This is a genomic window from Variovorax flavidus, from assembly GCF_030317145.1.
GTDB lineage: Bacteria > Pseudomonadota > Gammaproteobacteria > Burkholderiales > Burkholderiaceae_C > Variovorax > Variovorax flavidus.
In genome coordinates, this window is record NZ_JASZYE010000007.1 from 111,312 (window position 1) to 168,479 (window position 57,168).

General features: G+C 65.9%; 55 protein-coding genes (2 of these 55 running past the window's edge). 21 read left to right on the plus strand and 34 right to left on the minus strand.

The features are described 5' to 3' along the window. On the plus strand, positions 1-736 hold the 3' portion of the coding sequence (gene accD / locus QTH90_RS25515) for an acetyl-CoA carboxylase, carboxyltransferase subunit beta (protein ID WP_286667355.1). Its footprint begins 137 nt before the window's first position; 736 of the gene's 873 nt are visible here — the last part of the coding sequence; its start codon lies beyond the left edge, outside the window; its stop codon occupies positions 734-736. A gap of 20 nt (positions 737-756) precedes the next feature. Here accD and QTH90_RS25520 read toward each other — a convergent pair whose 3' ends face one another. Continuing rightward, complete coding sequence (locus QTH90_RS25520) at positions 757-1,317, minus strand: YggT family protein (RefSeq protein ID WP_286667356.1); 561 nt, start codon at positions 1,315-1,317, stop codon at positions 757-759. 49 nt (positions 1,318-1,366) lie between these two features. Here QTH90_RS25520 and QTH90_RS25525 point away from each other — a divergent pair, with 49 nt between their 5' ends. The 4 genes from QTH90_RS25525 (at position 1,367) to QTH90_RS25540 (ending at position 5,478) form a co-directional block, all read left to right on the plus strand. After that, a complete protein-coding gene (locus QTH90_RS25525) occupies positions 1,367-2,014 on the plus strand; it encodes an LON peptidase substrate-binding domain-containing protein (RefSeq protein ID WP_286667357.1) in 648 nt (215 codons plus the stop codon). Between the two features lie 127 nt (positions 2,015-2,141). Then, positions 2,142-3,698: a lysine--tRNA ligase gene (gene lysS / locus QTH90_RS25530; protein ID WP_286667358.1), complete on the plus strand. Its 1,557-nt coding sequence runs from the start codon at positions 2,142-2,144 to the stop codon at positions 3,696-3,698. Then, positions 3,692-4,972 (plus strand): Hsp70 family protein, encoded by a 1,281-nt coding sequence (locus QTH90_RS25535; protein WP_286667456.1) that lies wholly within the window; start codon positions 3,692-3,694, stop codon positions 4,970-4,972. Before lysS ends, QTH90_RS25535 begins: the two co-directional genes overlap by 7 nt. Further along, complete coding sequence (locus QTH90_RS25540; RefSeq protein WP_286667359.1) at positions 4,969-5,478, plus strand: M48 metallopeptidase family protein; 510 nt, start codon at positions 4,969-4,971, stop codon at positions 5,476-5,478. The genes QTH90_RS25535 and QTH90_RS25540 overlap by 4 nt, the downstream gene beginning before the upstream one ends. Positions 5,479-5,493: 15 nt before the next feature. Here the strand turns inward: QTH90_RS25540 and nagZ are convergent, their stop codons facing one another. From nagZ to QTH90_RS25650, 22 genes are all read right to left on the minus strand, one after another. After that, complete coding sequence (nagZ, locus tag QTH90_RS25545) at positions 5,494-6,567, minus strand: beta-N-acetylhexosaminidase (protein WP_286667360.1); 1,074 nt, start codon at positions 6,565-6,567, stop codon at positions 5,494-5,496. Further along, positions 6,564-6,959 carry a holo-ACP synthase gene (gene acpS, locus QTH90_RS25550; protein ID WP_286667361.1) on the minus strand — a complete coding sequence of 132 codons (396 nt, stop codon included), beginning with the start codon at positions 6,957-6,959 and terminating at the stop codon, positions 6,564-6,566. Before acpS ends, nagZ begins: the two co-directional genes overlap by 4 nt. Then, positions 6,956-7,711 (minus strand): pyridoxine 5'-phosphate synthase, encoded by a 756-nt coding sequence (locus QTH90_RS25555; RefSeq protein ID WP_286667362.1) that lies wholly within the window; start codon positions 7,709-7,711, stop codon positions 6,956-6,958. The genes acpS and QTH90_RS25555 overlap by 4 nt, the downstream gene beginning before the upstream one ends. Next, entirely contained in the window at positions 7,708-8,466 is a 759-nt protein-coding gene (gene recO, locus QTH90_RS25560) for a DNA repair protein RecO (protein ID WP_286667363.1), read from the minus strand. Before recO ends, QTH90_RS25555 begins: the two co-directional genes overlap by 4 nt. Positions 8,467-8,481: 15 nt before the next feature. Further along, positions 8,482-9,450, minus strand: a complete 969-nt coding sequence (era, locus tag QTH90_RS25565; RefSeq protein ID WP_286667364.1) for a GTPase Era — start codon at positions 9,448-9,450, stop codon at positions 8,482-8,484. Beyond that, complete coding sequence (gene rnc, locus QTH90_RS25570; protein WP_286667457.1) at positions 9,447-10,148, minus strand: ribonuclease III; 702 nt, start codon at positions 10,146-10,148, stop codon at positions 9,447-9,449. The genes era and rnc overlap by 4 nt, the downstream gene beginning before the upstream one ends. A gap of 140 nt (positions 10,149-10,288) precedes the next feature. Then, complete coding sequence (locus QTH90_RS25575) at positions 10,289-10,645, minus strand: DUF4845 domain-containing protein (protein WP_286667365.1); 357 nt, start codon at positions 10,643-10,645, stop codon at positions 10,289-10,291. A 33-nt stretch (positions 10,646-10,678) separates the two neighbouring features. Further along, positions 10,679-11,650 carry a signal peptidase I gene (gene lepB / locus QTH90_RS25580; protein ID WP_286667366.1) on the minus strand — a complete coding sequence of 324 codons (972 nt, stop codon included), beginning with the start codon at positions 11,648-11,650 and terminating at the stop codon, positions 10,679-10,681. Positions 11,651-11,653: 3 nt separating this feature from the next. Continuing rightward, positions 11,654-13,465 carry a translation elongation factor 4 gene (lepA, locus tag QTH90_RS25585; RefSeq protein WP_286667367.1) on the minus strand — a complete coding sequence of 604 codons (1,812 nt, stop codon included), beginning with the start codon at positions 13,463-13,465 and terminating at the stop codon, positions 11,654-11,656. 524 nt (positions 13,466-13,989) lie between these two features. Then, on the minus strand, positions 13,990-15,468 hold the full coding sequence (locus QTH90_RS25590; protein ID WP_286667368.1) for a DegQ family serine endoprotease: 1,479 nt from the start codon (positions 15,466-15,468) through the stop codon (positions 13,990-13,992). 88 nt (positions 15,469-15,556) lie between these two features. After that, complete coding sequence (locus tag QTH90_RS25595; RefSeq protein WP_444814759.1) at positions 15,557-16,606, minus strand: MucB/RseB C-terminal domain-containing protein; 1,050 nt, start codon at positions 16,604-16,606, stop codon at positions 15,557-15,559. A gap of 31 nt (positions 16,607-16,637) precedes the next feature. Beyond that, on the minus strand, positions 16,638-17,273 hold the full coding sequence (locus tag QTH90_RS25600; protein WP_286667370.1) for a sigma-E factor negative regulatory protein: 636 nt from the start codon (positions 17,271-17,273) through the stop codon (positions 16,638-16,640). Between the two features lie 13 nt (positions 17,274-17,286). Continuing rightward, complete coding sequence (gene rpoE, locus QTH90_RS25605; RefSeq protein WP_286667371.1) at positions 17,287-17,961, minus strand: RNA polymerase sigma factor RpoE; 675 nt, start codon at positions 17,959-17,961, stop codon at positions 17,287-17,289. After that, complete coding sequence (locus tag QTH90_RS25610) at positions 17,958-18,428, minus strand: YgfX family protein (protein WP_286667372.1); 471 nt, start codon at positions 18,426-18,428, stop codon at positions 17,958-17,960. The genes rpoE and QTH90_RS25610 overlap by 4 nt, the downstream gene beginning before the upstream one ends. 31 nt (positions 18,429-18,459) lie before the next feature. Beyond that, a complete protein-coding gene (fabF, locus tag QTH90_RS25615) occupies positions 18,460-19,704 on the minus strand; it encodes a beta-ketoacyl-ACP synthase II (RefSeq protein WP_286667373.1) in 1,245 nt (414 codons plus the stop codon). A 94-nt stretch (positions 19,705-19,798) separates the two neighbouring features. Then, a complete protein-coding gene (acpP, locus tag QTH90_RS25620) occupies positions 19,799-20,038 on the minus strand; it encodes an acyl carrier protein (protein ID WP_007830471.1) in 240 nt (79 codons plus the stop codon). A gap of 99 nt (positions 20,039-20,137) precedes the next feature. After that, positions 20,138-20,881, minus strand: coding sequence for a 3-oxoacyl-ACP reductase FabG (gene fabG, locus QTH90_RS25625; RefSeq protein ID WP_286667374.1), 744 nt, complete (start codon positions 20,879-20,881; stop codon positions 20,138-20,140). 23 nt (positions 20,882-20,904) lie between these two features. Continuing rightward, the gene (fabD, locus tag QTH90_RS25630) at positions 20,905-21,858 is read right to left on the minus strand and encodes an ACP S-malonyltransferase (RefSeq protein WP_286667375.1); all 954 of its coding nucleotides are present in this window, start codon (positions 21,856-21,858) and stop codon (positions 20,905-20,907) included. Positions 21,859-21,906: 48 nt separating this feature from the next. Then, a complete protein-coding gene (locus QTH90_RS25635; RefSeq protein WP_286667376.1) occupies positions 21,907-22,884 on the minus strand; it encodes a beta-ketoacyl-ACP synthase III in 978 nt (325 codons plus the stop codon). Beyond that, complete coding sequence (plsX, locus tag QTH90_RS25640) at positions 22,884-23,936, minus strand: phosphate acyltransferase PlsX (RefSeq protein WP_286667377.1); 1,053 nt, start codon at positions 23,934-23,936, stop codon at positions 22,884-22,886. Before plsX ends, QTH90_RS25635 begins: the two co-directional genes overlap by 1 nt. A gap of 96 nt (positions 23,937-24,032) precedes the next feature. Then, a complete protein-coding gene (gene rpmF / locus QTH90_RS25645; protein ID WP_028248601.1) occupies positions 24,033-24,215 on the minus strand; it encodes a 50S ribosomal protein L32 in 183 nt (60 codons plus the stop codon). A gap of 151 nt (positions 24,216-24,366) precedes the next feature. Beyond that, complete coding sequence (locus QTH90_RS25650; protein WP_286667378.1) at positions 24,367-24,915, minus strand: YceD family protein; 549 nt, start codon at positions 24,913-24,915, stop codon at positions 24,367-24,369. Positions 24,916-24,953: 38 nt separating this feature from the next. Between QTH90_RS25650 and QTH90_RS25655 the strand changes: the two genes are divergently transcribed. Genes QTH90_RS25655 through QTH90_RS25665 form a run of 3 tightly spaced genes read left to right on the plus strand, consistent with a single transcriptional unit; the run spans position 24,954 to position 27,452 of the window. Then, the gene (locus QTH90_RS25655; RefSeq protein ID WP_286667379.1) at positions 24,954-25,535 is read left to right on the plus strand and encodes a Maf family protein; all 582 of its coding nucleotides are present in this window, start codon (positions 24,954-24,956) and stop codon (positions 25,533-25,535) included. Further along, positions 25,532-26,299 carry an SAM-dependent methyltransferase gene (locus QTH90_RS25660; RefSeq protein ID WP_286667380.1) on the plus strand — a complete coding sequence of 256 codons (768 nt, stop codon included), beginning with the start codon at positions 25,532-25,534 and terminating at the stop codon, positions 26,297-26,299. Before QTH90_RS25655 ends, QTH90_RS25660 begins: the two co-directional genes overlap by 4 nt. Before the next feature lie 16 nt (positions 26,300-26,315). After that, positions 26,316-27,452 (plus strand): MFS transporter, encoded by a 1,137-nt coding sequence (locus QTH90_RS25665; RefSeq protein ID WP_286667381.1) that lies wholly within the window; start codon positions 26,316-26,318, stop codon positions 27,450-27,452. Position 27,453: 1 nt separating this feature from the next. On the opposite strand, the gene QTH90_RS25670 is transcribed toward QTH90_RS25665, so the two are convergent. Genes QTH90_RS25670 through QTH90_RS25685 form a run of 4 tightly spaced genes read right to left on the minus strand, consistent with a single transcriptional unit; the run spans position 27,454 to position 30,586 of the window. Continuing rightward, a complete protein-coding gene (locus QTH90_RS25670) occupies positions 27,454-28,497 on the minus strand; it encodes a S49 family peptidase (RefSeq protein WP_286667382.1) in 1,044 nt (347 codons plus the stop codon). Position 28,498: 1 nt separating this feature from the next. Further along, positions 28,499-28,864 (minus strand): Rieske (2Fe-2S) protein, encoded by a 366-nt coding sequence (locus QTH90_RS25675; RefSeq protein ID WP_286667383.1) that lies wholly within the window; start codon positions 28,862-28,864, stop codon positions 28,499-28,501. A 10-nt stretch (positions 28,865-28,874) separates the two neighbouring features. Next, positions 28,875-29,543 carry an HAD-IA family hydrolase gene (locus QTH90_RS25680; RefSeq protein ID WP_286667384.1) on the minus strand — a complete coding sequence of 223 codons (669 nt, stop codon included), beginning with the start codon at positions 29,541-29,543 and terminating at the stop codon, positions 28,875-28,877. Further along, positions 29,540-30,586: an RluA family pseudouridine synthase gene (locus tag QTH90_RS25685; protein ID WP_286667385.1), complete on the minus strand. Its 1,047-nt coding sequence runs from the start codon at positions 30,584-30,586 to the stop codon at positions 29,540-29,542. The genes QTH90_RS25680 and QTH90_RS25685 overlap by 4 nt, the downstream gene beginning before the upstream one ends. Positions 30,587-31,123: 537 nt before the next feature. Between QTH90_RS25685 and QTH90_RS25690 the strand changes: the two genes are divergently transcribed. The 10 genes from QTH90_RS25690 to QTH90_RS25735 all read left to right on the plus strand — a co-directional run bounded on the left by QTH90_RS25690 (position 31,124) and on the right by QTH90_RS25735 (position 44,530). Continuing rightward, positions 31,124-34,180, plus strand: coding sequence for a ribonuclease E/G (locus QTH90_RS25690; RefSeq protein ID WP_286667386.1), 3,057 nt, complete (start codon positions 31,124-31,126; stop codon positions 34,178-34,180). Positions 34,181-34,711: 531 nt separating this feature from the next. Further along, positions 34,712-35,434, plus strand: a complete 723-nt coding sequence (locus tag QTH90_RS25695) for a sugar transferase (RefSeq protein WP_286667387.1) — start codon at positions 34,712-34,714, stop codon at positions 35,432-35,434. Continuing rightward, positions 35,431-36,858, plus strand: coding sequence for a mannose-1-phosphate guanylyltransferase/mannose-6-phosphate isomerase (locus QTH90_RS25700; RefSeq protein WP_286667389.1), 1,428 nt, complete (start codon positions 35,431-35,433; stop codon positions 36,856-36,858). The genes QTH90_RS25695 and QTH90_RS25700 overlap by 4 nt, the downstream gene beginning before the upstream one ends. 38 nt (positions 36,859-36,896) lie before the next feature. Continuing rightward, the gene (gene fcl / locus QTH90_RS25705) at positions 36,897-37,862 is read left to right on the plus strand and encodes a GDP-L-fucose synthase (RefSeq protein WP_286667390.1); all 966 of its coding nucleotides are present in this window, start codon (positions 36,897-36,899) and stop codon (positions 37,860-37,862) included. Between the two features lie 31 nt (positions 37,863-37,893). Then, positions 37,894-38,871 carry a hypothetical protein gene (locus tag QTH90_RS25710; protein ID WP_286667391.1) on the plus strand — a complete coding sequence of 326 codons (978 nt, stop codon included), beginning with the start codon at positions 37,894-37,896 and terminating at the stop codon, positions 38,869-38,871. After that, positions 38,868-39,530, plus strand: coding sequence for an LbetaH domain-containing protein (locus QTH90_RS25715; RefSeq protein ID WP_286667392.1), 663 nt, complete (start codon positions 38,868-38,870; stop codon positions 39,528-39,530). Before QTH90_RS25710 ends, QTH90_RS25715 begins: the two co-directional genes overlap by 4 nt. Continuing rightward, a complete protein-coding gene (locus QTH90_RS25720; protein ID WP_286667393.1) occupies positions 39,527-40,708 on the plus strand; it encodes a glycosyltransferase in 1,182 nt (393 codons plus the stop codon). The genes QTH90_RS25715 and QTH90_RS25720 overlap by 4 nt, the downstream gene beginning before the upstream one ends. Beyond that, on the plus strand, positions 40,705-42,048 hold the full coding sequence (locus QTH90_RS25725; protein WP_286667394.1) for an O-antigen ligase family protein: 1,344 nt from the start codon (positions 40,705-40,707) through the stop codon (positions 42,046-42,048). Before QTH90_RS25720 ends, QTH90_RS25725 begins: the two co-directional genes overlap by 4 nt. Next, positions 42,045-43,265, plus strand: a complete 1,221-nt coding sequence (locus tag QTH90_RS25730; RefSeq protein WP_286667395.1) for a glycosyltransferase — start codon at positions 42,045-42,047, stop codon at positions 43,263-43,265. The genes QTH90_RS25725 and QTH90_RS25730 overlap by 4 nt, the downstream gene beginning before the upstream one ends. An 8-nt stretch (positions 43,266-43,273) precedes the next feature. Beyond that, a complete protein-coding gene (locus QTH90_RS25735) occupies positions 43,274-44,530 on the plus strand; it encodes a glycosyltransferase WbuB (RefSeq protein ID WP_286667396.1) in 1,257 nt (418 codons plus the stop codon). 94 nt (positions 44,531-44,624) lie between these two features. Here the strand turns inward: QTH90_RS25735 and QTH90_RS25740 are convergent, their stop codons facing one another. The 7 genes from QTH90_RS25740 to hemC form a co-directional block, all read right to left on the minus strand. Further along, a complete protein-coding gene (locus tag QTH90_RS25740; protein ID WP_286667397.1) occupies positions 44,625-46,880 on the minus strand; it encodes a polysaccharide biosynthesis tyrosine autokinase in 2,256 nt (751 codons plus the stop codon). After that, positions 46,877-47,317, minus strand: a complete 441-nt coding sequence (locus QTH90_RS25745) for a low molecular weight protein-tyrosine-phosphatase (RefSeq protein ID WP_286667458.1) — start codon at positions 47,315-47,317, stop codon at positions 46,877-46,879. The genes QTH90_RS25740 and QTH90_RS25745 overlap by 4 nt, the downstream gene beginning before the upstream one ends. A 16-nt stretch (positions 47,318-47,333) precedes the next feature. After that, entirely contained in the window at positions 47,334-48,488 is a 1,155-nt protein-coding gene (locus QTH90_RS25750) for a polysaccharide biosynthesis/export family protein (protein ID WP_286667398.1), read from the minus strand. A gap of 237 nt (positions 48,489-48,725) precedes the next feature. Continuing rightward, positions 48,726-50,009, minus strand: coding sequence for a heme biosynthesis protein HemY (locus QTH90_RS25755; protein ID WP_286667399.1), 1,284 nt, complete (start codon positions 50,007-50,009; stop codon positions 48,726-48,728). 6 nt (positions 50,010-50,015) lie between these two features. Continuing rightward, positions 50,016-51,095: a uroporphyrinogen-III C-methyltransferase gene (locus QTH90_RS25760; RefSeq protein WP_286667400.1), complete on the minus strand. Its 1,080-nt coding sequence runs from the start codon at positions 51,093-51,095 to the stop codon at positions 50,016-50,018. Continuing rightward, on the minus strand, positions 51,092-51,862 hold the full coding sequence (locus QTH90_RS25765) for a uroporphyrinogen-III synthase (protein ID WP_286667401.1): 771 nt from the start codon (positions 51,860-51,862) through the stop codon (positions 51,092-51,094). The genes QTH90_RS25760 and QTH90_RS25765 overlap by 4 nt, the downstream gene beginning before the upstream one ends. 48 nt (positions 51,863-51,910) lie before the next feature. Next, a complete protein-coding gene (gene hemC, locus QTH90_RS25770) occupies positions 51,911-52,816 on the minus strand; it encodes a hydroxymethylbilane synthase (RefSeq protein WP_286667402.1) in 906 nt (301 codons plus the stop codon). Between the two features lie 95 nt (positions 52,817-52,911). Here hemC and ppc point away from each other — a divergent pair, with 95 nt between their 5' ends. From ppc to QTH90_RS25785, 3 genes are all read left to right on the plus strand, one after another. Continuing rightward, a complete protein-coding gene (gene ppc, locus QTH90_RS25775; protein WP_286667403.1) occupies positions 52,912-55,758 on the plus strand; it encodes a phosphoenolpyruvate carboxylase in 2,847 nt (948 codons plus the stop codon). A gap of 151 nt (positions 55,759-55,909) precedes the next feature. Next, the gene (locus QTH90_RS25780; protein WP_286667404.1) at positions 55,910-56,128 is read left to right on the plus strand and encodes a hypothetical protein; all 219 of its coding nucleotides are present in this window, start codon (positions 55,910-55,912) and stop codon (positions 56,126-56,128) included. After that, a protein-coding gene (locus QTH90_RS25785) for a GH36-type glycosyl hydrolase domain-containing protein (RefSeq protein WP_286667405.1) crosses the window boundary here: on the plus strand, positions 56,125-57,168 show its start. It continues 7,119 nt past the right edge of the window; 1,044 of the gene's 8,163 nt are visible here — the first part of the coding sequence; it begins with the start codon at positions 56,125-56,127; the stop codon falls past the right edge of the window. Before QTH90_RS25780 ends, QTH90_RS25785 begins: the two co-directional genes overlap by 4 nt.

Sequence of the window (57,168 nt, forward strand, 5' to 3'; positions counted from 1 at the left end):
CCAGAACGTCTGCCCGAGCTGCGGCCACCACCATCGCATCGGCGCCCGCGCGCGGCTCGACGCTTTCCTCGATGCCGAAGGCCGCTACGAGGTGGGCCAGGAGGTCTTGCCCGTCGACGCTCTCAAGTTCAAGGACAGCCGCAAGTACCCCGAACGGCTGAAGGAAGCGCTAGAGAACACCGGCGAGACCGACGCGCTCGTGGTGATGGGCGGCTCGGTGCACAGCATCAACGTGGTGGTCGCCTGCTTCGAATTCGACTTCATGGGCGGCAGCATGGGCAGCGTGGTCGGCGAGCGCTTCGTGCGCGGCGTCGAGACCGCCATCGAGCAGAAGGTGCCCTTCATTTGCTTCACCGCCACCGGCGGTGCACGCATGCAGGAAGGCTTGCTGTCCCTCATGCAGATGGCGAAGACCAACGCATCGCTCACCCGCCTCGCGAAGAAGGGGCTGCCTTACATCAGCGTGCTGACCGACCCGACCATGGGCGGTGTGAGCGCAGGCTTCGCGTTTGTCGGCGACGTGGTGATCGCCGAGCCCAAGGCCCTGATCGGCTTTGCCGGCCCGCGCGTGATCGAGTCCACCGTGCGCGTGACCTTGCCCGAAGGCTTCCAGCGGGCGGAGTTCCTGCAGACCAAGGGAGCGATCGACTTCATCTGCGATCGCCGCGAACTGCGCAAGACCGTCGCGAACACACTCGCGATGCTGCTGCGCCAGCCCGCCGACGCAGTGGTCTGACCCGGCCCCCTGGGGCGTAGCTAGCGTCCCAGGGTGAAGACCGAGGCCATGACATTGCCCAAAATGATCGCGCCGACCTGCAGCAGCACGATGGCAGCCAGCGGCGACAGGTCGACCCCACCCACCAGCGGAATGAAGCGCCGCAAGGGACGCACCAGCGGCTCCGCGAGCCGCGCGATCAGGTCGTGCAGCATCGACGACGCGTTCGGCACCCACGACAGCACGGCGTAGACGACCAGCAAGGCGGTGAGGCCCGACACCGCGAGTTGCAGCAGCCCGATGAACGACACCAGCGGCAGGATCGCCCAGCGCCCCAGCGCGCCCATGAGCATCCACAGCAGCAGGAACTTCGCCAGTACCAGGAGCCATGCGGCCACGCCGCTCGCCAGGTCCCAGCGCTTGACCGAAGGCACGATGCGCCGCAACGGCAGCACGATCCAGTCGGTGACCGCGAACACGAAGCGCCCCAGCGGATTCCCGAAGGGCACGCGGTGGTATTGCATGTAGAGACGCAGCAGGCAGGCGCCGCCCAGAAGGCCGACGATCACGTCGAGCAGGAACGAAGGAATCTGATAGAGCATGGCGCGAGGTCGTGAGCGGAATGCGATGATAGCCACGCAAGGTTCATCGATGACGACACAACCCCTTCTGAGCTCCCTCCCCTTGTTTCCCCTGGGCACTGTGCTGTTCCCCGGCGGCCTCCTGCCCTTGCGGATCTTCGAGGTGCGCTACCTCGACATGATCGGCAAATGCCACAAGGCCGGCTCGCCGTTCGGCGTGGTCAGCCTGACGCAGGGCTCGGAGGTGCGTCGAGCCGGCGCGGAGACCGAAAGCTTTGCGGCGTTCGGCACGCTCGCGGTCATCCGCGAGTTCGAGATGCCCCAGTCCGGACTCATGCAGATCGAATGCGTCGGCACGCAGCGCTTTCGCGTCCGCTCCAGCGAACTGCAGAAGCACGGGCTGTGGACGGCCGAGGTCGAGTCCGTGCCCGACGACGTTGCCCTGGAGGTCCCGACGGACCTCCAGCACACGTCCCAGGCACTGCGCCGCCTGGTCGACACCCTGGAAGAACGACGCCGCGCCGAGGGCGACGAAAGCGTTCGCCTGCCGATCGCACAGCCCTATCGCTTCGACGATTGCGGCTGGGTCGCCAATCGCTGGTGCGAGCTTCTGCCGATGCAGCCGGAACTCAAACAGCGGCTGATGGAGCTCGACAGCCCGCTCATGCGCCTGGAATTGGTCAGCGATCTGCTCGCGCGCACCGGCATCGCTGGGTAGTCAGCTATAAATTCGATAGCATCCAATGCAGCAGCGGCAAGCGCTGCAGGTCGGTCCTTCGCGGGGCTCGGGCAGTTAAAATGGCGGGTTGCGCGCGCTCCCGCCCGCGCCTCCATCCTGCCTCCCCATGTCCGACCATCTGACCCCCTCCGTACCCGTTCCTGCCTCCACGCCGGCCGCCCCGACCGACGACAACCAGCTCATCGCCGAACGGCGTGAAAAGCTCAAGGCGCTGCGTGCCGCCCAGGCCGAGGGCAAGGGTGTCGCCTTCCCGAACGACTTCAAGCCCGGCGACCGCGCTGCCGCTCTCATCGCGGCACACGGCGAGACGCCGTCGGACGTGCTCGAAGCCACGCCCATCGCGGTCAGCGTGGCCGGCCGCATGATGCTGAAGCGGGTGATGGGCAAGGCGAGCTTCGCGACGATCCAGGACGCCACCGGCCGCATCCAGCTCTACATCACGCGCGACGCGGTCGGCGAAGAGGCCTATGCCGAGTTCAAGCACTGGGATCTCGGGGACATCGTCGGCGCCGAGGGCTCGGCCTTCAAGACCAAGACTGGCGAACTCTCGGTCAAGGTCACGAAGCTTCGGCTCCTGACCAAGAGCCTGCGCCCGCTGCCGGACAAGTTCCACGGCATGGCCGACCAGGAACAGAAGTACCGCCAGCGCTACGTCGACCTGATCACCGACGCCACGGCACGCGAGCGTTTTGCCGCACGCAGCCGCGCCGTGAGCGCGCTGCGAGAGTTCATGGTGTCGAACGACTTCCTCGAAGTCGAGACGCCCATGCTGCACCCCATTCCGGGCGGCGCGAACGCCAAGCCGTTCAAGACGCACCACAACGCGCTCGACCAGGAGATGTTCCTGCGGATCGCGCCCGAGCTGTACCTCAAGCGGCTCATCGTCGGCGGCTTCGAGCGCGTGTTCGAGATCAACCGGAGCTACCGCAACGAAGGCATCTCGGTGCGGCACAACCCCGAGTTCACCATGATGGAGTTCTACGCGGCCTACTGGAACTACCGCGACCTGATGGACTTCACCGAGACGCTGATCCGCACGATCGCCGACAAGGCGGTGGGCACCCAGCAGCTGACCTACCAGGGCAAGGCGGTCGACCTGAGCCAGCCCTTCGAGCGGCTCACGATCCGCGAGGCAATCCTCAAGCACACCGACGCCGGCACGAACGTCGACGACGCCACCTGGCTCGTGAACGCGCTGCGCAAGATCGGCCTGACCGAGGAGAAGGACAAGCTCTCGCAACGCAGCCTCGCCAGCCTGCAGGTGATGTACTTCGAAGAGACGGTCGAGGAAAAGCTCTGGCAGCCGACCTTCATCATGGAGCACCCCACCGAGATCTCGCCGCTGGCGCGTGCCAACGACGAGCGCCCCGAAGTGACGGAGCGCTTCGAGCTCTACATCACCGGCCGCGAGTTCGGCAACGGCTTCAGCGAACTCAACGACGCCGAAGACCAGGCCGCGCGCTTCAACGCGCAGGTCGCGGCCAAGGACAGCGGTGACGACGAGGCGATGTTCTACGACCACGACTTCGTGCGCGCGCTCGAATACGGCATGCCCCCGACCGGCGGCTGCGGCATCGGCATCGACCGCCTGATGATGCTGCTGACCGACTCGCCGAGCATCCGCGACGTGATCCTGTTCCCTGCGCTGCGTCGGGAATCTTGAGCACGCACGCACCGGCCATCGGGATCGACTTCGGCACGTCGAACTCCGCGGTCGCCTTCGTGGCGGACAACGGGTTGGCGCGTCCGTTGACGCTGGAAGGCTCCGCCACCGCCATCCCGACCGCCCTCTTCTTCAATGCCGAGGATCGCACCACGCACTTCGGACGCGATGCCATCGCGCACTACCTGTCGGGCACCGAAGGCCGCCTGATGCGCTCGCTGAAGAGCCTGCTGGGCAGCGCGCTCATGCAGGAGCAGACCGAGATCCTCAACGAACGGGTCAGCTTCGAGGACATCGTCACCCTCTTCCTGTCGGAACTCGGCGCGCGCGCCCGCAAGCAACTCGGCGCGCAACCCGGTCGCGTGGTGGTCGGCAGACCCGTCCGCTTCGTCGACGACGACGAGGAACGCGACAGGCTAGCCGAAGACACCTTGCGCCGGGCCGCACGGAACGCCGGGCTCGGCGACGTCGAGTTCCAGTACGAACCCATCGCCGCGGCTTTCGACTACGAGCGGCGCGTCACTCGCGAATCGTTGGTGCTGATCGTCGACATCGGCGGCGGCACCTCCGACTTCACGGTCGTGCGCCTGGGCCCCGAACGCACGGCCCATGCCGACCGCGCGAGCGACGTATTGGCGACCACCGGCGTGCACATCGGCGGCACCGACTATGACCAGCGCCTGAGCCTCGAGTGCGTGATGCCGCACCTCGGCTTCCGGCACATCGGGCCGCAGGGCCGCGAAGTGCCGAGCAGGACCTTCTTCGACCTGTCGTCCTGGCACCTGATCAACTGGCTCTATGCGCCCAAGGCAATCCGGCAAGTGCAGGACCTGCGCACGAGCTACCTCGACATGCGCCTGCACGAGCGTCTGGTGAATGTGCTGGTCGAGCGGCAAGGGCACCGCATCGCCAGCGAGGTCGAGGAGGCCAAGATCCGCACGTCCATGACGAACGACGGGGTGGCGATCGACCTGTCTTGCGCCGAGCCGGGCCTGAATGCTGCACTCGGCGCCGATGACATGGCGCGGCACCTTGCCGCGCTGCTCGACAGCGTGGTGGCCTGCGCGCGTGACTGCGTCCGGCGCGCGGATCTCACGGATGGCAAGCTCGACGCGATCTACCTGACTGGCGGTTCCTCCGCGTTGCGCCCCTTCCAGAGCGCGCTGCGGGCCGCGTTTCCGGGCACGGATCTGGTCGAAGGAGACCTGTTCGGTGGCGTTGCCGCTGGCCTGGCCTACGCCGCCGCCAACGCGCGGACGCCGCAGCCCGCATGAAGTACCTCGCCGCGTATCCCGCGGCGCTGCGCGCCCAGGTCGAGCAACTGGTCTCGCAAGGGCGCCTGGGCGAATGGCTGCTAAAGCGCTACGGCAGCACGCACGACATCCGTACCGACCGGGCTCTCTACGACTACGTGAACGATCTCAAGAGCCAGTTCATGCGGAATGCTGAGCCGCTCTCCAAGGTGGCCTTCGACAACAAGCTCCACGTGATCCGCAACGCGCTCGGCACCCACACGACCGTCTCGCGCGTGCAGGGCAGCCGGCTGAAGTCCAAGCGCGAGATCCGCGTGGCGAGCCTGTTCAAGGATGTGCCAGTCGAATGGCTGCGCATGATCGTCGTGCACGAACTCGCGCACATGAAGGAGCGGGAGCACGACAAGGCCTTCTATCAGCTCTGCGCACACATGGAGCCGGACTACCACCAGCTGGAGTTCGACTTGCGCCTGTACCTGACGCATCTCGACGGCGGCGGCGAGCGGCTCTGGTCGACAGCTGCCTGAGCACGCACGCCAGCGCTAGGGACGCGGAAGCATCTCGACGGCGCGTCGATACGCGGTCGATTGCTGCAGTTCGGCCCAGTCCGGCGCAGGAGCACGCGGCAGCAGGCTTCGCCGGCGCGACTCGCTGGCTGCACTCGGCGTCCATCGGCCGCTGCGCTGCGCTGCGGCGAATCCGCCGAGCAATTCATCCAGCGCCGTGCCCTCGCCCACGCTTTGGTTGCACAGCAAGGCTAGGTCGCAGCCCGCATCGAGTGCGGCGAGCGCGGCGTCCGTGAAGCTCAATTGCTCACCCTGGACGTGGCGGGCAGCTTCCATGCTGAGGTCGTCGCTGAACACCGCACCGTCGAACGCGAGCTTGTCGCGCAGAACCTGCTTCAGCCACTTCGACGAGAAGCCGGCCGGCCGATCGTCCACCTTCGGATAGATCACGTGGGCCGGCATCACGGCGGCGAGCGTGCCGGTCAGCCAGTCGTAGGGCCGGGCATCGTCGGCGAGGATCGCCTTGAGGCTGCGCCGGTCCACGGGAATCGCGACGTGCGAATCGGCCTTGACGAAGCCATGCCCAGGAAAATGCTTGCCGCAATTGGCCATGCCCGCTTGCAGCAGGCCATGCATCAGGCTTCGGGCGAGCATCGCGACCACGCGCGGATCGCGGTGAAAGCTGCGGTCGCCGATCACGCTGCTTTCGCCGTAGTCCAGGTCCAGCACCGGCGTGAAGCTGAAATCGACGCCACATGCCCGAAGCTCGCCTGCCAGGACATGGCCGCAGGCGACTGCCACCTGGGTGGCGCGCAGGGCATCGTTCATCCAGAGCTCGCCGAGCACGCGCATCGACGGCAGGCGCGTGAAGCCGTCGGTGCGAAAGCGCTGGACGCGCCCGCCTTCATGGTCCACGCAGATCAGGATGTCAGGGCGAATCGACTTGATCTCGGCGTTGAGGGCGCTCATCTGCGCCCGGTCGTGCCAGTTCCGCGCGAAATGGATCACGCCGCCCACCAGCGGGTCGGCGAGCCGGCGGCGATCGGCCGGGGTCAGTTCGGTGCCTGCAACGTCGATGATCAGCGGGGCATGCATTGCGTTGTCGATCATTTGTCTCGTTCGACCACGACGAAGCTCGCCGCGTAGTCGGTTTCATCGGTGACGGTGACGTGGGCGCTCAGGCCCTGGGCTTCGAACCATTCCTTCAAGCCGCCGTGAAGGACGATCACGGGCTTGCCGCTTTTCAGATTGGCGATTTCGCACAGGCGCCAGCTCATCGGCATGTGCATGCCCGTCCCGATGGCCTTGCTGAACGCTTCCTTGGCCGAGAAGCGCGTCGCCAGGTAGCGCAGGCCGCGTTGGGGCCAGCGCGCGCTGCGGGCCTGCCAGATCGCGTACTCGGCGTCGCTCAGGACCCTCTGCGGGAAGCGATCGCCCTGACGCCCGAGCGTCGCGGCGATACGCCGGACGTCGCAGATATCGGTGCCGATGCCGTAGATCACTGGGCTTCGGCGATGCGCTGCAAATACTCGCGCGTCGCGGCGGTGTAGCCGAGTTCCAGCGAGTCGGCGACAAAGGCATGACCGATCGACACCTCGCGCACGGCCGGCACGACGCGCAGGAATTCGGTCAGGTTGTCGCGGCTCAGGTCATGGCCGGCGTTGACTTCGAGTCCGGCGGCATGCGCCGCGCGAGCAGCGTCCACATAGAGCCGCAGGACGGCATCCGCCTTGGGAGTGTCGCGGGAGGCCGCGTAGCCCTCGGTGTAGAGCTCGACCCGGTCGGCGCCGACCGCCTTCGCCGCCGCCATCATGTCGGGGTTCGGGTCCATGAACAGGCTCACGCGCACGCCCAGCGCCCGCGTCTCGGCGATCAGCGGCCGCAGGCGCTCGGCATCCTCGGGGAAGCTCCATCCGTGGTCGCTCGTCGATTGGGTCTCGCTGTCGGGCACGAAAGTGGCCTGGTGCGGGCGCAACTCGCGCACGAACTCCATCAGGTTGTGAAACGGGTTGCCCTCGATGTTGAACTCCGCCTTGGGCCAATCCTTGCGCAGCAGCGCGGCAAGGTCTCGCACGTCCTGCGGGCGGATGTGGCGCTCGTCGGGCCTCGGATGCACCGTGATGCCGTGCGCGCCGGCATCCAGGCACAGCGCGGCGGCAAAGAGCACGCTCGGGATACCGAGCGGCCTCGTATTGCGCACCAGCGCCACCTTGTTGAGGTTGACGGACAAGGCGGTGGATTTCAGAAGGCTCATAGGGCTTGCAGGTCTCGCATCATCTGCCGCGTACGCAGCGTTGCAACGCCGCAATGGTAGTTGAGCAAGGTGCGCAGCAGCGTGCGCAATGCGCCATTGACACCGGCGCAAGCTCTCAAGGTGGCGGTGAAGGGTGCGCGATCGTCGAGCGCGGCTTGCAGTGCCTGCCAGTCGGCGCCTTTCAGCGCGGCCTCGTCGTCCGCCGCTTCACGCAGGCCGGCCTCGGGCACCAGCGCATAGCGGGCATCGGCTGCCAGGGGTGCCAGCGTGAGCGTCTGGGCGTCGAGGGTCGGCAGTAAACCGACTTCGCGCAGAAGCAACAACTCGAAAGCGCGCAGCGCGGCCGATTGCGTCGCAGCCTGCGCGCCCGCATGCTCGCTCGCGAGCACCTGCACGACCGCGGCGTAGGCATCGAACAGCGCCTCGTGGGGATCGTCACGCGCCAGGAGGCGCAGCAGCAGTTCGTTGACGTAGTAGCCCGACAGCAGCGCCTCGCCGGTCGGCATCACGTGCCCGCCCATCCATTCGGCGCCCTTGAGCGTGCGGATCTCGGCGTCGCCGCTGAAGTTCAGCTGCAGCGGCTGCAACGGCAGCAGCACCGGGCGAAAGTTGGAACTGGGCCGCTTCGCGCCCTTGGCCACGATCGCGATGCGGCCGTGGTGGCGCGTGAAGGTCTCGAGGATCAGGCTCGATTCGCTCCAGTCATAGCGATGCAGCACATAGGCCGGCTCGTGCGAAACGCGCTTTAAGGCCATACGCCCGGGGCGTGCTCATTCATAGCCGAAGGAGCGCACCCTCGCTTCATCGTCGGCCCAGCCGGAACGCACCTTGACCCAGAGCTCGATGAAGACCTTGGCGTCCATGAGCTTTTCGAGTTCCTGCCGTGTCTCGGTGCCGATGCGCTTGATGCGCTCGCCCTTGTCGCCGATGACCATCGCCTTGTGACCGTCGCGCTCGACGACGATCGTCGCCGCGATCTTGAGCAGCCGCTTGTGGCCCTTGCGAGCGGGAGGCTCCTCCTCGAACTTGTCGATGATGACGGTCGAGGTGTAGGGAAGCTCGTCGCCGGTGAGGCGAAACAGCTTCTCGCGCACCATTTCGCTGGCGAGGAACTGCTCGCTGCGGTCGGTCAGTTCGTCCTCGGCGTACCACCAGGCTTGCTCGGGCAGGTATTTCTCGCAAATGCCGAACAGGCGCTCGATGTCCTTCGAGTTCTTGGCCGACATCGGCACGAATTCAGCGAAGGCATGCTTCTGCTGCATGGTCTGCAGCCACGGCGCGATGTCGCCGCGGCGATGGACGTTGTCCAGCTTGTTGGCGATCAGCACCGTGGGGATGCCGGAGCCGAGCAGCCTCAGCACCCGCTCGTCCGCCGGCGTGAAACTGCCGGCCTCCACGACGAACAGGATGAGGTCGACGTCCGACACCGCGCCCACCACCGTCTTGTTCAGCGAACGGTTCAGCGCGTTGGCGTGCAGCGTCTGGAAACCCGGCGTATCGACGAAGACGAACTGCGTCGCGCCCAGCGTGCGCATGCCGGTGATGCGATGCCGCGTGGTCTGCGCCTTGCGCGAGGTGATGCTGATCTTCTGGCCTACCAGCGCGTTCAGCAGCGTCGACTTGCCCACGTTGGGCTTGCCGACGATGGCGACGAGGCCGCAACGCTGGCCTGTTTCGGCGCCTGGGGCCCCGGCCCCGTCTTCAGGCGCTGGAGGATTGGATTCGATGGGGTCGTTCATGGGGATGCCTTCGCGCCGCGCGCCTTGAGCCGGATCAACATGGCCGCCGCGGCGGCCTGCTCACCGGCGCGGCGCGAGCCGCCGATGCCGCGCTCGCGAAGACCCAGTTCGGGCACCTCGCATTCGACATCGAAAGTCTGCTTGTGGGCCGCGCCGAGCGTTCCAACCACGCGATAGACCGGCAGCTTCATTTTGTGGCCCTGGAGCCATTCCTGCAATTCGGTCTTCGGGTCCTTGGCCGCCGCATCCATGCGCGGGTTGATCTCGACGGATTCGTAAAGACGGTGCACCAGCGCCTGCGCGGCGCCGTAGCCGGCGTCGAGATAGACCGCGCCGATCACTGCTTCCAGCGCATCGGCCAGGATCGACGGGCGGTTCGGCCCGCCCGAACGTGCCTCGCCCTCGCCAAGGCGCAGCAATGGCGACAACGCCAGTTTGAGCGCCAGTTGATGCAACGTGTCCTGCTTGACCAGATTGGCCCGCACTCGCGACAGATCGCCTTCCGGCAGTGCCGAAAGACGCTCGTAGAGTAGATGCGACACGGCGAGGTTGAGCACCGAATCGCCGAGAAATTCGAGCCGCTCGTTGTGATCGGCCGAAAAACTGCGATGCGTCAGCGCCAGCTGGAGCAGCCGGACGTCAGAGAACGAATGCTGAAGACGCGCCTGCAGCGCGCCAAGCCCGGACTCGCTCACGATGCAACCGACGCCACGCCACAGGCCGGCGAAGCCAGGCCCGTTCGAGAAACACCGTGGAACCGGCTTCGCCGGTCCACCGGTGTTGCCCCCTGCAAGGGGGTGGGCGGCCACACGAAGTGGGCAAGCCTGGGGGTGTGCATTTACTTGGATTGGCCCTGGTATTTCAGGACCAGGTAGGCGGGGCCGAAGAGGTGGATCTCGCGATCGTAGGCAAAGGACACGACCACCTTGTCGCCATCCTTCTTCACGTCGAGATCCTTGCCGGTGACCGACTTGAAGTCGTCGATGGCCTGGGCACGGTCGAAGATGGCGCGGACTTCGGGCACGGTCGTGCCTTCCTTGGCCTTGTTGGCGGCCTTGGTGATCGCCTGGTATTCGATCAGCGTGGGAATCACCTGCGCGACGACCACGCCGACGCAGGCCAACACGATGGCCACGAACAGCAGCCCCACGAACGAGATGCCGCGTTGTTTATGCCTTGTCTGCTTTGCTCTCATGCCCTCTACCCCTCAAATGAAAAGCTCGAATATTTATTGGAAGCCGCCGATGCGCTTGAAATTACCGAAATTCATCCAGACCAGGAAGGCTTTGCCGACGATGTTCCGGTCGGGGACGAATCCCCAATAGCGGGAGTCCAGTGAATTGTCCCGGTTGTCGCCCATCATGAAATAGTGACCCTCGGGCACCTTGCACACCACGCCTTCAACACTGTAGCGGCAATTTTCCTGATAGGGGAAGGCCATGATCTCGGCTTCGGACAATCCCGCACGGCGACTGTCGTCATTGAGCAATTTGTGTTCCTTGCCAGCCAGGTTTTCGCTGTATTGCTTGAGGTAGCGCATGGCCTCCTCGTCGAAATACTCCGGGATCGCATCCTTGCTCACCGGCTGCCCATTGATCGTGAGCTTCTTGTTGAGGTAGGCCACCTCGTCGCCCGGCACGCCGATGACGCGCTTGATGTAGTCCATGCTCGGCTTGGGCGGGTAACGGAAGACCATGACCTCGCCTCGTGCGGGCGGCCGCCCTTCGGTGATCTTGGTGTTGATGACCGGAAGGCGCAGGCCGTAGACGAATTTGTTCACCAGGATCAGGTCGCCGGTCTGCAAGGTCGGCATCATGGACCCGGACGGGATCTTGAAGGGCTCGAACAGGAACGAGCGCAGCAGGAACACCGCCAGGATCACCGGAAACAGGCCCGCGGTCCAATCGAGCCACCAGGGCTGCATCACCAGGCGTTCGCGCGCCTTGGTGTCAACGGTATCGACCTGGGTGATGCCCTGTTTCGCGAGTTCTTCACGTCGCTGCGCCAGCGACGCGTCGAGCGCCGCCGCAGCACGCCGACGCTTCGGCAGGAAATAGAAGCGCTCGGCCACCCAATAGATGCCGGTGACGAGCGTTGCGAGAAACAGCAGCAGCGCGAAGTTGCCTTCGACCGCGCCGAAATACCAGGCGCCGACGTAGCCGACAAACGCCGCGAGGATCAATGAGGTGAGGAATGCCATTTTTTAGTCTTCGACCTGCAGGATGGCGAGGAAGGCCTCTTGCGGGACTTCGACCGAGCCGATCTGCTTCATTCTTTTTTTGCCCGCTTTTTGCTTCTCGAGCAGCTTCTTCTTGCGGGTGATATCGCCGCCATAGCACTTGGCGAGCACGTTCTTTCGGAGGGCTTTGATTGTCTCACGCGCAATGATGTTGACCCCGATCGCAGCCTGGATCGCAACGTCGAACATCTGGCGGGAAATGATTTCGCGCATCTTCGACACCACCGCACGGCCACGGTATTGGCTCTGGCTGCGGTGCACGATGATCGACAGCGCATCGACCTTTTCGCCGTTGAGCAGGATGTCAACCTTCACGACGTCCGACGCACGGTATTCCTTGAACTCGTAGTCCATCGAGGCATAACCTCGGCTGACCGACTTCAGCTTGTCGAAGAAGTCCAGCACGATCTCGCCAAGCGGCATCTCGTAGGTCAGCATGACCTGCCGCCCGTGGTAGGCCATGTTCATCTGCACGCCACGCTTCTGGTTGGCGAGCGTCATGACGGCGCCGACGTATTCCTGCGGCATGTAGAGATGCACCGTGACGATCGGCTCGCGGATCTCCGCCATCTTGCCGACGTCGGGCATCTTGGAGGGGTTCTCCACCATCATCACTTCGCCGTCGTTCTTCACGACCTGGTAGACCACGCTCGGCGCGGTCGTGATCAGGTCCTGGTCAAACTCGCGCTCCAGCCGCTCCTGCACGATCTCCATGTGCAGCAGGCCCAGGAAGCCGCAGCGGAAGCCGAAGCCCAGCGCCTGGCTCACTTCGGGCTCGTAGCGCAGCGACGAATCGTTGAGCTTGAGTTTCTCGAGCGCGTCGCGCAGCGAGTCGTACTCGCTTGCCTCGGTCGGATAGAGACCTGCGAACACCTGCGGCTGGATTTCCTTGAAGCCGGGGAGCGCCTCGGTCGCGGTGGCAGCGGCGCCGCCGGTCCCCGGCTTGATCAATGTGACGGTGTCGCCGACCTTGGCGGCCTGCAGCTCCTTGATGCCGGCAATGATGTAGCCGACTTCGCCCGCTTCGAGCGAGGCGCGGGGTTCATTCGCGGGCGTGAACACGCCGATGTTGTCGGCGTTGTAGGTCGCACCGGAGGCCATCATCTTGATGCGTTCGCCCTTGGCGAGCCGGCCATCGACCACACGCACCAGCATCACCACGCCGACGTAGGGATCGAACCAGCTGTCGATGATCATCGCGCGCAGCGGGCCATCGGGATTGCCGCGCGGCGCGGGCATCTTCGCGACCACCGCCTCGAGGATCTCGTCGATGCCCATTCCCGTCTTGGCGGAACACGGAATCGCATCCGTTGCATCGATGCCGATCACGTCCTCGATCTCGCCGCGCGCGTTGTCGGGGTCCGCGTTCGGGAGGTCCATCTTGTTGAGCACCGGCACCACTTCCACACCGAGGTCGAGCGCGGTGTAGCAGTTGGCAACGGTCTGCGCCTCGACGCCCTGGCTTGCATCGACGACGAGCAATGCGCCTTCGCATGCAGAGAGCGAGCGACTCACTTCGTATGAGAAGTCGACGTGGCCCGGCGTGTCGATCAGATTGAGGTTGTAGACCTGCCCATCACGCGCCTTGTAGTGCAGCGCAGCGGTCTGCGCCTTGATGGTTATCCCACGCTCTTTCTCGATGTCCATCGAGTCGAGCACCTGCGCTTCCATCTCGCGTTCAGCGAGACCGCCGCAACGTTGAATCAAGCGATCCGCAAGCGTCGACTTGCCGTGATCGATGTGCGCAATGATCGAAAAGTTTCTGATGTGATTCATCAACGGGAACGCTTAAGTACTTGAATTGGCTCGTGCGCAGAAGGCGACAGGCAAGAAAAAAGGGCGCGTCCACAAGAGACGCGCCCTGAACCAACAAGCAATGGCAACTGCAGTAGTTGGAACTTCATTGTAGGCAAAAAGGGGGGCGCGTACAGCCGGGCCGGAGCCCTGGAACGGTCGTTGCAGGTCAGCAACATGGGACTTATGAACAGCTTATCAACAAGATCGGTGGACCGATTCCTTAACAACTTGTGGGCGAACTGTGGAACGCCGGTGGATGGGCTGCGGGTATCTCGCATCGTGAAGATTCCGTGGTCGCTTATGCGTCGACTGGAGCCCTAAGGGCCTCTATTCTACCGAAAATCATCATTAGAGGACTTTTAAGTTAGTGAGCACCAACTAAAATCGACCTGCCCGCCCGCCAAGAAAAATTTCATCATGCTGCTGTCGGCACGCGACAGCGCCCCAAAAAACGGGCCCCAAACCCGACTGACGGGTGGGGCCACTTGACGCAACGTGCCGGATCAGCGTGAGGGCCGAATCAGCGCATATTGCGCCCAGTCGCCCCGGCGGAACAGCAGGCTGACGGGCTTGCTCTTGTCGCCCTTGGCCAGGGCAGCCTCGAACTCCTTGACGTTGGCGATCTCGGTGTTGCTGACGGCGAGAACCACATCCCCCTCGCGCAAGCCGGCTCGCGCAGCCGCATCGGTGGCCGCATCGATCTTGACGCCGCCCTTGACCTTGAATTCCTTCTTCTGCGCCTCGGTCAGATCGCTGAGCACGAGCCCCATGGATTTGGCGGCCGCGGACGGCGCCTTGCTGGCCGGCTCTTCCCGATCGGCCACGCGCTTGGCGGGCTTTTCAGGTTCGATCTCGGCGATGGTGACGTTCAGGTCGCGCGAGTTCCCGCGGCGGAATACCGTGACCAAACTCTTCGTGCCCGGCTTCGTGTTGCCGACGAGGCGTGGCAGGTCGCTGGGCTTCTCGATGGCCTTGCCGTCGAACTTGGTGATGATGTCGCCGGGCTCGATGCCGGCCTTCTCGCCAGGCGATCCGGACTCGACACCGCGCACCAGGGCGCCCTGCGCCTTGCCAAGACCGATGGATTCCGCCACGTCCTTCGTGACCTGATCGATCTGCACGCCGATACGGCCGCGCGAAACACGCCCGAACTGGCGCAGCGCGTCGCTCACGCGAATCGCCTCGTCGATGGGGATCGAGAACGAGATCCCCATGAATCCGCCCGACCGCGAATAGATCTGGCTGTTGATGCCAACCACTTCGCCGCGCATGTTGATCAACGGGCCGCCGGAGTTGCCCGGGTTGATGGCGACATCGGTCTGGATGAAGGGAAGGTAGTCGCCCGTGTCGCGCTGTTTCGCGCTCACGATGCCGGCGGTGACGGTGTTCTCCAGCCCGAACGGCGAACCGATCGCCATCACCCATTCGCCGACGCGCAGCTTGGAGACGTCGCCGACCTTGACCGCCGGAAGACCCGTGGCATCGATCTTCACGACTGCCACGTCCGTACGCTTGTCAGCGCCGATGATCTTCGCCTTGAACTCGCGCTTGTCCGGCAAGGTCACCAACACCTCGGATGCGCCGTCGACCACATGCGCGTTGGTCATGACATAGCCGTCGGACGACAGGATGAAGCCGGAGCCGACGCCGCGCGGACGCTCTTCTTCCTGGGGCTGCTGGGGTCGGTTCGGTCGCGGACCCTGGCGCGGAACGCCAGGCATCGGCTGGCCGAAGAAGCGGCGGAAGAACTCCTGCATCTCTTCGTCCATCTCGCCGTTGCCACCGCCCTGCGCCACTTTCTCGACGGTGCGGATATTGACCACCGCCGGGCCGACCTGGTCGACGAGGTCGGTGAAGTCCGGCAGCACGCGCGCCTGCGCGTGAACGGGTGTGGCAGGCAGAAGCGCGGCGGTCGAAGCGAGCGCAAGGGCGCCGGCCATGAGACATGAACGGAATGTGTTCCCCTCGATCTTGAACATCATCAGTTTCTTTCGTTGAGACTAGAACTAGAACAAAGATATTCTGCGAGCAGTCGCGGATCCGCAGGCGGAGAGGCCTCGACCTGCGGGCTCAGCGTGCACGCGCCAGGCTTTGGGCAAACGCGTCGAGTGTTTGCGGCGGCACTTCGCCAACCGCAGTCAACCACCAATCGCCGTCCTTGTCGACCAGCCGGCGGGTGAGCGTGTAGGTGGCACCGAGTGCAAGAAGGACCTCCCGAGGCTTGCGCTGCGCGTCGTAGGGCTCGACGAACAGCGAAACCGAAGCCAGTCCGTCCGAGAACGTCCATTGCATGGTGTGGCCCTGCGCGTCGCCGCCCATCGAGCGCCGATAGCAATTGATGGGCTTGAAGCCCGCGACGGGGGCCTTGAGCGACCAGCCCTCGCGCTCCGCCGTCGTACGCTCGAGTTCGGATTTCTCGACGCGGTAGCCTGCTGTGCTGCCCATCATCTGGGTCAGGGCTTGCGTCTTGACGGGAGCATCGAGCTGGAGTTCGGAGAACGCCGACTGCTCGATCACCTTGCTTTCGCCGTCGATGGTCTGAAGCTTGACGACCAGGCCGGAACGGCGCTCGCTCCAGACACGGTAGCCGAACCGGAAGCCATCGCGCGGTTCGACCTGCACGACGTCGGTATCGAAGCCGGCCACCCGGTCCTTGCCAATCATGCGGACGCCGTAGAGCGTGGCGATGGACGAGTCGGGATTGCCCAGCAGATTGGGAAACAACTCGAGGTTCTCGCGCTTCTCGCTCTTGACGACCTTCGATTCGGGCAGAAAGGTCACGACCTTGTCGTTGCGACGAAAGGTCGAGCGGGGCGGGCCCGACAAGGCCTCGATGCGCTCCATCTGGAGATCGCCCTCGGACACGTGCCAGATGCGGGCACTGGAAAGCGTTCCCGTCGCCGCGGAGACGACGAAGGTCCCTATGTAGCTGCGCTGGCGAGAGGCCGCGTGCATACGCTGGAGCCATTCGACCACGCTCAGGGCCGGCGTTTCGCCGCCCGCCGCATTCGAAGGATTGGACTTTGGCGGCGACGAAGAGGTCCGGCTCTGGCCAATGGCGGCCTGCGCCATGCACAGGGCGGCCATCAGGGTCACGAAACCACGCACGGAAATCGGCATCGGAACAATCATTGCTGCTGCAGATGCGCGATCAGCGCGACGGCCTCTCGAAAGTCGCGTTGCGCAGGAAGCCCGAAGGCATCTGCGATGCGCCACCGGCCTGCTGGTGCGCTTCGAGCAACTGATCCAGGCGTGGATCGCGCAGCATGATCTGCGGGTTGCCATTGCCCACCATGACACGCGTCGGCGTCAGCGTCTGGACCGGTGGCTGGGCGACAGCCACGACTGCCGGTGCCACCTGCGGCACCGCGGCCAACTGCGCACCGGGTGCTCCGGGGCCACCCATGCCGACCCAGTTCCACCCGATGGCGGCCGCCGCGGCCAGGGACGCCGCACCGGCGACCAGCTTCCACCGGAACACCGGCTCGTTGGCAGCCTCGACCTGGCGCCGCACCGGCGCCGCCTCAGGGAGCACCGGTATCAAAGACGGGATCATGGGCTCCGCGGCAAGCCGTCCCTGCAGGCGGGACAGGAAAAGCGAAGTGTCGCTGCAGGTCGCGTGGACGCCCGAACGGAGCACGTCCCCGACCAGATGGTAGGTCTGCCACGTCGCCCGCAGGTCGTCGTCGACGCAAATCTTGTCGATCACCTGGGCGAACTCGTCGTCCTGCAAATGACCGTCGGCGAGCGCCGAGACCTGTTCGTGGACTGTATTTGTCTTGTTCATTTCATTCACCTGCTTACCAACGCTTGCCGGACTGGTTGTCCAGCAAGGGCTTGACTCTGGCCGATATAGCTTCGCGAGCCCGGAAAATCCGCGAACGCACCGTGCCGATCGGACAATTCATCACCTCGGCAATCTCTTCGTAACTCATGCCCTCGATCTCGCGCAAGGTCACCGCCTGCCTCAACTCGGCAGGCAGCGCTTCCATCGCCGACTCGACGGCTGCCGCGATTTCATTGGCCGCCATCACGGATTCGGGGGTCTCGTCGCTGATTGGTTCGTTTCCGGGCCGGTAAGTTTCATCGTCGTCTTCAGAAGACGAACGCAGGGCGCTCTCGGAAACCGTCGGGTCGCGCTTCATGTCGACCAAAGCCTTCTTGGCCGTGTTGACGGCAATCCGGTAGAGCCAGGTGTAGAACTGGGCCTCGCCCCGGAACTGGTGCAAGGCGCGGTAGGCGCGGATGAAGGTCTCCTGCGCAATATCCTCGATCAGGTTCACGTCGCGGACCATGCGGCCGATGAGCCGTTCGATCCGGCGCTGGTACTTGATGACGAGCAGCTCGAACGCCTTCTGGTCGCCCGCGACCGTGCGCTGGACCAGCTGGAAGTCGACCTCGCCCGGCCTCGGCCCCGCGGCGGGCGCATCGGTCAGACCGGCGTCCGGTGGCACCGGAGGTAGGGAAGCTGTCATGAGGAGGAATGATGCACTTCAGCAGCCTTCGAGGCGGCGGCTTTTGGGGTGGTCGGCCCGGGCGAAGGCGCGCGCGAATATAGCGCACGGCGCAGATCGCGCCAGCGTTCCGGCATGGCCTGACGGTCCACCCAGACCCAGCGTCGCGCCCGCGTGGGCTCCGATAGCCGCACCAGAAGCAGGGATTGCAGGTCGAGCGCGACGCTCGCCCGTGCCGTTCGAAGCGACGAATGGCCCGAAATCGACCAATGCTGGCCGTCGAAGCTCAGATCGGCCGGATCCGCGCATCGAAGGACACCGGTCCATGCGGCAAGACCGGCCACGGCCGCGCTCAGCGCCAGTATCCCCTGCCGCCAATCGAATCCGGCCGCCTGGATGCAGGCAACAGTGACCCCGCAGACGCCAAGCGCCCAGAGAACCAGCAGAAGCCGCTCCGCATAGCGAGAACGCCCCACCGGGTAGTTCACCGATGGGGCGCTGTGCATGAGGCGAAAAGATTCAAACGCGCTTGAACACCAGCGTGCCGTTGGTGCCGCCGAACCCGAAGTTGTTCTTGACCGCCACGTCGATCTTCAGATCGCGCGCCTCATTGGCGCAGTAGTCGAGATCGCACTCCGGATCCTGGTTGAAGATGTTGATCGTCGGCGGGCTCTTCTGGTGGTGCAGGGCCAGCACCGTGAACACCGATTCGATGCCGCCGGCGCCGCCCAGCAGATGCCCGGTCATCGACTTCGTCGAATTGACGACCAGTTTCCTGGCGTGGTCGCCAAAGGCATTCTTGATCGCGTTGGTTTCGTTCAGGTCGCCCAGTGGCGTCGACGTGCCGTGGGCATTGACATACTGGACATCGTCGGCATTGACGCCTGCGTTGGCCAGCGCCATGGCCATGGAGCGGCGCGGGCCGTCCACGTTGGGCGCGGTCATGTGGAAAGCGTCGCCGCTCATGCCGAAGCCAGAGACTTCCGCATAGATCTTGGCGCCGCGAGCCTTCGCGCGCTCGTACTCTTCGAGCACCAGTACGCCAGCGCCCTCGCCCAGGACGAAACCGTCGCGGTCCTTGTCCCAGGGGCGGGAGGCTGTCTTCGGATCGTCGTTGCGGGTCGACAGGGCGCGAGCCGCTGCAAATCCACCCAGTCCGAGCGGCGACACCGTCGACTCCGCACCACCCGCGATCATCACGTCGGCATCGCCGTACTCGATCATCCGGGCAGAAGTGCCGATCGCATGCAAGCCCGTGGTGCAGGCAGTCACGACCGCGATGTTCGGGCCCTTGAAGCCGTACTTGATCGAGACATGCCCCGAGATCATGTTGATGATCGAAGCCGGCACGAAGAAGGGGGACACGCGACGCGGACCCCGCGCGACCAATTCGCCGTGCGTGTCCTCGATCATGGGCAAGCCCCCGATGCCGGAGCCGATGTTGCAGCCGATACGGACCGCATCTTCTTCCGACAACGCGTCGCCCGTGGGCAGGCCGCTATCCTGAACCGCCTGGATCGCGGCAGCGAGCCCGAGATGGATGAAGCGGTCCATGTGACGCGCTTCCTTCTCGGGGATGTATTCCTTGATGTCGAAACCCTTCACTTCGCCCGCGAACTTGCAGGAGAAGCCGCTCACATCGAACTTGGTGATGGTGTCGATGCCCGAATTCCCGGCCAGCAAATTGGCCCAGGATTCGGCAACGGTGTTTCCGACAGGAGCGAGGCAACCGAGTCCGGTCACGACGACGCGGCGTTTGGTCATGCCGGCAAACCTTTCTGGGAGCACTGAGGCCGTCGTACGGTGCGCGCGAGCGTGGAGGCTGCGGACCGGAGAAACGGTGGCTCAGCGTGGCCGATCAGGCCTTTTGATTCTTGGTGGCGTAATCGACGGCATTCTGGACCGTCGTGATCTTCTCGGCATCTTCGTCCGGGATCTCGATGCCGAATTCGTCTTCGAGTGCCATCACGAGTTCGACCGTGTCGAGCGAGTCCGCGCCGAGATCAGCCACGAAGGCCTTTTCGTTGGTGACCTGGGACTCTTCCACGCCGAGTTGTTCGGCAATGATTTTCTTGACACGTGCTTCGATATCGCTCATTTGGTTCCCTCTGAGGGTTGTAGGTAATCGGTGGATTTTAGCCGGCCGCATTGTGGCATTTGCCGCACGGCCGTCAGTGAAAGGTATTGCGGTGCGCGCTTACATGTGCATGCCGCCGTTCACGTGCAGTTCCTGCCCCGTGACGTAGGCGGCCTGCGGAGAGGCCAGGAAAGCGACTGCGTGGGCGATGTCGGCGGGCTTGCCGAGGTGGCCGAGCGGAATCTGGGCCAGCAGCGCCTGCTGCTGCGCTTCAGGGAGGCTGGCCGTCATGTCGGTTTCAATGAAGCCTGGAGCCACGCAATTGACTGTGATGCTGCGGCTGCCGAGTTCGCGCGCCAGCGCACGGGTCATGCCCGCCACGCCGGCCTTCGCGGCCGCATAGTTGGCCTGGCCCGCATTGCCGGACGCGCCCACCACGCTGGTGATGCTGATGATGCGGCCGTAGCGCTGCTTCATCATCGGACGGATGACGGCTCGCGAAAGACGGAAGACCGCCTTCAGGTTGGTGTCGAGGACCGCGTCCCAATCCGCGTCCTTCAGGCGCATCGCCAGGGTGTCGCGGGTGATGCCGGCGTTGTTGACCAGCACGTGAACGGCACCATAGACCTTGACGATCTCGTCGATCAGCGCATCGACCGCCGCGCCGTCATTGACGTCCAGCGCACAGCCACGGCCATCGTAGGCGCCCAGGGCAGTGGTGATCTTCGCAGCGCCCTCTTCCGTGGTGCCGGTGCCGATGACCTTGAGGCCGCGCTGGGCCAGTTCCAGCGCAATGGCCGCACCGATGCCGCGCGATGCGCCGGTGACCAGCGCAACCTGGCCTTCGAATTTGGGAGTACTCATGAAATGACCTTGAGGCTCGATGCTCAGGCAGCGAGCAGTTGTCTGGATTCGGCAAGGGTCGCCGGATCGTAGACCGAAGCGGCAGCGAGTTCCGGCGCGATGCGCTTGGCCATGCCGGCCAGCACCTTGCCCGGACCGCACTCGATGACGGCGTCGATGTTGCGCGCTTTCAGCGCCTGCACGGTTTCAACCCATCGAACCGGACCCGCAGCCTGGCGCACCAGCGCATCGCGAATCCGATCGGAATCCGTCTCGACATTCACGTCGATGTTGTTGATGACTGGAATCTGGGGTGCAGCCAGGGTGACCGACGCCAGGCGCTCCCGCAGCGCCTCGGCCGCCGGCCTCATCAGGCTCGAATGGAAGGGGGCCGAAACCGGCAGGGGAAGCGCGCGCCTGGCTCCGTTGGCCTTGAGCACTTCACAGGCCTTGTCGACGGCGGCCTTGCTGCCGGCGATCACGGTCTGCATCGGATCGTTGAAATTCACCGCCTCCACGACCTCGGCACTGCCGGGGCCGAATCCAGCCGTCACTTCGGCGCAGCCGGCCTTCACCTTGTCCGCATCCATGCCCAGGATGGCGGCCATGGCCCCCACTCCGACCGGCACGGCCTGCTGCATCGCCTGGGCGCGGAAACGCACCAGCGGCGCAGCCTGAGCGAGCGTCAGAACCCCGGAAGCCACCAGTGCGGAATACTCGCCGAGCGAATGACCTGCCACCACCGATGGCTTCTCGCCGCCTTCGGCCAGCCAGGCGCGCCAGGCGGCGACGCCGGCAACAAGCATCACGGGTTGCGTGTTGGTCGTCAGCGCCAGGACCTCCTTGGGCCCTTCATGGACAAGGCGGGTGACATCTTCGTCCAGGGCGTCGGATGCCTCGCGCAGTGTTTCAAGCACAGCGGGGTGGTCGCCCCAGGCGTCGAGCATGCCGACAGCCTGCGAGCCTTGACCCGGAAAGACGAAAGCGAAGGACTTCATTGTTTGTGTCTCCAGTCGCGCCGCTGCCACGTCGGGCAACGCACTGTATTAGTAGTTGAGCAGCACCGCGCCCCAGGTGAAGCCGCCGCCGACGCCTTCGAGCATCAGCGTATCGCCCTTCTTCACCTTGCCCGAGCGCACCGCGTTGTCCAGCGCCAGCGGAATCGAGGCGGCCGAGGTGTTGCCGTGCTCGTCGACGGTCACGATCAGCTTCTCGCGAGCCAGCTTCAGCTTCTTCGCGGTGCCTTCCATGATGCGGATGTTGGCCTGATGGGGGATCAGCCAGTCGATGTCGTCTTCCGTCTTGCCCGCCTTTTGCAGCGTGGCGCGCGCAGCGTCCTCGAGGACACGCACCGCCAGCTTGAACACGGCTTGTCCATCCATATGGAGCAAGGGCGTTCCAAGCACACCGCCGCCGGACACGTGCCCAGGCACGCAGAGGATGCCCACGTGCTTGCCATCGGCGTGCAGGTCGCTCGCCAGAATGCCGGGTTCTTCGCTGGCTTCGAGGATGACTGCGCCGGCGCCGTCGCCGAACAGAACGCAGGTGGTGCGATCGTTGAAATCCAGGATGCGGGAGAACACTTCGGCACCCACGACCAACGCGCACTTGGCGCTGCCCGTGCGGATCATCGCGTCCGCCACCGTCAGCGCGTACACGAAGCCGCTGCAGACTGCCTGCACGTCGAACGCAGGGCATCCCGCAATTCCCAGTTTGTTCTGGAGAATGGCTGCGGACGAAGGAAACACCATGTCCGGTGTCGACGTCGCGACGATGATCAGGTCGATATCGCCGGCGCTGCGGCCCGCGGCTTCCAGCGCATGCCTGGCGGCTTCCAGCCCCAGATCACTGCTTGCCACCTCGGGCGCCGCGAAATGCCGGGCGCGAATGCCCGTGCGCTCGATGATCCACTGATCCGAGGTTTCAATCCCCCGCGCGGCCAGGTCCCGGGTGAGGTCGTCATTGGTCACACGGCGCGGAGGCAGAAAGCTGCCGGTGCCTGTGATTCGAGAAAAAGGAGTCATCAAACGTGGAGCGCTGCCGTGTCGGCCGGCGCCGCCGATTCTTGCCGCGCAAGCAGGGGCGCGGCGTGGGCGATGCGGGCCCGCACACGATCGAGCAGGTTGTTGCGAGCGGCATCATAAGCGCGATCCAGCGCATGGCCGAAAGCCACTTCGTCCGCAGATCCGTGGCTCTTGAACACGAGACCGCGAAGGCCCAGGAGCGCCGCACCGTTGTATCGACGATGGTCCAGCCGGCGCTTGAGCGCTTTTAGGACCGGATAGGACACGATTGCAGCAAATTTGCTGAAGATGCCGTTGGAATACTCGATTCGCAGGAAGTCGACGATCATCGAGGCCACGCCTTCGGTCGCCTTCAGCGTGACATTGCCGACAAAACCGTCACACACGACGATGTCGGTGGTTCCCTTGAAGATGTCGTTGCCTTCCACGTTGCCGTAGAAGTTCAGATCTTGCGAACTGGCCGCTTTTCGCAGCAGTTGGCTAGCTTTCTTGATGGTTTCGCTGCCTTTGATGGCCTCTTCGCCCACGTTGAGCAGGCCCACCGTCGGAGACTCGTTCCCGGTCAGGGCCGACACCAGGGCCGATCCGAGAACGGCAAACTGCAACAGATCCTCGGCATCGCAATCGACGTTGGCGCCCAGATCGAGCACCGTTGTCGCTCCACCCTTGCTGTTGGGCAGTTGCGGAGCGATCGCCGGGCGGTCGATTCCCTCGAGCGTCTTCAGCAAGTAGCGCGCGATGGCCATCAGGGCGCCCGTGTTGCCGGCCGAGATGGCGGCTTGGGCGGCACCATCCTTGACCTGCTGGATGGCGACTCGCATGGACGAGTCCTTCTTCTTGCGCAGCGCCACTTCGATGGGATCGTCCATCCCGACCACTTCACTGGCGGCAATGACCGTGGCACGAGGATGCGAAAAGCCGGCCAATGCGGCCGGCGCGCCGACGAGAAGCAACGATGCTTCAGCGTGGCGATCAAGAAATGCGCGGCAGGCCGCAAGCGTGACGCGCGGCCCATGGTCGCCGCCCATGCAATCAACGGCCAGCGTGATCACAGACGGCGCGGAAGCGAATTCAGAGGGCGTGACCATCAAAACAAAGGCCCGACGCTACAGCAAGAGTAGCTTCGGGCCTTGGCCTTGAAACGAGGATCAGGCTTCAGACTTGGTCTTGAGCACCTTGCGGCCGCGATAAAAGCCGTTCGGGCTGATGTGGTGACGCAGGTGCGTTTCGCCGGTGGTGGGCTCGACAGCGATGCCGGGCACGCCCAGGGCGTTGTGCGAACGATGCATGCCGCGCTTCGACGGCGACTTCTTGTTTTGCTGGACGGCCATGCTGGCTCCTGGAAGTATTCGGTTGGGTGGGTGTGCATGCGGGGCGGCGATAACGCTTGCGTAGCTTGAAAAGCATTATCGGCGGCGCGGCGCGCGAAGCCCATGATTATAGCCCAGTACGGCATCGAACGCCAGAGGAGGTTCGGGCGAGCTATTTGGGCTTGTTCGAACGCAAGTTGCCCAGCACGGCAAAAGGGTTCGGGCGGGCGGCTTCCGCAGCCTCGAAGTCGGGGTCCACGGCAGACAGCTTCATCGGCTCGGGGCAGACCTCATGTCGCGGCGTGACGGGAATTTCCATCAGCAGCTCATCCTCGATCAGGCCATGCAGATCGAATTCGCGGCTGGCTACCAGGACATCCTCCTCGGCCTCTTCATCTTCGGCTGCGGCGGTGGCCTCGTCGGCGGCGAAGCGGAACCAGCGGTCGACCCCCAGATCCACGTCGACGGGGGTAAGGCAACGCTGGCAGATCAGGGGAACCTTGGTATCCGCCGTGAGGTGCAACCAGGAAACCGGGGAGCCGTCAGCACCGCCACGGCGCTGGCCAACGGCCGTCCATTCGACGGTCAGGTCCGCGGCCGGATCGGCCAACTCCGCACTCAGGCGCTCGTAGGTCTGAAGCGGATCGCTTCCGGAAATGGGGGCTGCGGCATCGGCGAAGCCGTTCACATCAAGCCGCCGGGGGGCAAATTCTCTGGTCATTCGCGCCAGTCTAAACCGCTCACGCACAATCGTGGCCCATGCAACGCAATGTCATCCTTGCTTCGACCTCGCGCTACCGCCGCGAGCTTCTTGGGCGCCTGCGCCTGCCCTTCGATGTCCAGCCGCCGGAAGTGGACGAATCGCCGCTTCCAGGCGAAACGCCTCGCGCGCTGGCGGAACGCCTTGCACTGGAGAAGGCCAATGCGATCGCCCGGCGCTTTCCTGATGCAGTCGTGATCGGCTCCGACCAGGTGGCTGACCTCGCCGGCGAGCCCCTGGGCAAACCCGGCGACCATGGCCGCGCCACCGCGCAGCTGCGGCGCATGCGCGGACAGACGCTGATCTTCCAGACGGCCGTCGCCGTGGTCTGCCAGGCCACGGGCTTCGTCCAGCGCGACCTGGCGCCGGTGCGCGTGGTGTTTCGCGACCTGAGCGATGCGGCGATCGAGGCCTATCTGACCGCAGAGCAACCCTATGACTGCGCCGGCAGCGCCAAGAGTGAGGGCCTCGGCATCGCCCTGCTCGACGCGATCGACAGCGACGACCCGACCGCCCTGGTCGGTCTGCCGTTGATTCGCACGGCGAGGATGCTGCGCGCGGCAGGAGTCGATCTGCTGTGAATACACCGATCCGCGGAAAGCTCTACCTCGTTCCCGCGCCGCTCGATTTCGGGTGCGACGAGCAGGCGCCGCTCCAGGACGCCTTGCCGCTCGGCACGCTGCAGGCAGCGGCGCGAATCACGCACTGGATCTGCGAGAACGCGAAGTCCGCACGCGCCTATCTCAAGCGCATCGACGCCGTCGTGCCGCTGGCCGCTCCGCTGCAAGCCCAGCAGATCCAGGAACTGCCGCGCGAAGTGCACAAGAAAGGCGATCACGCGGGCCAGTTCGACGCGCGCCCTCTCCTCGCCGCCGCGCTGGAAGGTCACGATGTCGGCTTGCTCAGCGAGGCGGGGATGCCGGCTGTCGCGGATCCAGGCTCGTCAGTCGCGAGGGCCGCGCATGAACTGGGCATCACGGTCATTCCGTTGACGGGCCCGGTGTCGCTCCTGCTGGCACTGGCGGCCAGCGGCCTCAACGGCCAGAACTTCGCGTTCGTCGGCTATCTGCCGCAGGACGCGGACGCGCGCGCACAGCGCATCCGCGAGCTCGAGGCGCTGGCGCTCAAGACCGGCCAGACCCAGCTTTTCATCGAAACGCCTTACCGAAATGCAGCCTTGCTGCAGGCGCTCACCCAGACGCTTCAGCACAACACGCGGCTCGCGGTCGCCCGAGGGCTCACGCTGGCATCTGCCCAGGTACGAAGCGAGACCGTGAAAGCATGGCGGGCCAAGCCGTCGCCGGCCGCCGAACGCGCGCCTGCCGTGTTCGCCATCGGTCGCTAGCTCGTCCGGCCTGATGATGGATTTCCCCGCACGCATGCGCTGGGCCTCGCGCATGCAGTTCTTCGGCTCCGGCTTCGTTTTCGCGACATGGGGAGTGCACATCCCGACCGTGAAAGCCCACTACGGCGTCAACGAAGCCCAACTCGGCCTCGCCATGCTCGCGGCAGGCGTCGGCGCCCTGCTGGGCCTGACCCAGGCAAGCCGCTGGATCGGCCGTCACGGCGCCCGGTCCACGGCCGGCGTCTGCGGCGCGACCTATGCGCTGTTGCTCGCCGGCCTGCTGATCATGCCGGCCTACGCCGCGCTGCTCGGCCTGCTCGCGGTGTTCGGCATCGTGACGAGCGTTTTCGACGTGGCGATCAATACGGAAGCGGCGCAACTCGAACTCCGCGGCGGGAAGCCCTTGATGAGTGGCATGCACGGCATGTTCAGCCTGGGCGGGATGGTCGGCGCCATGACCGGCGGCGCGGCCATCGCGGCAGGAATGGCGCCGCAACATCACCTGATGCTGGTTGCGACGGTGATGGCGCTTTCGATCGCCGTATCCGCCCGCTGGATGCTGCCCAAGGAGTCGACGGCATTCGCCAGCGACGACCATGGCTTCCGCTTGCCGCGAGGCACCCTGGCCGTCCTCGGCCTGCTGGCCGCGCTCGGATTGATTGCCGAAGGCGCAATCTATGACTGGAGCGTGCTCTATCTCCACCAGGAACTGCGCAGCCCCCAGCAACAGGCGGCCCTGGCCTACGCCAGCTTCTCGGCGGCGATGGCGATGGCGCGCTTCGGAGGCGATGCGATGCGGGCCCGCTTCGCTCCAGCGGTGCTGCTTCGCGGAAGTGCGTTGCTGGCCGCGGCATCCATGACGCTGGTGTTGCTCACCGACATGCCGTGGCTGGCACTGGCCGGTTTTGCAGGCGTAGGGGTCGGATTCGCCAACGTGGTGCCCATCCTCTTCGCGGCGTCTGCGCGCGTGCCCGGTGTCGAACCGGCGCGCGGCATCGCCGCGGTGTCGGCGGCGGCCTATCTGGGCTTCATGGCAGGACCACCGGTGATCGGCTTCGTGGCGCAGGTCAGCTCACTGACCGTGGCGCTCTACGTGGTGGTGGCGTTCGCAGCAGCCCTCGCCGCGTCGGCTCGCCACGCCGACGTCGCCTGAATCAACGCAGCGCGGGCGCGGTGCGGATCGCGCGGACGGAGGCGTCGCCCAATGCGGCGCCGAATTTCTTGGCGAGCTTCTCGGCCACGTTGTCGCGGCGCGTGTAGTCGATGACTTCCTCGGCCTTGATCACTTCGCGCGCGACGAAGTCGACATTGCCGAGTTGGTCGGCCAGGCCCAGTTCGACCGCCTGCTGGCCGCTCCAGAACAGGCCGCTGAAGAGGCCCGGCGTGCTGGTCTTCAGCCGATCGCCACGGCCGGCCTTGACCACGTCGATGAACTGCGTGTGGATCAGGTCGAGCATCTGCTGCGCATGGGCGCGCTGGGCATCGCTCATGGGGCTGAACGGATCCAGGAAACCCTTGTTTTCGCCGGCCGTCAGGAGCCGGCGCTCCACGCCGACCTTGTCCATGAGCCCCGTGAAGCCGAAGCCGTCCATCAGGACCCCGATGCTTCCGACGATGCTGGCCTTGTCGACGAAAACCTTGTCGGTGGCCGCGGCGATGTAATACGCGGCGGACGCGCAGGTTTCCTCGACCACCGCGTAGACGGGCTTGTTGTACTTGGCCCGCAGGCGCTTGATCTCGTCATTGATGATGCCGGCCTGCACGGGGCTGCCGCCCGGCGAATTGATCAGCAGCACGACTCCCTTGGCGCCCTCGTCCTCGAACGCGGTCTTCATCGCGGCGACCACGAACTCGGCACTCGCGTCCGCGCCGCTGGCGATTTCGCCCTTGATCTCGATCACGGCGGTGTGGGCCGTGGCCTTGGCCGTCGCAGGCGTTCCGCGCGACAAGGCGAACCATGCGAGGAAGATGAAAAAGGCGAGCCAGCTCAGGCGCACGAAGGTCTTCCAGCGTCGCGTGGCCCTTTGTTCGCGCAGGGAAGCGAAGGCCAGTTTTTCCAGGGTTGCGCGCTCCCAGCCGGACTGCTGCGTCGGATCGTTCTTGGACATGCTTTGGGGTCCGCCTTGCGCGGAAGAAAGTGGCGCGGCGCGCTCGAAGGGCTCGAAACCCTGGGGCTCCGTGCGGTTGGAATCGGTCATCTCAGAAGGCGAGGGGTTGGAGGTTCCAGGCAGTATGCCAGTGCACCACGCCGTCACGCTCGCTGAGCGCGATCTTCACCAGCCCGCCGCGGCACGGCCCGCCCGCGCATTCGCCGGTGTCCGGTTTGTAGACCGCGCCATGCGTGGCGCACAGGAGCCATTGGCCACTGTCGTCGAAGAAGCGATCGGGCTGGAAGTCCAGTTCCATCGCCACGTGGCTGCAACGGTTGAGATAGGCATGCGGCACGCCCTCGAAGCGAACGGCAAACGCCCGGCAAGTCTCGCCGCCGTGCACGACATCGAATGGCACGGCTTGGCCGCCTTCGACCAGGTCGGAGGCGTTGCAAAGAGGAATGCAGTCGCTCATGGGCAGATTTTCATGCGTTCGCCAGAAGCCACTCCGTCAGTCCGGAAACCGAATGCGCCACATGCAGCGGCGCCAGCGCATCGAAGCTGTCGGGTTCATGGGCGCCGTAGGACACGCCCACGCTCGCGCAGCCGGCGTTGATGGCAAGCTGAAGATCGTGCGTGGTGTCGCCGATCATCAGCGTCCGATCCGCCGGCACGTCGAGTTCGTCCATCAGTTCCAGCAGCATGCGCGGGTGCGGCTTGCCGAAGGTTTCATCCGCCGTGCGGGAAGCGTCGAAACGGTCGCGCAGGGCGACGGTGGCCAGCGCTTCGTTCAGGCCGCGGCGTGATTTGCCGGTGGCGACCGCGAGCTTGTGGCCCCGCTCCCGAAGCGCATCGAGCATCGGGAGGACGCCGTCGAACAGCACGAGGTCATCCTGGTGCTGGAGATAGTGATAGCGGTAGCGCGCACCGAGTTCGGCGTACTTTTCCCTGGGCACGTCGGGCGCGGCGCGGGCGAGCGCCTCGGCCAGGCCAAGGCCGATGACCCATGCGGCGTCGTTCTCGCTGGGTTTCGCGCCGCCGACGTCGACCACGGCGGCCTGGATGCAGCGCACGATGAGGCGCGTGGAGTCATAGAGGGTCCCGTCCCAATCGAAGGCGATCAGGTCGAAACGGCGGGCAGGCATATCAGTCATGGGGGGGTCGAGGAAGGATGGACAGCGAGCGCCTCGAGCGCGGCGGGAGGCATCAAGGCATGCAACTCCGGCGGCAGGTCCGCCTGAAGCGCCATGCGCTCTGCGCTCGCAGGATGGGTGAACTGCAGGCGCCAGGCGTGCAGGAACATGCGTTTGAGGCCGACTTTCTGGAGCGCGCGGTTGCGTTCGAAGTCGCCGTACTTGTCGTCGCCGGCGATCGCATGGCCGGCGGACGCGAGGTGCACGCGAATCTGGTGGGTGCGGCCGGTCTTGATGGTGACCGCCAGCAACGAGAACGAAGCGGCGTCGCCGGGCAGCGCGAACCGGGCCAGCACCTTGACCAGCGTGACGGCGCGCATGGCATCCGGATGGTCCTTGGCGACGACGCGCACCCTGCGCTCGCCCTCGGCGGCGCCCGCCTGGCCCGGCAGCAGGTATTTGGCAAGTGGCGCATCGAGCACCTTCCGGTTGGCAGGCCAGTTGCCCTCTACCAGCGCGAGATAGGTCTTGCCCGTCTCCCGCTCGCGGAACTGGTCCTGCAACGCCGTCAGCGCGCTGCGCTTCTTGGCGACCAGCAGGATGCCCGAGGTTTCGCGGTCCAGGCGGTGCACCAGTTCCAGGAAGCGGGCCGCGGGCCGCGCCGTCCGAAGTTGCTCGATCACGCCGAAGCTCACGCCGCTCCCGCCATGGACGGCGACGCCGGCAGGCTTGTTGACGGCAAGAAGCGCGTCATCCTCATATAGCAAGGGGAACTCCCGTGCCGGCGCGGGCGGGGAAGCGCCCTCTTCCGACCGGGCCGACACCCGCACGGGAGGCAGCCGCAGCACGTCGCCCTCGGCGAGACGGGTTTCGGCCTGGACGCGCCCCTTGTTGATGCGCACCTCTCCCGACCGGATGATCCGGTAGACATGGGTCTTGGGCACGCCCTTGAGATGCCGGAACAGGAAATTGTCCAGTCGTTGGCCAGCAGATTCCCCGTCGACCGTCAGAAAGCGAACTTCTGCTGCCGCGGGGCTTGGCTTCGCACCTATAATGTTTTTCACCAGCGCGGTCTTGTAAGTGCTTGATTAATCAGAAGTTTAGAGCACCACTGGAAGCGCTGTGAGGTCGATGCCGCTTTGATGCCGGACTCGCAAGCCACGCGCAAAGGCGCAAGGCGGCGGGCACTGCATCCAAGTCAAGCCGACGCCCACGAAACACCGACACGGAATACCCCAACCGGCAGGCAACAAGCTGCCGGCGGATCGAAGCGAGTACCTTGTGCTGATGCTACTGATTCAATTGCTCCTGCGCTGGCTGCCGCCAGCGAGAACAGGCATTGAACCGCCCGTAGCACGCGCCATGATGGCGCCAATAGCTATAAAAAATGTAGCAAGTCAGCACCACATCGGGCTCGCGCCCATCCACGCGCCCCCACCCCGACTGCCATCGACTTGATACTCGATGGGTCGTCCGCGCTCGCGCGACGGCCACTGCAGCCAGGGCACAGCGGCAATTCCTTCGTTTCGCGCGACGTCGTCCGTGCATCGTTAGGTTCGTCATGAACCGGTAGAACGATAGAAATAGAAGGACAACGCATCATGAAGCGGATGCTGATCAACGCCACGCAGGCTGAAGAACGCCGCCTGGCCATCGTCGACGGGCAAAAGCTCCTCGACTACGAAATCGAGATCGAAGGGCGCGAACAGCGCAAGGGCAACATCTACAAGGCCGTCGTGACGCGCGTCGAGCCGTCGCTGGAAGCCTGCTTCGTCGACTACGGCGAAGACCGCCACGGCTTCCTGCCGTTCAAGGAAATCTCCAAGCAGTACTTCGCGGAAGGCGTCTCGGCCAGCCAGGCCCGGATCCAGGACGCGATCAAGGAAGGCCAGGAACTGGTCGTCCAGGTCGAAAAGGAAGAGCGTGGCAACAAGGGCGCGGCCCTCACCACCTTCATCTCGCTGGCTGGCCGCTATGTCGTGCTGATGCCGAACAACCCGCGCGGCGGCGGCGTCAGCCGGCGCATCGAGGGCGACGACCGGGCCGAACTCAAGGAGGCGATGGACCAGCTCGAATACCCCAAGGGGATGAGCATCATCGCGCGCACCGCCGGCATCGGCCGCTCCGCGCCCGAACTGCAGTGGGACCTGAACTACCTGCTCAAGCTCTGGACCGCCATCGACGGCGCCGCCAAGGGCGGCAAGGGCGCCTTCCTGATCTACCAGGAATCCTCGCTGGTCATCCGCGCGATCCGTGACTACTTCAATCACGACATCGGTGACATCCTGATCGACACCGACGACATCTACGACCAGGCGCAGCAGTTCATGGCGCACGTGATGCCCGAACATGCTGCCCGCGTGAAGCGCTACCGGGACGACGCGGCTCTTTTCAGCCGCTTCCAGATCGAGCACCAGATCGAATCGGCCTACGCCCGCACGGTGCAGTTGCCCAGCGGCGGCGCCATCGTCATCGACCACACCGAAGCACTGGTCTCCGTCGACGTGAACTCGGCGCGCGCCATCAAGGGCGGCGACATCGAGGAAACCGCGACCCGCACCAACCTCGAAGCCGCCGACGAAGTCGCGCGCCAGATGCGCCTGCGCGACCTGGGCGGCCTGATCGTCATCGACTTTATCGACATGGACGAGTCGAAGAACCGCCGCGAAGTCGAAAGCCGCCTGCGCGACGCGCTGCGCCAGGACCGTGCGCGCGTCCAGTTCGGTTCGATCAGCAAGTTCGGCCTCATGGAAATGAGCCGCCAGCGCCTGAAGCCCGCGCTGAGCGAGGGCTCGTCGATCCCCTGCCCCCGTTGCGGCGGCTCGGGCCACATCCGCGACACCGAATCGAGCGCGCTGCAGATCCTGCGCATCATTCAGGAAGAGTCGATGAAGGACAACACGGCAGCCGTGCACGTCCAGGTGCCGGTGGAAGTGGCTTCCTTCCTGCTGAACGAGAAGCGCCCCGAGATCGCCAAGATCGAGCTCAAGCAGCGCGTGACCGTGCTGATGGTGCCCAACAAGACGCTCGAAACCCCCAACTACAAGCTGGAACGCCTCAAGCACGACGATCCGCGGCTCGACCACATCGAGGCCAGCTACAAGATGGCCGACGAGATCGAGGATCCGACCTCCGTCACGCGCCGCTCGCAGGAGCCGACCAACAAGCAGACCCCGGTGATCAAGGGCGTGCTGCCCGATGCACCGGCCCCGATCGCCGTGCCGAAGCCCGAAGCGGCCCGCGCGCCTGTGGCAGCGTCGGCAGCGCCGAACGTTTCTGCCGCCCCTGCGGTGGCCAAGTCCGCCGAGACCGGCTTCTTCGGCTGGATCAAGCGCTTGTTCGGCTCAGAGCCGGCACCGGCGCCGGCTCCCGCCATTCCCGTCGAAGCACCGAAGCCGCGCCGCGAAGGCCGTGGCGGCCGTGACGGCGACGCCCCGCGCACCGCTCGCGAAGGCGAACAGCGCCGCGGCGGACGTGGCGAAGGACGCGGAGAAGGACGTGGTGGCCGGGACGGCGATCGTCGCGGCGGTCGCTCCGGCGAACGTCGCGAGGGCGAGCGCCGCGAGGGACGCGAAGCCCGCAGTGAAGCACGCAACGACAGCCAGGTGCGGGAACCACGCGAGCCGCGTGAAGCCCGCCCGCCACGCGATGGCGAACGCCGCGGACGTGGCGAGCGCCGTGACGGCGAAGCGCGCCAGTTGCCGGCGGAAGCGACAGACGTTCAACTCGACGCACAGGCGATCGCCCCGAACGCCGGCGACGAATCGACGACGCCTTCGGAGCGCGCACCGCGCGGTCGCGGCGACCGTCGGGAACGTGGTGACCGCGGCGAACGCGGTGACCGCGGTGAACGTGGCGAGCGCAACGCCGACGCACAACGCGAACGCAGTGGCGACACCGCCCGCGAGACGAACGTCGAGGCATCGCAAGGCGACGCCCCGGCCGAGCGCGGCCAGCGTAACGGTCGCGAAGAGCGCGCCCCCCGTGGCGAACGCACCGAAGGCCGCCGCGAGCGTCGCAGCGAAGGCGCCCCGCGGTCCGACGAGGCGTCCGTGGAACCCCAGACGATCGATGCGAGCGCATCCACCGATGCCGGCGCGACCGCGGAAGGCCAAGGCCCCGATGCCGCGCCGCGCCGCGAAGGCGAAGAGCGCCGCGGCCGTTCGCGCGATCGCTACGGCCGTGATCGCCGCGAGCGCGCCCCCCGCGAAGAAGCTGATGTGAACCAGCCTGCTCCGGCTGCGCCCGTCACCGCCCTGGCGGACGACGCAGTTCAGGTCGAGGCACCTTCGCCAGTCGTGGCTCGCCCGGAACGAGTCGCAGCCCCCGTGGCGGCACCCATCGTCGTGGAGGCGAAAGCTGCTCCGTCCTCGCGTGCACTTCCGAAGGTTCAGCCTTTCGAACTGCCGCTGGACGAACTCGCCCAGGTGGCCGAAGGCTCTGGCCTGCATTGGGTCAATTCGGACGCCGAACGCGTGGCGCAGGTTCGCGCGGCCATCGCGGCCGAACCCAAGCCGGTACACGTGCCCCGCGAGCGCCCGCCCGCGATCGTGATCGACGAAGGTCCTCTGGTCCTGGTCGAAACCCGCCGTGACCTCGGGTCGATGGTGCTGCCGTTCGAGCAGCAGCCCGGACAGGACGCAAGCGCCCGTCACTGAGGTTCGAGGGGAGGCATTTCCGCCTCCCCTTTTCTGTTTTCCAGTTTGATTTGAAGGCAGGCCTCGCGCGAACGCTCGAGTTCTGCCGCGCGGCACCCGGTTTGCCGCGCCGTCTTTGAGGGCCTCCGCCAGCGCCAGCGGGTCCCTTCCTTCACGTATGTGCACCAATGGCCTACTTCGGCCCGCTGTCTGCCGGCGGGAAGATGCCGCGTGGAACTACCCGTCGAAACTACCCGTCACTTCGTGACATATCGCCAAACGGCGTATGTAAACAACACCCTGAATGCGTTTCACGTTAACATGTTGTCATACAAAAGGACTACACTTTTGATGAGAATGTTGCGCTGCATCAATGAGGGTCGAGGCGCTTCCTTACAGAGGAGAAAGACCTAGGCCGTTTGGCGGACGATGTACGGCTTTTGTTGACATCACAGCGGCCGCAGCATATGTTCAAATTCTTGCTAATAGTAGTAAAGCGTTACACTGCCGCGCTCCTTGATTGAGGCAGCACCCGTTACGGGGGATTTTCAAATGTTTCGTTCAGACTCGACCGCAAGTGGCAACGTGGTCCGACGCTTTCCCCCGGATGGTGGTGGCCCCTCCTCGCCCCCTGTCTATGCGCTGCCGCGCAAGCTCAACCTCTTCGAACGGGTCGCCAAGAGGACCTTCGACATCGTGGGCGCGCTGGTCTTCTTCGCCGTCTTCGGCCCCCTCTATCTGTTGGTCGCGCTGGGTGTCGCAGTCAGCATGGGGCGGCCCGTCCACTTCTGGCAAAACCGCCTCGGAGAACGCGGCCAACGGTTCCGCTTTTACAAGTTCCGGTCGATGGTCCGCAATTCCGAGGACGTGCTGGACGAGTTCCTGAGCCGCAACGACATGGCGCGCACCGAATGGGACACCTTCCAGAAGCTGGAAAAGGACCCGCGGATTACACCGATCGGCCAGTTCATCCGCAAGCTCAGTCTCGACGAACTCCCCCAGTTCTGGAATGTGCTGAAGGGCGACATGAGCATCGTCGGCCCCCGCCCCTGCATGGAGCGCCAGCGCAGCCTCTACGGCAAGGGCTGGGAGCACTACTGCGCCATGCGTCCCGGCATCACGGGGCTGTGGCAGGTCAGCGGGCGCAACCGCCTGTCCTACGCGCGCCGCGTCGAGCTTGATGTGGAATACGTGAGCAACTGGTCGCTCTGGCTGGACGTCAAGATTCTGGTGAGGACGGTTCGCGCCGTGACGACGGGAGAGGGTTCTCGATGACACAGATTCAGCCAGTCGTCCTGTGCGGAGGCAGCGGTACGCGACTGTGGCCGCTGTCGCGCAAGACCCTGCCCAAGCAATTCGTTCCGCTGGTCGGCAACAAGAGCCTGCTCCTGCTCACGCTCGAACGGCTCCGTCAGCTCAACACCGAAGTGACGTGCGTGGCGGCTGAAGAACATCGCTTCCTCGTCCAGGAAGGCATCGACGCAGCCCAGGTGAGCGGCAAGCAACTGCTGGAGCCGGTGGCGCGCAACACGGCCGCTGCCATGGCCGCGACCGCGCTGCTGGCCGACCCCGATCGCCTGCTGCTCTTCGCACCGGCCGACCACCACATTCCGGATTCGGAGCGCTTCGTCGCCACGATCCTCAAGGGCATCCCTGCGGCGCTGGCGGGCTACCTCGTGACATTCGGCGTCGAGCCCACGTTCCCCAGCACCGCCTACGGCTACATCCGCCAGGGCGACAAGCTGGATGCCGCGCTGGGCGACGACGCGGGCCACTCGGTCGCGGCCTTCATCGAAAAGCCGCTGGCGGCCCGCGCCGAACAACTGCTGCTGGAAGGCGGAAACCTCTGGAATGCGGGGATCCTGCTGGTGCAAGCCAAGGTGCTGATCGCGGCGCTCCAGGAGCATGCGAGCGACATCCTCGACGCCTGCAAGCTCGCGACGGCGACGGTCGACGTCGACGGCGATTTCCTGCGCATGGACAGCGCGGCCTTCGGTCGCTGCCGCAGCCAGAGCATCGACTACGCGGTGCTCGAAAAATGCGCGCGCGTCGCGGTCATTCCGTTCCAGGGCCGTTGGAGCGACGTGGGCAGCTGGAATGCCGTCGCCGACCTGCACGACACGGATGCCAGCGGCAACCGCATCAGCGGCCACGGGTTCGCGATGAACGCCAGCAATACCTTCATCCATGCACCCGGCCGCCCGGTCGTGGCGCTGGGCACCAAGGACCTGCTGGTGGTCGACACCCCCGACGCGCTCCTGGTCGTGCACAGCGAATGCGCCGAACAGGTCAAGGACGTGGTTGCCCTGCTCACCACGCATGGCCACAGCCAGGCGACGCGGCACCGGCGCATCCCGAGGCCATGGGGCGCCTACGACAGCATCGACGACGGCGAGCGTTTCGCCGTCAAGCGCCTGACAGTCAAGCCCGGCGCACGGCTGGCGCTGCGCATGCACCACCATCGCGCCGAACACTGGGTCGTCGTCAAGGGAACGGCCAAGGTGACCTGCGACGACAAGGAACGGCTCGTCAAGGAAAACGAATCGATCTACATCCCCGTGGGTGCGGTCTACCGGCTGGAGAACGCCGGCAAGACGACCCTCGAAGTGATCGAGGTCCAGACCGGCGGCTACCTCGGCGAAGACGACATCGTGCGCCTTGACGACGCACCTCCCGCAGGCGAAAGAAAGATCGCCTGACCGCCTCCCCATCAACCTCTGCCCAACGCGGTAATTCAATGAACGAGTTTCAGAAGCGAATCTTCGTGGCGGGGCACCGCGGCATGGTGGGGAGCGCGATCGTGCGGTGCCTGACCGAGAAGGGCTACACCCAGATCCTGTCCAGGAGCCATTCGGAGCTCGACCTGACCGACCAGGCCCAGGTGCGCGCCTTCTTTGCCGAGGAACGGCCGCAGGAGGTCTACGTGGCCGCCGCGAAGGTCGGAGGCATCCACGCCAACAACAGCTATCCGGCCGAGTTCATCTACTCGAACCTGATGGTCGAGGCGAACCTGATCCACGAATCCTGGCGCACCGGCGTGAGCAAGCTGCTTTTCCTGGGTTCGAGCTGCATCTATCCGCGGCTGGCCCCGCAGCCGATGGCCGAGGACGCGCTGCTGACCGGCAAGCTGGAGCCCACCAACGAGCCCTACGCCGTTGCGAAGATCGCCGGCATCAAGCTCTGCGAGAGCTACAACCGCCAGTACGGCTGCGACTACCGCAGCGTGATGCCCACCAACCTGTATGGGCCGGGCGACAACTATCACCCCGAGAACAGCCACGTGCTGCCGGCGATGATCCGTCGCTTTCACGAGGCGAAGCTCAACGACGCCCCCTCCGTCGTCATCTGGGGCACTGGTTCCCCGAAACGGGAGTTCCTCTATGTCGACGACATGGCCAGAGCCTGCGTGCACGTCATGGATCTTCCGCGGGACACCTACGCGGCCCACACGGAGGTCATGGCCAGCCACATCAACGTGGGCAGCGGTGAAGACCAGTCGATCGCCGAACTCGCGCAGACGGTGAGCGACGTGGTGGGCTATCGCGGCGCGATCCAATTCGACACCAGCAAGCCGGACGGCGCGCCGCGCAAGCTGCTCGATATCTCCTGCATCCGCGAGCTCGGCTGGAAGCCGAGGGTTTCCCTGCGCGCGGGAATTGCGCTCGCGTACGAAGATTTCTGCAGCGAAGAACTTGTGGCTTGAGGGCGCGCCCCTCCCCGTCGTGATGTCGAGCATGCACGCAGCCTCCATTTCCCTCATTCCGCCGGGCACCGGCGGCGTGCGGGACTACGCGACCACAGTCGGAGGCCCGCTCCACACGCCGCTGCTGGAGCTGACGCCCACGACGGACACATCGACGCTCTCCGGCGACTTCCTGCTGCTGCATTTCAGCGGCTACGGATTCCAGAAACGCGGCGTGCCAGTGTGGCTGGTGAGGAAGATCCGCAGCCTGCGCACCCAGTTCAAGGCCTTCGGCATCGTGTTTCACGAACTCTTCGCGCCGGCAGGTTCCCCGCTGGGTTCGGCCTTCTGGCTCAACGGCTATCAGAAGCGGATCGCCAGGCAACTGCTCGTTCTTTCCGACTTCTGGCTGACCAACCGCGAGGAGTCCGGCCGCTGGCTGCTGAATCAATCGCAGGCGGCGCCGCACCGCGTGCTGCCTGTGTTTTCCAACGTCGGGGAGCCGCCCGCCGTCGATGGGCCCAGGGAACCCCGGCTGGTCGTGTTCGGCAGCTCCGGGGTGCGGGCCAATGTGTACCAATGGGCCGACGGCGAGATCTTCCGGTGCGCCAAGCGCAAGGGTCTCGAGATCCACGACATCGGCCCTGCCATGCAGGATGGCGTGCTGGCACAGCGCCTCGCACAGGAACGCGTCGTCACGCACGGCAAGCTGTCGGCGGAGGATGTCAGCCGTGCGCTGTCCAGCGCGGCCTATGGCGCCTTGTCCTATCCGACGGACTACGTCTCCAAGAGCGGTGTCTTCGCCGCATACAGCGCGCACGGCATCTGCCCCATCCTGCTGTGGCAGGACTACGGGGCGCACGACGGCCTGACGGCCAACGTGCATTACGCGGCGGGCTTCGATGCGCTGGAAGCGTCCGACATCGATTCGCGCGCCGTCGGACTGGCGGCGCGCCAATGGTATGAACCACACTGCGTGAATGCCCATGTCACGGCTCTTCGCACGCTGATCACCGAGGCCCGCAAGTGAACGACATCCGCTTTCTCTGGACCTCGCGCGAGCGCCCCGAACTCGGGTCTAGGCGCTGGCTGGTTGTGTGGGCCAAGCGGGCCCTGAACTTCCGCGCGCTGCTCAAGATCTTGAGGAATCGCCGCCACTTTCGCGCGCGCGGCGTCGAGGTGGGCGCGCTGTCGATCCTCGACCGCTTCGATCTCAAGGGACCGGCCTCCAACCTGCGCGTGGGCGAGCACACCTTCATCTCGGGCTCGGCGGAGATCGTCGTGCTCGACACCGTCACCATCGGGTCGCGCGTCGTCATCAACGACCGCGTCACGCTCCTGACCGCCAGCCACCACGTGGGCGACCCGGGCTGGCGCCTCTTCAAGAAGCCGATTCACATCGAGGACTACGCATGGATCGCCGTCGGCGCGACGATCCTGCCCGGCGTGAGGATCGGCTATGGCGCGGTCGTCGGCGCGGGCGCGGTGGTCGCCAAGGATGTGCCCCCGCTGGCGGTGGCCACGGGCAATCCCGCAACGATCCGCCTGAACGCCCGGCCGCCCGATCTTTGCTACGACCCCGTCTCGCTGCTGCCCGCCTACGAGGCGTGGACCGGCCACGACAAGGAAATTCCCGCCGCGGCGACGCCGCCGCTGCAGGGCGGAGCAGGCGTGGGGCCACGACCATGAGATCCGTCCTCGTCACCCATCCCGGGCTGCAGCACTCGCACCAGCTCGCCCTGGCCCTCCACGAGAGGTCGCTGCTTCAATCCTTCTGGTCCGGCGTGCCCGTGACCGCGCAGGGCGAGCCGCCTCCCTGGTGGCTGCCGGGCAGCTTCCGGCAGAAGCTCCGCCACGTCGACATCCCCAGGGGGCTGCGCCGGCATCCGGCGCGCTTCCAGGTTGCATTGCGCGTGGCGCGTTCGATGAGCCACAACCGCAGCAGCTCCGACACGACGCACCGCATCTTCCATTGGTTCGACGCATGGGCCGCGCGGCAGATCCTGCAGTTCAGGCCGAAGGTCGTGGTGGCCTATGAAAACGCGGCGTATCACACCTTCAAGGCCGCCAAGGCGATCGGCGCGCGGTGCGTGCTGGATGCGGCGGCATTCCACCATCAGGCCGCGGCCGAACTGATCGGCGCCCACGCCACGCCCTACACGCCCGAGATCAACCGGCGGAAGGACGAAGAGGTCCAGATGGCGGACCTGATCCTCACCTGCTCGCCGCTGGCCGCGGAAAGCTACGTGTCGAACGGCGTCTCGCGGGACAAGCTACGGCCCTTGCTGCTGGGCGCGGAGCCGCCGCCCCAGATCCCTGTCTGGCAGCCGCCCCAGGGGAGCCCGCGCTTCGTCTTCGCGGGCACGCTGTGCCATCGCAAGTCGGTCGACCTGATCGTCGACGCGTTCCAGCGGCTCCACGCCGACGGCCTGTCGTACGACCTGGAGTTCATGGGCGGTATCGGCGACCCGAGCCTGCTGAGCGCGGTCCAGGCCACGCCCAACGCCCGCCACACGGCCAACGCGCCGCAGAAGGAGCTGTACGCCGTGCTGGCCCAGGCGGACTGCCTCTTGCTGCCTTCCCGCTCGGACTCCTTCGGCATGGTCGTCGCGGAAGCCATGGCCTGCGGCACGCCGGCCATCGTGTCGACGCAGACGGGCGCCAAGGCCATGGTCGAGGCCTACCCGGGAAGCGGCTGGATCGTCGAACCCGATGCGGAGGCGCTCTACGCCACCGTGCGCCATCTCATCCAGAACCCCCAACTGCTGCAGGCGGCGCGGCCCGTCGCGATGCAGTCGGGGCAGGCCTTCTCGTGGACGGACTACCGCGCGCGCGCGGGCCAGCTCCTGGAGGAGTTCGTGCAGTGAGCACCACGGCAACGCACTTTCCGCACGCGTTGAGCCAGCGCACCACGCTGAGCCGTGCCGGCTATGCGTTCATCGGCGTCTTCCTGATCGTGGTGCTGGAGGGCGCAGTCCGGAAGTGGGCGGTGTCGTCGGCCACGCTGCCGCTCATCCTGTTGCGCGACCTGCTGGCGATCTACCTGATCTTCCATGCGTGGAGCAACGGCTCCCTGCGGCGGCAAAAGCGCGTCACATCGGTACTGCTGGCGTGGTCGTGCCTGGTCGTGGCCTGGGGCCTGCTGCAGCTCGTCGGGGGGGAGAGTTCGCCAACGGTGCTTCTGATCGGCCTGCGCTTCTGGCTGCTCTACATCTGGTTCGGCGTTGCCGCGGCCGCGGCCATGAACGAGGCTGACTACCGGGCCGCCGTCCTCGTGGGGGTCGGGCTGGTGCTCCTGATGGCGCCGCTGGCGATCGTGCAGCATCTTTCGCCGCCCGGTGCGCGCATCAACAGCCAGGTCGATGGCGACGAGGACAGTGTTTTCGTCGCCGTGGCCGGCGTGGTGCGGACGACCGGAACCTTCAGCTTCACGCTCGGCTACGCCACCTTCCTCGCGCTGGTCGCACCCCTGGTCTTCGCCCTGGTGGGCGCCAGGAAGCGGACGAAAGGCCAGATGCTGTTCGTGATGTCGGCTTTCGGCGGCTTCGTCATCGCCAGCGTGGTCAGCGGATCGCGCACCGCCGTCATCTATTCGGCCATCATGCTGCTGGTCTACTTCGCCGCCCGGTTCTGGCTGGCGAAGGGCAAGGCCAAGGCGCGGGCCGCGGTGGCGATCGTGCTGGGCATGGCGCTGGTGGGCGTGCTTCTCTTCGCGTTCAGCGGCGCCCTGGAAGTCACGGGACAGCGATTCGAGCAGGCCTCGGCGGACGAGGATTTCTGGACGCGCATCATCACCATCTTCATCGGCGAACCCTTCGTCTACAACGACGTCACGTGGCTCGGCGCCGGCCTGGGGCTGGGCTCCAACCTGGCCAACTACGTGCGCACCGGCAGCGGATACTTCACGATCGCCGAGGTCGAGGCGGGACGCATCCTGCTGGAAGGCGGTCTGATCGGCTACGCCTTCACCGCGTTCAAGGTGCTCGTCATCGTCTGGGGCGTCAGCAAGAGCCTGCGCCTCGCCTACAAGCTGCGCTCGCCCTATCCGATCCTGCTGTGGATGACCGTGTCGCTCGCCATGCTCACCTGGTCGGCAATCGGACAGCTCACGGCCCACGGGCTGCTGGGCATCATGCTGGCCTTCGGATTGCTTGTCTTCAGGCATCCGAACATGGATTTCTTCCCTCCTCGCAGTTCGCCAGCGTGAAGCTCCTGCACCTGATCACATCGGTCGACCCTCGTGGCGGCGGTCCGATCGAAGGCGTGCTGCGGCTCCACGAGGCGCTCACCGGCCTGGGCCACACGAGCGAACTGCTGTCGCTGGACGATCCGGCGGAGCAGATCGTGCGCGACTGCCCGGCGCCGGTTCACGCGCTGGGGCCGTCGTCCAGCAGCTATCACTACAACCCGAACGTCGTCGCCTGGCTGCGCGAGCATGCGTCCGGCTATGACGCGGTGATCGTCAACGGCCTCTGGCAGTACACGGGCTTCGCGGCATGGCGGGCGCTGAGCCAGTCCGTCACGCCCTACTTCGTCTACACGCACGGGATGCTCGACCCCTGGTTCAAGCGGCGCTATCCGCTCAAGCACCTGAAGAAATGGCTGTACTGGCCCTGGGGCGAATACCGCGTGCTGCGCGACGCGGCAGCGGTCATCTTCACGTGCGAGGAAGAGCGCGTCCTGGCGCGTCAATCCTTCTGGCTTTACCGCGCGCGGGAAGTCGTGGGCTCCTACGGCACGTCATCGCCGCCGTCGAATGCACGCGAACTGACGGCCACGTTCCTGGCGGCCTACCCCGAGTTGAAGGACAAGCGCCTGCTGCTCTATCTCGGTCGCGTCCATGAAAAGAAGGGCGGGGACCTGCTCGTCGAGGCCTTTGCCCGCGTGCTGGGCGACAGCCCGGACTTGCGGCTCGTGATGGCCGGGCCTGGCGAGGAGAGCCTCGTGCAGCAGTTGAAGAACCGTGCAGAGCAGTTGGGCATCGCATCGCGCATCACCTGGACGGGAATGCTGGCCGGCGACATGAAATGGGGCGCCTTCTACGCCAGCGACGCGTTCTGCCTGCCATCGCACCAGGAGAACTTCGGCATCGCCGTGGTGGAAGCGCTCGCCTGCGGCAAGCCGGTCCTGATCAGCGACAAGGTCAACATCTGGCGCGAAATCGCCGAGGACGGCGCGGGCCTGGTCGGCAGCGACACGCTCGACGCGACCGTCGACACCCTGCAACGCTGGCTCGCGCTGCCACGCTCGGAAGTGGCAGCCATGCGAATCGCGGCGCTGCGCTGCTTTCAATATCGCTTCCAGGTCGGGCAAGTCGCCGAGACGCTTGTCCAGATCATCGGCGACCACTCTCCCGGGGCCTCGCGCTTCGGCCCGCTTCAAGGTGCGCAGGGCGCGCCGAGCCAGCGTCACAACGCAGTCTGAAGGCCCCCATGAAGCTGCTTGTCTACGGAATCAATTTCTCGCCGGAACTCACCGGCATCGGCAAGTACACGGGCGAGTTGGTTGCCTGGCTGGCCGCGCAGGGGCATGAGGTTCGCGTCGTCACCGCCCCTCCCTACTACCCGGACTGGGCCGTCTGGCCCGGCTACAGCGCCTCGCGCTACGCCACCGAGACGTGGCACGGCGCCACCGTGATCCGCACGCCCCTGTGGGTGCCGCGCAAGGTGACGGGCGTTCGGCGTCTCCTCCATCTGGCCAGCTTCGCGCTGACCAGCATTCCCGCCCTGCTCGCGCAATGGCACTGGAAGCCCGACGTCGTGTGGGTGACCGAACCGCCCCTGTTCTGCTCTCCCGCCGCACTCGCCTTCGCGCGCCTGCGCTCGGCCAAGGCTTGGCTGCACATCCAGGACTACGAGGTGGATGCGGCCTTTGAACTCGGCCTGCTCAAAGGCGCGCGACTGCGTTCGTTCGTCGCGTCCGTCGAACGCGGCCTGATGCGCCGCTTCGACCGCATCTCGACCATCTCCCTGCGCATGCTGGAACGCGCCAGCAGCAAGGGCACCGAGGACGAAAGGCTCGTCTCGCTGCCCAACTGGGCCGACGTGTCCGCCATCCAACCGCTGCGCACCGACAGCCCCTACCGCGCCGAACTCGGCATCGCTTCGGACGCCGTGGTGGCCCTCTATTCCGGCAACATGGGCGCCAAGCAGGGCCTGGAACTGCTCGCCGAGACCGCACTCATGCTCCGCGACGAGCCGAAGCTCGAATTCGTGTTCTGCGGCAATGGTGCCGGCCGTGCCGACCTGATGAAGCGCTGCGAGGGACTCGCGAACGTGCGCTTCCTGGATCTGCAACCCGTCGATCGCCTCGGCGACCTCCTCGGCCTTGCAGACATTCATCTCCTGCCCCAACGCGCCGACGCCGCCGACCTCGTGATGCCCTCCAAGCTCACCGGCATGCTGAGCAGCGGTCGCCCCGTCGTCGCCGGGGCCCGCCCTGAAACCGAACTCGGCAAGGTCACGGCCCAATGCGGCATCGCCGTCCCGCCCGATGACGCCAGGGCCTTTGCCGATGCCGTGACGACCCTGGCATCCCAACCCGACCTTCGCCGCGACCTCGGAGTCCGGGCCCGCAGCTACGCCGAGGAACGCTTCGACCGCAACGCCGTGCTAGCGCAATTCGAACGCGACCTGCAAGCGTGCATCCAGGTGGAACCCGCGGGCCGGCGCAGCCAGGCCCCTTCCTGAAACACCGCGGAACCGGCTTTGCCGGGCCGCGCGGTGTTCCCCCCGGCAGGGGGCGAGCGAAGCGACACGAAGTGCGCGAAGCCCTCGGGCGAACCTACTGCTCTTCCGGCAGGATGCTCTCGTAGTTGTAGTTGGTGTAGCGATACCGGCCGTACTTGTAGGCCGCGTACGCACGACGCCCGACGTTCATCGCATTGAGCAGCACGCCAGTGGCCGTCTTGCCCCCCATCACGAGCCGTCGTGTGCATTCCTTCAGCTCGCCCATGGTCGACAGATCCGCGCGGGCCACCAGCAGCACCGTGCCGGCATGTGCCGCGACCGTGCTCGTGTCGGCAGCGACCAGCACGGGCGGCGTGTCGATGACGACGAGGTCGTACTGCGCGGACAGCTTGTCCAGTGTCGACTTGAACGAGTCGGACACCAGCAGTTCGGCAGGGTTCGGAGGCAGCTGGCCGGTGGCCAGGAAATCCAGGTTGGGGACCACCTGGCGGTGAACCGTCTGCTGCACCGTCAAGCTGCCCGCGATCAACTCCGACAACCCGCCATGGCGCTGCAGCCCGAAGTACTGGTGGGTGTGCCCGCGCCGGAGGTCGGCATCGATCAGCAGCGTCTTCCGGCCGGCGGCCGCCATCAGCGCGGCGAAGTTCGCCGTCACGAAGCTCTTGCCGACGCCAGGCGTGGGGCCGGTGATCAGCACGCGGTTGTTCGGCGACTCCAGCATCGCGAACTGCATCGCGGTACGCAGGCTCCGCAGGCTTTCCACCGCCGGATCGTCCGGATGCTCGATCGCCAGCAGCCTGACGCCGGTGGCGCCGCTGAGCCGCCGCTTGGAGATCGCGTCCTGTGCCGCACTCAGGGGAATCGTGGAGAAGACCGGCAGCCCGCTCTCGGCCTCGACCTCGTGCGGATCGCGCAGGCGCCGCTCGACGAACGCATTGCGCAGGAAGGCGGCCACGACGCCCAGGAACAGCCCCAGGGCCAACGCGGCACCGATGATGACCTTCCGGTTCGGCTTCACGGGATAGTTCGGCAGGATCGCCTCGTCCAGCACGCGGACGTTGCCGACCTTGCCTTCCTTCACCAGCCGCAGTTGCAGTGCGTTGTTGAGCAGCGACTGGTAGAGCTCGGTATTCACCTTGACGTCGCGCTCCATGCGCACCGCCTCCTGCTGGAGCGCGGGCAGGCCCTTGATCCGCGTCTGGATCTCGCCCATGTCCGACTTCAGCGCCCCGATCTGCGCGTCCAGCGTCTGGATGGTGGGGTGATTGGCGGTGAACCGGCTTTCCAGTTCACGACGACGCTGCTGGGCGTCGAGCAGCTTCGTCTGGCGATCGACCGCCTGGCCCAGGATCAGCGTGGCTTCCTCGCCGATGGTCACGGTGCCCTTCTGCATGCGGAAGCGGTTGTAGGCCTCCTCCGAAGCCTCCAACTGGCTCTTGAACTGGGGCAGCTGGACGTCGAGGAACGCCAGCGTCTTCTGTGCCTCCGCCGCCTTGCGTTCGATGTTCTGCTTGACGTATTGCTCGCCGACCGCGTTCAGCACGCGCGTGAGCTTGTAGGGGTCGCCGTCCTGCAGCGACACGTTGATGATGCCGGACGCCTTGCCGCGCTCGACGAGGTTGAGGCTGGTCTGCAGGGCAATGGTGGTCGGCAGCTTGGCGGAGCGCACGAGGTTGAATTGCGCGCCCGGCTTGCCTGCGAGTTCGCTCACCAGCAGCTCGATGCTTCCCTTGCCGACGTTCGCCTTCATCATCGTGCCGACCGTCCCGGTCAGCGGCTCGGGCAGGCGCGGGGACGAGAGCGTGTACTGGCCGCCTTCCTTGGCGGTCACGACGAAGAGCGAGCCCTCCATCTGCGAAGGCACGTTGAATTCGGACACCACGATCTGCTCGGTGCCCGACACATAACCGTCCAGCCACAGGAAGCCCGGATCCGACAGGCCCGTCGCGCGCCGTGCCATCCAGCCGCCGATGTAGGGGATGTAGCGCGGGCTGGCCGCGATGTAGAGCTTGGTCGCCTCCACCGCCTGGCCGGCGATCATGCGCGAACGAAGAATCTCGATCTCCGCGCTCGCGGGCGTCTTGACGTCGAACAGGCCGCCGGCTTCGCTCAGGATGCCCTTGTTGCTGGAGTCCGGGTCCTCGACCTGGATGACGAGATTCCCCTCGTAGATCGGCCGCTCCAGGAACGCATAGGCGACCCCGATCGCGAACACGACAAGGGCGACGGCAGCAATCAACCACTTGTTCGCCGTCAGCACCTCGAGGTAGTGCCCGAGGTTGAGATCCTCCTCGTCCGTCGTGCCGAACGAACTGGGACTGGCTTTGGGTGGTGTGAGGGTGGAGGTCATCGACTGGATACTCTTGAAATGCGTTTGACCCATTCCTGGGCACCGTCTTCTATGAGCGAAAGAGACTGGCTGAAGGCCGGACGGCCCGCACGATAGGGATCCGGCACGTCCTGATCGCTGAACTCGCACAGGCGAAACACCTTGCCGGCGGCAAAGAGGTAGCGCTGCTCGACGGTACGCCGCTGCTCACGGTCCATCACCAGGATGAGATCGGCCCGCTGGCACATGTCGAGGCTGATCTGGCGTGCACGATGGCTCTCAAGACTGACGCCGCGCTCGGCCATCAGCTCGCACGCGATCGGATCCGCCTTGTTCCCCACCAACGCCTCCAGGCCCGCGGAACCGATCTGCGCCTCCGGCAACGCCGCGGCCAGCAGACCTTCGGCCATAGGACTGCGGCAGATGTTTCCGAGGCACACGACGAGGACGTTCTGGATGGTCACGATCGGTTCGCTACCGGCCAGTCGGCGTACCCAGATCGCGATAGGTGATCGCGGTCGTGGCGGTCGGGAGGATGAGGTTCAGCACCCGGTTCCACTGGACCAGCGGGACGGGGTCGACGTACACCACGTCCTTGGGCTTCAGCGCGAAGCCGTCCGCCATCGCGATGGCCGTCGGCGTGCGCGCGTCGAGATGGAAGATCGCCTGGCCCTTCGCCTCGTTGCGGATCACGTAGATCTGGATCGGGTTGGCCGTGGTCAGGTTGAGCCCGCCAACCTCGATGAGCGCGTCGTTCAGGCTCAGCCGGCCGCTGCGCAGCATGACGCCCATCTGCTGCGTCACTTCACCCATCACGGTGACCTTGCTTTCGTCGCGGTTGCGCACATAGATCATGTCGCCGGACTTCAGCGGAATGCGGCTCGGGTCGATGCCGGCATCGGCCATGGCGATCAGGTCGATGCGCGTCGTCTTTCCGTCGCGCGTGAGGTTCACGGAGGTCCGGTCGCCGGTCGGCGCCACGCCGCCCGCGCGATTGAGCGCCTCGGAAAGCGTCATCGGAATGTCCGTGAACACCTGCAGGCCCGGCGTGCGCACTTCACCCTCCATGTAGGCACGCTTGCTCCGGAACGCCTCGACGCGCACGCTGAGTTGCGGATTCTTGAAGACCCGCGACAACCGCTGCACGACGGCCTCTTCGAGTTCCTGGATGGTCATGCCGACCACGTTCAGCTTGCCCACGTAGGGAAAGCTCAGATGCCCCGTGTTCGACACGATGTAGCCGGGCGCCGGCGAGACGCTGGCCGGATCGGCCACCGTGGTCGCCGGAACCGTGCTGAAAACCATCTCAGGGTGATCGAAGACCACGATGCCCACGACATCGCCAATGCCGATGCGGTACGGCCCGGCGTCGCCGATCAGCGCCATCACGTCCGGACCGAGCTTGGTCTGGAGCGTGGCCGCGCGCTGCGCCCGGATGAGATCGGGCGTGATCTCGGTGATGGCGCCCGCAGGTGGCGGATCGATCTCGGAGGTCGAGAAGCCCGACGGCGAGACCGCCTTGGAGGCGTCATTGCTGGCGGAGCGGAAGCCCGGCGCCAGGGGCGCGCAACCTTGGACCAGGAAGCTGGCGGCGACCAACAAAGCGGCATGTAGTGGAAGACTTTTCAAAACCAACTCCGCATCGTGACCCAGAAATGAATACTTTTGCAAACAGTTACGACTGTACATCAGGAAATCGGGCTACTCAAACCCTTTCTTGGCGTAGGTCGTAAGGCAGAGGCGACCCGGATTTATCACCTAAAAAAGCGATGCGGGCTGTAGGCGTATTGCCCGCATTGAAACTTTTGGGCTAATCGGCCACGCTACCAATTCGATAGCATTCACTCCGCACGCAGCGGAGAGTTGTTAGGGATTCTCTGTTTGAGCGGCGCGTTTCCAGGCCGCCGAGGCCTGGTCCGCGTCGTCGCGCGCTTCGGCGAGTTGTGCGAGCGCCTGCCACGCCCGTCGATGTAGGTTCGTGTCCTGCAAGCCAAGTCCGGCCTGTGTGAGCAACTGTTGCGCCTTGCCCCAGAGTTGGCGCCGCATGCAGGCCATGCCGGCAAGGTACTGCAGGTTGGCGTCGCGCGGGTTGTTCCGCTGCGCGGATTCGATGCGAGCCAGCCATTCGGCGTCGACCGAATCGAGACCCGCTTCAAGGGCTCGCACCAGCCTGACCCGCAGGGATTCGCCCAAGCTCTGCGGCTGCTCGATCATGCGCTCCCAGACGGGCAGCAGCCATGCGCGTGCCAGCGTGAGATCGCCGCGCAGCGCCACCATGCGCTGGGCCGCGTGGATCGCGACCTCGGGCATCTCGCGCTCCCAGCTTTCGAACTCGTTCCAGGCCCGCAGCAGCTGGGCGGGATCGTGCGCGCCCGACAGCAGTTCGGTTGCCAGCCCGCGAATGATGCTCTGCGCCGCGGCATCCGAGAAGGCCCGGTGCTTGGCCAGCAGGCGCGCGGTTTCGAGCGCCTCGAGCGTCCGGCGGTCCTGCCGCGCCGCCTTCAGGCGCAAGCGCAAGGCCAGCGTGCGCCGTTGCGCACCCTGCGGCAGTTCCTCCAGACGCGCCAGCGTGCCGGGCGCATCGCGGTCGTCCAGCGCCCAGCGGGCTGCGCGCAATTGCACGCCCTCGCGCGTTTCGGGCGTCGACAGGACTCCGCGCTCCGCGCTTTCGTTGAGGGCCTGCTGAAGGTGCGCATCGCGCGCGGGCCGGTCCTGCAACGATTGCGCGCTCTCGGCCGCGAGCAGATGCGCCATGACACGCACCTGCAGCGCCTGCGGCAGCCGTGCATCCAGCGCAGCGAGCGCTCTCTCCTGCGACAGCGCGGCCAGTGCGGCCTTGCGTGCGCGCGAAAAGCGGCCGGCCAGCAGTTGCACCGCCGCATCGAGCACTGCGGCATGCAGGGCACGCTCCTTTTGCTGCATGCGCCACTGGCGCGCCTGCTTCGGCAGAGAGAACAGCGCGGAAAGACCGCGAAGTGCGACATGCAGCAGCACGAACGCCGCCAACAGGAGCAACAGCACCAGGTTCAGCGACAGGTCGACGCGCCATGGCGGCCAGAAGACGGTGATCGTGCCCTGGTTGTTGCCCGCGAACAGGGCGACCGCAGCCGCGATCCCGAAGAGTGCAAGAAACCAGAGGGCTGCGCGCATACCCGACTAGCGACCGGCCGCGGCCGTCGCCAACGCCGCCAGGGTTTCATCGACGCGAGGCGGCTCGCTGGTCTTCACCTGCGCCTGGAGTTGCTGCACCAGCGTGGCAGCGGCCTGGACGCGGCGCGAGGCCGGATCGAAATAGCGATTGATCGATGTCGAGACCGTCGCGAGTTCGCCGCGGGCCGTATCGACCTGCCGCGACAGCAGCGCCAGGCGCGCGTTGAGCAGCTTGAGCTTGAGGTTCTCGCGCAGGAAGAAGGTCTGGTCCGGCGTCAGCAGCACCGCCTCGGGGCGCTCGATGCGCCCGACCCGCAGCAGCGAGCGTGCCTCGTTGCGCACCATCAGCAGGGCGCGCTGCCACCATGGCGCATCCACCGGCACGGGTTCGACCTGCAGTGCGTTCGCGCCCGAACCGCGCATGCCCACCGCATTGAGCACGGGCAGGTCGTCCACGCTGCGAATGAGTTCGTCAAGCTTCTGGAGCGCCTCGCCGTTGTCGGCGCTCGCGCTGCTGCGAAGCCGGTCGGCATCGTGCTGCATCGCGCGTTGGAGCGGGGCAAGACGCGGCTGCGCGGCGCGCGAAATGCGCAGGTCGCCCGCCTTGAGCGCGGCGAGCAAGGGCTGGACGTTGCCAGTGACCTGCGCCTGCTGCAGTGCCAGCCGCACGGCAGCCTCGATGTCGACGACCAGATTCTCGTCGCGCGAGCGCGAAAGACTCTGCATCAGCTCCTCGAGCTGGGAGCGTTGCAGCGCCACCTCGCCCACGCGCGTCTCCGCGAGGGCGAGCCGCGCCGCCGTGTCGCGCACGACTTCATGGGCCTGGCGCGCAAGGGTGCGGGCCTCCAGGGATTGGGCAAGTGCATCGGCGCTCTGGCGCGCGAGCTGCTCCTGCATGCCGCTGACCTTCTGCCAGAGCGCCAGTGACATCACCAGCGCGGCCAGCGCAACGACGGCCAGGATGGCGAACACGATTTTCGAGAGCAGCGCCACAGCCGCCGCATGGCTCGTCTGCAGGGGGGTCGGCACCGGAGCGCGCACCACAGGTTCCTGCAGGGACTCATTCAAGACGGAAGCGTCGCTCATGCGAGGGATTCTATCGACGCGACCAGAGCCACCTGCGAAGGGCTGGAGACTCGCACACGGCCAAAACCCGCGGCGCGCGCCGCATCCGCGATGCGCTCGTGCGTGGCAATCGCGCGCGCAGCGGTCCACTGCGTGCCGGGCATGCACCGGCACAGATTGGCGATGGCCTCCGAGCTGCTGAAAAGCCAGATGGAGTCGCCCGACGCACCTTCTGCCGCGAGACGGCGCTCGGCCTCGTCGAAGGTCGGCGCCAGACGCCGATAGGCTGCCACTTCATCGCAAGCACCTCCGGCCGCGGTGATCTCGCGCGCAAGCCAGTCACGCCCCCCGATCCGACCCGATGCATCGCCGCCGCGCACGATCAGCACCCGTGTTCCTGGCCGCACCTGCGGCCGCACACGCGCCCACAAGGCTTCGGAGTCAAACTGCGCCGCATCCGGGGGCGGCGCGTCGATCGAAGCCGCGGGCACGCCGGCTTCCAGCAGCCCGCGCGCAGTCCCGGGGCCCGTTCCCCAGAAGCGCGAACGCGCGGCCGCGCTGGCGTCGATGCCCGTGAAGAAGTGCTCGGCCGCTGCGGCACTCACGAACATCAACGCGTCGTAGTCGGAAAGGCGTTCCCGCACTGCATGAAGCAGCTTCCCGTCTTGCAGCGGCTCGATGGCGATCAAGGGCAACGCGAGGGCATCCAGCCCCGCGGCCCGTAATTCGCCGACCCAGCGCGCAGCCTCGCGAGCCGGGCGCGTGACGATCACGCGTGCTGCCGCCATGTCGTGTCTCCATGGCGCGCGAGCGCGGCGCGTCGGGCGTGTTTCATTTCAATGCGCGCCGGCGGCGCGCAGCATCCTTGCGGCATCGTCGCCGAGCGCACCGGCCTGCGCGAAGTCCGTTGCTTCGGCGAATGAATGCACCCGCACCAGTGGTTCCGAGCCTTCAGGGTCGCCCCAGGCCGCGTCGATGCGCAGGCCGCCATCGGACTGCCATCTCGCATGGGCTGCCAGCGGCATGGAGCAGCTGCCGCCCATCGCGCGGCTGACCGCGCGCTCGGCCGCAGTCGCGAGCCAGTCGTTGCGGCTCGAAAGCGGCGCAAGCAGATCGATCAAGTCTTGGCGATCCGCGCGCACCTCGATGCCCAGAGCGCCCTGCCCTGCGGCGGGCAGCATGGTGTCGGGCTCGAAGGTCTGCCGGATGCGGCTTTCCAGGCCGAGCCGCTTCAAGCCAGCCGCGGCCAGCACGATCGCGTCGTACTGGCCTTCGTCGAGCTTGCGCAGCCGCGTGTCGAGGTTGCCGCGCAGGGGCTCGATCCGCAGATCGGGCCGCAGCGCGCGCAGCAACACCACGCGGCGCAGGCTGCTGGTGCCGACCACCGCGCCTTGCGGCAGGCCGTCGAGCGACGGGTAGCGCGGAGACACCAGCGCATCGCGAGGATCCTCGCGTTCCAGCACGCAGGCCAGCGCGAAGCCGTCGGGCAGGTCCATCGGCACATCCTTGAGCGAGTGCACCGCGATGTCGGCGCGCCCTTCTTCGAGTGCGAGTTCGAGCTCCTTGACGAACAGGCCCTTGCCGCCGACCTTGCTCAGCGAGCGGTCGAGGATCTGGTCGCCACGAGTCGTCATGCCGAGCAGGCCGACCGTGTGGCCTTGTTCTTGCAGGAGGGCCTTGACGTGCTCGGCTTGCCACATGGCCAGCCGGCTTTCGCGCGTGGCGATGACGATGTTGCTCAAGACCGTTTTTCCAATGAGAAAGAGACCCGTGGGATGCTAGCATGTTGCGCCGCAGCAACGTCGCCGCAGGCCCATCGAACGAGGAGATGTTCCGAATGAAGACGAGCCCCGCCCCGGCTGCCTCCAAGCGCCGGCACAGTGACGAAGACCTGCCCCTCATCAACGACATCCGGCTCCTGGGCCGCATCCTCGGCGATGTGATCCGCGAGCAGGAAGGCGCAGAGAGCTACGCGCTGGTCGAAAAGATCCGCACCCTGTCGGTGGCATTCCGGCGCGACGCGGACCACGCGGCGGACCGCGCGCTCAAGAATCTGCTCAAGGGCCTGAGCGCGGCCGAGACGGTGCGGGTCATCCGCGCCTTCACGTACTTCAGCCATCTTGCGAATCTGGCCGAGGATCGCCACCAGATCCGGCGCCGCACCGAGGCCGACCGCGCCGGCGAGAGCGCCGATGGCAGCCTGGAAGTCGCGCTCGCGCGCATCCGCAAGGCCGGCATCAAGCCCGAGGCGGTGGTGGAATCGCTCGCGCACAGCTACGTGTCGCCGGTGCTCACCGCGCACCCGACGGAGGTGCAGCGCAAGAGCATCCTGGACGCCGAGCGCGCCATCGCGCAATTGCTGACCGCCCGCGACGAGATCGCCTTGCGCCAACGCGCCTTCGCCGGCAAGAAGGACGCGCTGACGCCCGTCGAATACGCCGAGAACGAAAGCCAGATGCGCACCCGCGTCACGCAGCTGTGGCAGACGCGCCTCCTGCGCTTCTCCAAGCTCACCGTGGCGGACGAGATCGAGAACGCGCTGAGCTACTACGAAGCAACCTTCCTGCGCGAAATCCCCCGCGTGTACGCCGACCTGGAGAAGGCGCTGGCCCACGGCGGTGCCACGCCTTCGGTCGCGCCCTTCCTGCGCATGGGCCAATGGATCGGCGGCGATCGCGACGGCAATCCCAACGTGACGGCCGAGACCCTCGAGTACGCGCTGCGCCGCCAGGCCGAACTGGCGCTGCGCCACTACCTGACGGAAGTGCACTACCTCGGTGGAGAGTTGTCGCTGTCGGCCACCCTGGTCGATGTGTCGGTGGAGATGCAGGCCCTGGCCGAGCGCTCGCCCGACAAGAACGAGCACCGCGTCGACGAGCCCTATCGCCGCGCGCTGACCGGCATCTACTCGCGCCTGGCTGCGACCCTGCGCGACCTCACCGGCGGCCAGGCTGCGCGCCACGCCGTGCCGCCGCAGAACCCCTACCCCAACGCCGAGGAGTTCCTCGCCGACCTGCGCACCATCGAGGAATCGCTCGGCGACAAGCACGGTTCGGTGCTGGCCGCGCAGCGCCTGCATCCGCTGATCCGCGCGGTGGAAGTGTTCGGCTTTCACCTCGCGACGGTCGACCTGCGCCAAAGCTCGGACAAGCACGAGGCAGTGGTGGCCGAGCTGCTCGCCACCGCGCGCATCGAGCCCGACTATGCCGGTCTGGCCGAGGACGCCAAACAGACGCTGCTGCTGCGGCTGCTCGACGATGCGCGGCCCTTGCGCGTTCCGGACGCCGACTACTCGCCACTGGCGAAGAGCGAGATCGCGATCTTCGCCGCCGCCCGCACGGCGCGAGCGCGCTTCGGCGCAGCGGCCATCCGCCACTACATCATCAGCCACACCGAGACAGTGAGCGACCTGCTCGAAGCCTTCCTGCTGCAAAAGGAAGTGGGCCTGTTGCGCGGAACACTGGCCGAGAACGCCACCTGCGACCTGATCGTCGTGCCGCTGTTCGAGACCATCGAGGACTTGCGCAACGCGGCCCCCATCGTGCGCGCCTTCTACGCGTTGCCCGGCATCCATGCGCTGATCCAGCGCTCGGGCGCGGAGCAGGATGTGATGCTCGGCTACAGCGACAGCAACAAGGACGGCGGCATCTTCACCAGCAACTGGGAGCTGTACCGCGCCGGACTTGCGCTGGTCGCGCTCTTCGACGAGCTGAACAAGGAGAGCGGCGTGCCCATCCGGCTGCGCATGTTCCACGGCCGCGGCGGCACGGTGGGACGCGGCGGCGGTCCGAGCTACCAGGCGATCCTCGCGCAGCCGCCGGGCACGGTGCGCGGGCAGATCCGCCTGACCGAACAGGGCGAAGTGATTGGCTCGAAGTACGCCAACCACGAGATCGGCCGGCGCAACCTGGAAACGCTGGTCGCCGCCACGCTGGAAGCCACGCTGCTGCCAACCGCCAAGCCCGCGCCGGCAGCCTTCGTCACGGCCGCGGCCGAACTGTCGGCGGCCAGCATGGCAGCCTATCGGGCACTCGTGTATGAAACGCCCGGCTTCGGCGACTACTTCTTCAGTGCCACGCCGATCCGCGAGATCGCCGAACTCAACATCGGGTCGCGGCCCGCTTCGCGCAATCCGAGCCGCAGCATCGAGGACTTGCGGGCAGTGCCCTGGAGTTTCAGCTGGGGGCAGTGCCGGCTCACGCTGCCCGGCTGGTATGGCTTCGGCTCCGCCATCGAGCAATTCCTGGCGGAGGCCGCCAATCCTGCCGCGCGCAAGGAACGCCACGCATTGCTGCAGCGCATGTACGCACAGTGGCCCTTCTTCCGCACGCTGCTGTCGAACATGGACATGGTGCTCGCCAAGAGCGACCTCGCCCTGGCCTCGCGTTACTCGGAGCTGGTGGCCGAGCGCAAGCTGCGCCAGAAGGTGTTCTCGATGATCGACGCCGAATGGCACCGCACCTCGGATGCCCTGGTGCTCATCACGGGCGCAAGGCAGCGCCTGGAGGGCAATGCCGAGATGCAGCGCTCCATTCGCCACCGCTTCCCCTACATCGACCCGCTCCATCACCTGCAGGTGGAATTGATGCGGCGCTATCGCGCGGGGCAGGACGACGAGCGGCTGCAGCGCGGCATCCACATGTCGATCAACGGGGTCGCGGCGGGCTTGCGAAACACCGGCTAGCGAAGGAGCGATCGCGCGCTGTGCGCCGTCTCCTACGTCAACATCCGGCGCGGGAGAAAGGAAGGGTATTCGATGAAGAGTACCCTGCCCCTACGTTCACAGCTCTCGCAATCGCGCGGCGGCTCAAGGGCCGTTCAGAGGAATCTTCGCCATGTCTACCCCGCAATCGCTTGCCCGTTCCCAGATCGACTTCGTCAGCGGCGACTTCGATGCGCTGGCATCCCACATGCGACATTGCGCGTTGGCACAGGGGCGATGGTTCGCGGTCAAGAGCCATCTGCAGCGGGTGCGTTCAGTCGCCGCTGGCCGCATCGTGACAATGGCCTGCGTGGCCGTGGTGCTCGCCATCGGCCTGTTCGCGGTCGCTTGAGTGCCGCGGCGGTCGTCGACCGGCTCGATTCGCTAAGCCAGTACGCACGCAAACTCCTCCTGGGTCCTCACGAACCGGTCGAAGCACCGATCCGGGCCGAGCTGTTCGGCGCCCAACGCTTCGAGCAGCACGGCCACAGCCTGGCGCGCGCGCAGGTCGTGCAGCAGGGAAGCGCGCGAGGCGACGCCACGCCATTTTTTCCGCGCGTCGACAAGAACCTCGAATCGCTGCGCAGCGCCTTCGACTACATCGCGCTCATCTCGCAGAGCGGACGCTATGTCACGCCGGCGGCCGAATGGCTGCTCGACAACTTTCACCTTGTCGAGGCGCAGCTCCAGCAGATCCGCGAAGGTGTTCCGCGCAGCTACTACGCGCGGCTTCCCAAGCTCGCGGCCGCGCCCCTGGCCGGCCTGCCACGCGTGTACGGCATCGCGTGGGCCTATGTCGCGCACACGGACAGCGTGCTGAACAAGGAGTTGTTCACCGCCTTCCTCAACGCCTACCAGGACATCGACGAACTCACGCTCGGCGAGCTCTGGGCATTGCCGACCACGCTGCGCGTGGTGCTGCTGGAGAACCTGCGGCGCGTCGCGGAAAGCATTGCCGAGAGCAAGGTGGCGCGCGAAGTCGCGCATGCGGCATGGGACGCGGCCGAGCGCCTGTCGATGCAAGACCTGGACGTGCTCTATCGCGCGCTGCAAAGCCGCGGCATGCAGGAAAGCTACCTCACCCAGCTGTGGCAACGCCTGCCCGTCGAGCACGGCGACAACCCGCCTGCGCTCGTCAAATGGACCGAGCAACATTGCCCGAACGGCCCCGCCCTGATCGCCGACGCGCAGACGGCGCAGGCCGCCGCCAACCTCACGGTCGGCAACATCATCACCACCCTGCGGATGATCGGGCAGGTCGAATGGGCCGACCTGATCGAGCCCGTCAGCCGATCGCTGCGGGTGCTGCGCAACTTGCCCAGCTACGGGCGCGAGAGCGAACTCACGCGCCAGCAGATCACGCATGCGATGGAACAGGTCGCACGCGCCCTG

Excerpts from the sequence above, each read along its gene's own strand:
- QTH90_RS25520 (WP_286667356.1), bottom strand. The coding sequence starts at position 1,317 with ATGCTCTATCAGATTCCTTCGTTCCTGCTCGACGTGATCGTCGGCCTT.
- QTH90_RS25525 (WP_286667357.1), top strand. The coding sequence starts at position 1,367 with ATGACGACACAACCCCTTCTGAGCTCCCTCCCCTTGTTTCCCCTGGGC.
- lysS (WP_286667358.1), top strand. The coding sequence starts at position 2,142 with ATGTCCGACCATCTGACCCCCTCCGTACCCGTTCCTGCCTCCACGCCG.
- QTH90_RS25540 (WP_286667359.1), top strand. The coding sequence starts at position 4,969 with ATGAAGTACCTCGCCGCGTATCCCGCGGCGCTGCGCGCCCAGGTCGAG.
- nagZ (WP_286667360.1), bottom strand. The coding sequence starts at position 6,567 with ATGATCGACAACGCAATGCATGCCCCGCTGATCATCGACGTTGCAGGC.
- QTH90_RS25555 (WP_286667362.1), bottom strand. The coding sequence starts at position 7,711 with ATGAGCCTTCTGAAATCCACCGCCTTGTCCGTCAACCTCAACAAGGTG.
- recO (WP_286667363.1), bottom strand. The coding sequence starts at position 8,466 with ATGGCCTTAAAGCGCGTTTCGCACGAGCCGGCCTATGTGCTGCATCGC.
- era (WP_286667364.1), bottom strand. The coding sequence starts at position 9,450 with ATGAACGACCCCATCGAATCCAATCCTCCAGCGCCTGAAGACGGGGCC.
- QTH90_RS25575 (WP_286667365.1), bottom strand. The coding sequence starts at position 10,645 with ATGAGAGCAAAGCAGACAAGGCATAAACAACGCGGCATCTCGTTCGTG.
- lepB (WP_286667366.1), bottom strand. The coding sequence starts at position 11,650 with ATGGCATTCCTCACCTCATTGATCCTCGCGGCGTTTGTCGGCTACGTC.
- lepA (WP_286667367.1), bottom strand. The coding sequence starts at position 13,465 with ATGAATCACATCAGAAACTTTTCGATCATTGCGCACATCGATCACGGC.
- QTH90_RS25590 (WP_286667368.1), bottom strand. The coding sequence starts at position 15,468 with ATGATGTTCAAGATCGAGGGGAACACATTCCGTTCATGTCTCATGGCC.
- QTH90_RS25595 (WP_444814759.1), bottom strand. The coding sequence starts at position 16,606 with ATGCCGATTTCCGTGCGTGGTTTCGTGACCCTGATGGCCGCCCTGTGC.
- QTH90_RS25600 (WP_286667370.1), bottom strand. The coding sequence starts at position 17,273 with ATGAACAAGACAAATACAGTCCACGAACAGGTCTCGGCGCTCGCCGAC.
- rpoE (WP_286667371.1), bottom strand. The coding sequence starts at position 17,961 with ATGACAGCTTCCCTACCTCCGGTGCCACCGGACGCCGGTCTGACCGAT.
- fabF (WP_286667373.1), bottom strand. The coding sequence starts at position 19,704 with ATGACCAAACGCCGCGTCGTCGTGACCGGACTCGGTTGCCTCGCTCCT.
- acpP (WP_007830471.1), bottom strand. The coding sequence starts at position 20,038 with ATGAGCGATATCGAAGCACGTGTCAAGAAAATCATTGCCGAACAACTC.
- fabG (WP_286667374.1), bottom strand. The coding sequence starts at position 20,881 with ATGAGTACTCCCAAATTCGAAGGCCAGGTTGCGCTGGTCACCGGCGCA.
- fabD (WP_286667375.1), bottom strand. The coding sequence starts at position 21,858 with ATGAAGTCCTTCGCTTTCGTCTTTCCGGGTCAAGGCTCGCAGGCTGTC.
- QTH90_RS25635 (WP_286667376.1), bottom strand. The coding sequence starts at position 22,884 with ATGACTCCTTTTTCTCGAATCACAGGCACCGGCAGCTTTCTGCCTCCG.
- rpmF (WP_028248601.1), bottom strand. The coding sequence starts at position 24,215 with ATGGCCGTCCAGCAAAACAAGAAGTCGCCGTCGAAGCGCGGCATGCAT.
- QTH90_RS25650 (WP_286667378.1), bottom strand. The coding sequence starts at position 24,915 with ATGACCAGAGAATTTGCCCCCCGGCGGCTTGATGTGAACGGCTTCGCC.
- QTH90_RS25655 (WP_286667379.1), top strand. The coding sequence starts at position 24,954 with ATGCAACGCAATGTCATCCTTGCTTCGACCTCGCGCTACCGCCGCGAG.
- QTH90_RS25665 (WP_286667381.1), top strand. The coding sequence starts at position 26,316 with ATGGATTTCCCCGCACGCATGCGCTGGGCCTCGCGCATGCAGTTCTTC.
- QTH90_RS25670 (WP_286667382.1), bottom strand. The coding sequence starts at position 28,497 with ATGACCGATTCCAACCGCACGGAGCCCCAGGGTTTCGAGCCCTTCGAG.
- QTH90_RS25675 (WP_286667383.1), bottom strand. The coding sequence starts at position 28,864 with ATGAGCGACTGCATTCCTCTTTGCAACGCCTCCGACCTGGTCGAAGGC.
- QTH90_RS25680 (WP_286667384.1), bottom strand. The coding sequence starts at position 29,543 with ATGACTGATATGCCTGCCCGCCGTTTCGACCTGATCGCCTTCGATTGG.
- QTH90_RS25690 (WP_286667386.1), top strand. The coding sequence starts at position 31,124 with ATGAAGCGGATGCTGATCAACGCCACGCAGGCTGAAGAACGCCGCCTG.
- QTH90_RS25695 (WP_286667387.1), top strand. The coding sequence starts at position 34,712 with ATGTTTCGTTCAGACTCGACCGCAAGTGGCAACGTGGTCCGACGCTTT.
- QTH90_RS25700 (WP_286667389.1), top strand. The coding sequence starts at position 35,431 with ATGACACAGATTCAGCCAGTCGTCCTGTGCGGAGGCAGCGGTACGCGA.
- fcl (WP_286667390.1), top strand. The coding sequence starts at position 36,897 with ATGAACGAGTTTCAGAAGCGAATCTTCGTGGCGGGGCACCGCGGCATG.
- QTH90_RS25710 (WP_286667391.1), top strand. The coding sequence starts at position 37,894 with ATGCACGCAGCCTCCATTTCCCTCATTCCGCCGGGCACCGGCGGCGTG.
- QTH90_RS25720 (WP_286667393.1), top strand. The coding sequence starts at position 39,527 with ATGAGATCCGTCCTCGTCACCCATCCCGGGCTGCAGCACTCGCACCAG.
- QTH90_RS25735 (WP_286667396.1), top strand. The coding sequence starts at position 43,274 with ATGAAGCTGCTTGTCTACGGAATCAATTTCTCGCCGGAACTCACCGGC.
- QTH90_RS25740 (WP_286667397.1), bottom strand. The coding sequence starts at position 46,880 with ATGACCTCCACCCTCACACCACCCAAAGCCAGTCCCAGTTCGTTCGGC.
- QTH90_RS25755 (WP_286667399.1), bottom strand. The coding sequence starts at position 50,009 with ATGCGCGCAGCCCTCTGGTTTCTTGCACTCTTCGGGATCGCGGCTGCG.
- QTH90_RS25760 (WP_286667400.1), bottom strand. The coding sequence starts at position 51,095 with ATGAGCGACGCTTCCGTCTTGAATGAGTCCCTGCAGGAACCTGTGGTG.
- QTH90_RS25765 (WP_286667401.1), bottom strand. The coding sequence starts at position 51,862 with ATGGCGGCAGCACGCGTGATCGTCACGCGCCCGGCTCGCGAGGCTGCG.
- ppc (WP_286667403.1), top strand. The coding sequence starts at position 52,912 with ATGAAGACGAGCCCCGCCCCGGCTGCCTCCAAGCGCCGGCACAGTGAC.
- QTH90_RS25780 (WP_286667404.1), top strand. The coding sequence starts at position 55,910 with ATGTCTACCCCGCAATCGCTTGCCCGTTCCCAGATCGACTTCGTCAGC.